48 protein-coding genes (1 of these 48 running past the window's edge) are annotated in these 57,671 nt (G+C 63.9%); 17 read left to right on the top strand and 31 right to left on the bottom strand.

Going from position 1 to position 57,671, the window contains the following annotated elements:
- Together V6M89_RS21220 and V6M89_RS21215 are read right to left on the bottom strand one after the other, a co-directional pair.
- Positions 1–610: the 5' portion of a LacI family DNA-binding transcriptional regulator gene (locus V6M89_RS21220; RefSeq protein WP_332855039.1), read on the bottom strand. The gene continues 437 nt to the left of window position 1, outside the view; only the first 610 of its 1,047 coding nucleotides appear in the window; the start codon lies at positions 608–610; its stop codon lies beyond the left edge, outside the window.
- Positions 611–615: 5 nt separating this feature from the next.
- Positions 616–1,224 (bottom strand): glutathione S-transferase N-terminal domain-containing protein, encoded by a 609-nt coding sequence (locus V6M89_RS21215; protein WP_332855038.1) that lies wholly within the window; start codon positions 1,222–1,224, stop codon positions 616–618.
- 107 nt (positions 1,225–1,331) lie between these two features.
- Between V6M89_RS21215 and purB the strand changes: the two genes are divergently transcribed.
- From purB to V6M89_RS21185, 6 genes are all read left to right on the top strand, one after another.
- A complete protein-coding gene (purB, locus tag V6M89_RS21210) occupies positions 1,332–2,708 on the top strand; it encodes an adenylosuccinate lyase (RefSeq protein WP_332855037.1) in 1,377 nt (458 codons plus the stop codon).
- A gap of 226 nt (positions 2,709–2,934) precedes the next feature.
- Positions 2,935–3,459: a cytochrome b gene (locus V6M89_RS21205; RefSeq protein WP_332855036.1), complete on the top strand. Its 525-nt coding sequence runs from the start codon at positions 2,935–2,937 to the stop codon at positions 3,457–3,459.
- Positions 3,460–3,482: 23 nt separating this feature from the next.
- A complete protein-coding gene (locus V6M89_RS21200; RefSeq protein ID WP_332855035.1) occupies positions 3,483–4,034 on the top strand; it encodes a YceI family protein in 552 nt (183 codons plus the stop codon).
- Positions 4,035–4,056: 22 nt separating this feature from the next.
- Positions 4,057–4,623 carry a YceI family protein gene (locus V6M89_RS21195; RefSeq protein WP_332855034.1) on the top strand — a complete coding sequence of 189 codons (567 nt, stop codon included), beginning with the start codon at positions 4,057–4,059 and terminating at the stop codon, positions 4,621–4,623.
- Between the two features lie 160 nt (positions 4,624–4,783).
- The gene (locus V6M89_RS21190; RefSeq protein WP_332855033.1) at positions 4,784–6,937 is read left to right on the top strand and encodes a S46 family peptidase; all 2,154 of its coding nucleotides are present in this window, start codon (positions 4,784–4,786) and stop codon (positions 6,935–6,937) included.
- 104 nt (positions 6,938–7,041) lie between these two features.
- A complete protein-coding gene (locus tag V6M89_RS21185) occupies positions 7,042–7,608 on the top strand; it encodes an NADPH-dependent FMN reductase (RefSeq protein WP_332855032.1) in 567 nt (188 codons plus the stop codon).
- Here the strand turns inward: V6M89_RS21185 and V6M89_RS21180 are convergent, their stop codons facing one another.
- Positions 7,609–8,379, bottom strand: a complete 771-nt coding sequence (locus V6M89_RS21180) for a hypothetical protein (protein WP_332855031.1) — start codon at positions 8,377–8,379, stop codon at positions 7,609–7,611.
- 218 nt (positions 8,380–8,597) lie between these two features.
- Here V6M89_RS21180 and V6M89_RS21175 point away from each other — a divergent pair, with 218 nt between their 5' ends.
- The 3 genes from V6M89_RS21175 (at position 8,598) to V6M89_RS21165 (ending at position 13,487) form a co-directional block, all read left to right on the top strand.
- Complete coding sequence (locus V6M89_RS21175) at positions 8,598–10,274, top strand: M14 family zinc carboxypeptidase (RefSeq protein WP_442881988.1); 1,677 nt, start codon at positions 8,598–8,600, stop codon at positions 10,272–10,274.
- 81 nt (positions 10,275–10,355) lie between these two features.
- Positions 10,356–12,515 (top strand): FUSC family protein, encoded by a 2,160-nt coding sequence (locus V6M89_RS21170; RefSeq protein ID WP_332855029.1) that lies wholly within the window; start codon positions 10,356–10,358, stop codon positions 12,513–12,515.
- A 48-nt stretch (positions 12,516–12,563) separates the two neighbouring features.
- Positions 12,564–13,487, top strand: coding sequence for an EamA family transporter (locus V6M89_RS21165; protein WP_332855028.1), 924 nt, complete (start codon positions 12,564–12,566; stop codon positions 13,485–13,487).
- Here V6M89_RS21165 and V6M89_RS21160 read toward each other — a convergent pair whose 3' ends face one another.
- Positions 13,488–14,810 carry a sensor domain-containing diguanylate cyclase gene (locus tag V6M89_RS21160; protein ID WP_332855027.1) on the bottom strand — a complete coding sequence of 441 codons (1,323 nt, stop codon included), beginning with the start codon at positions 14,808–14,810 and terminating at the stop codon, positions 13,488–13,490.
- Positions 14,811–15,035: 225 nt separating this feature from the next.
- Here V6M89_RS21160 and V6M89_RS21155 point away from each other — a divergent pair, with 225 nt between their 5' ends.
- Positions 15,036–15,290 (top strand): hypothetical protein, encoded by a 255-nt coding sequence (locus V6M89_RS21155; protein ID WP_332855026.1) that lies wholly within the window; start codon positions 15,036–15,038, stop codon positions 15,288–15,290.
- A 194-nt stretch (positions 15,291–15,484) separates the two neighbouring features.
- Here the strand turns inward: V6M89_RS21155 and V6M89_RS21150 are convergent, their stop codons facing one another.
- The 11 genes from V6M89_RS21150 to V6M89_RS21100 form a co-directional block, all read right to left on the bottom strand.
- Positions 15,485–16,951 carry an APC family permease gene (locus V6M89_RS21150; RefSeq protein WP_332855025.1) on the bottom strand — a complete coding sequence of 489 codons (1,467 nt, stop codon included), beginning with the start codon at positions 16,949–16,951 and terminating at the stop codon, positions 15,485–15,487.
- A gap of 349 nt (positions 16,952–17,300) precedes the next feature.
- Positions 17,301–17,810, bottom strand: coding sequence for a DUF1993 domain-containing protein (locus V6M89_RS21145; RefSeq protein ID WP_332855024.1), 510 nt, complete (start codon positions 17,808–17,810; stop codon positions 17,301–17,303).
- A 62-nt stretch (positions 17,811–17,872) separates the two neighbouring features.
- Positions 17,873–18,403 (bottom strand): EF-hand domain-containing protein, encoded by a 531-nt coding sequence (locus V6M89_RS21140; RefSeq protein ID WP_332855023.1) that lies wholly within the window; start codon positions 18,401–18,403, stop codon positions 17,873–17,875.
- Between the two features lie 91 nt (positions 18,404–18,494).
- A complete protein-coding gene (locus tag V6M89_RS21135; protein WP_332855022.1) occupies positions 18,495–19,484 on the bottom strand; it encodes a succinylglutamate desuccinylase in 990 nt (329 codons plus the stop codon).
- 4 nt (positions 19,485–19,488) lie between these two features.
- Positions 19,489–24,201, bottom strand: a complete 4,713-nt coding sequence (locus V6M89_RS21130; RefSeq protein WP_332855021.1) for an NAD-glutamate dehydrogenase domain-containing protein — start codon at positions 24,199–24,201, stop codon at positions 19,489–19,491.
- A 121-nt stretch (positions 24,202–24,322) separates the two neighbouring features.
- Complete coding sequence (astB, locus tag V6M89_RS21125; RefSeq protein WP_332855020.1) at positions 24,323–25,660, bottom strand: N-succinylarginine dihydrolase; 1,338 nt, start codon at positions 25,658–25,660, stop codon at positions 24,323–24,325.
- Positions 25,661–25,669: 9 nt separating this feature from the next.
- Complete coding sequence (gene astD, locus V6M89_RS21120; RefSeq protein WP_332855019.1) at positions 25,670–27,142, bottom strand: succinylglutamate-semialdehyde dehydrogenase; 1,473 nt, start codon at positions 27,140–27,142, stop codon at positions 25,670–25,672.
- The gene (gene astA / locus V6M89_RS21115; protein WP_332855018.1) at positions 27,135–28,193 is read right to left on the bottom strand and encodes an arginine N-succinyltransferase; all 1,059 of its coding nucleotides are present in this window, start codon (positions 28,191–28,193) and stop codon (positions 27,135–27,137) included. The genes astD and astA overlap by 8 nt, the downstream gene beginning before the upstream one ends.
- Before the next feature lie 13 nt (positions 28,194–28,206).
- Complete coding sequence (locus tag V6M89_RS21110; RefSeq protein ID WP_116991934.1) at positions 28,207–29,244, bottom strand: arginine N-succinyltransferase; 1,038 nt, start codon at positions 29,242–29,244, stop codon at positions 28,207–28,209.
- Positions 29,245–29,391: 147 nt separating this feature from the next.
- A complete protein-coding gene (gene astC, locus V6M89_RS21105; RefSeq protein WP_332855017.1) occupies positions 29,392–30,636 on the bottom strand; it encodes an acetylornithine/succinylornithine family transaminase in 1,245 nt (414 codons plus the stop codon).
- A gap of 118 nt (positions 30,637–30,754) precedes the next feature.
- Positions 30,755–31,846, bottom strand: a complete 1,092-nt coding sequence (locus tag V6M89_RS21100) for a porin (protein ID WP_332855016.1) — start codon at positions 31,844–31,846, stop codon at positions 30,755–30,757.
- A 112-nt stretch (positions 31,847–31,958) separates the two neighbouring features.
- On the opposite strand from V6M89_RS21100, the gene V6M89_RS21095 reads away from it, so the two are divergent.
- Positions 31,959–34,616, top strand: a complete 2,658-nt coding sequence (locus V6M89_RS21095; RefSeq protein ID WP_332855015.1) for a transporter substrate-binding domain-containing protein — start codon at positions 31,959–31,961, stop codon at positions 34,614–34,616.
- Positions 34,617–34,619: 3 nt separating this feature from the next.
- Here V6M89_RS21095 and V6M89_RS21090 read toward each other — a convergent pair whose 3' ends face one another.
- Complete coding sequence (locus V6M89_RS21090; protein ID WP_332855014.1) at positions 34,620–35,567, bottom strand: GlxA family transcriptional regulator; 948 nt, start codon at positions 35,565–35,567, stop codon at positions 34,620–34,622.
- 7 nt (positions 35,568–35,574) lie between these two features.
- Positions 35,575–36,489 (bottom strand): DMT family transporter, encoded by a 915-nt coding sequence (locus V6M89_RS21085; protein ID WP_332855013.1) that lies wholly within the window; start codon positions 36,487–36,489, stop codon positions 35,575–35,577.
- A gap of 80 nt (positions 36,490–36,569) precedes the next feature.
- Here V6M89_RS21085 and V6M89_RS21080 point away from each other — a divergent pair, with 80 nt between their 5' ends.
- From V6M89_RS21080 to V6M89_RS21070, 3 genes are all read left to right on the top strand, one after another.
- The gene (locus V6M89_RS21080; protein WP_332855012.1) at positions 36,570–37,043 is read left to right on the top strand and encodes a MarR family winged helix-turn-helix transcriptional regulator; all 474 of its coding nucleotides are present in this window, start codon (positions 36,570–36,572) and stop codon (positions 37,041–37,043) included.
- Complete coding sequence (locus V6M89_RS21075) at positions 37,040–37,321, top strand: hypothetical protein (RefSeq protein WP_020700711.1); 282 nt, start codon at positions 37,040–37,042, stop codon at positions 37,319–37,321. The genes V6M89_RS21080 and V6M89_RS21075 overlap by 4 nt, the downstream gene beginning before the upstream one ends.
- Before the next feature lie 86 nt (positions 37,322–37,407).
- Positions 37,408–38,244 (top strand): HDOD domain-containing protein, encoded by an 837-nt coding sequence (locus V6M89_RS21070; protein ID WP_332855011.1) that lies wholly within the window; start codon positions 37,408–37,410, stop codon positions 38,242–38,244.
- Positions 38,245–38,460: 216 nt separating this feature from the next.
- Here V6M89_RS21070 and V6M89_RS21065 read toward each other — a convergent pair whose 3' ends face one another.
- From V6M89_RS21065 to eat, 6 genes are all read right to left on the bottom strand, one after another.
- Positions 38,461–39,078, bottom strand: a complete 618-nt coding sequence (locus V6M89_RS21065; protein WP_332855010.1) for a glutathione S-transferase family protein — start codon at positions 39,076–39,078, stop codon at positions 38,461–38,463.
- Positions 39,079–39,139: 61 nt separating this feature from the next.
- Entirely contained in the window at positions 39,140–39,835 is a 696-nt protein-coding gene (locus V6M89_RS21060; RefSeq protein ID WP_332855009.1) for a helix-turn-helix transcriptional regulator, read from the bottom strand.
- 44 nt (positions 39,836–39,879) lie between these two features.
- Complete coding sequence (eutC, locus tag V6M89_RS21055; protein ID WP_332855008.1) at positions 39,880–40,725, bottom strand: ethanolamine ammonia-lyase subunit EutC; 846 nt, start codon at positions 40,723–40,725, stop codon at positions 39,880–39,882.
- Positions 40,726–40,736: 11 nt separating this feature from the next.
- Positions 40,737–42,128 carry an ethanolamine ammonia-lyase subunit EutB gene (locus V6M89_RS21050; RefSeq protein ID WP_332855007.1) on the bottom strand — a complete coding sequence of 464 codons (1,392 nt, stop codon included), beginning with the start codon at positions 42,126–42,128 and terminating at the stop codon, positions 40,737–40,739.
- A gap of 128 nt (positions 42,129–42,256) precedes the next feature.
- Positions 42,257–43,084: a TorF family putative porin gene (locus V6M89_RS21045; protein WP_332855006.1), complete on the bottom strand. Its 828-nt coding sequence runs from the start codon at positions 43,082–43,084 to the stop codon at positions 42,257–42,259.
- Between the two features lie 35 nt (positions 43,085–43,119).
- Positions 43,120–44,499, bottom strand: coding sequence for an ethanolamine permease (eat, locus tag V6M89_RS21040; protein WP_332855005.1), 1,380 nt, complete (start codon positions 44,497–44,499; stop codon positions 43,120–43,122).
- Between the two features lie 206 nt (positions 44,500–44,705).
- Between eat and V6M89_RS21035 the strand changes: the two genes are divergently transcribed.
- On the top strand, positions 44,706–45,623 hold the full coding sequence (locus V6M89_RS21035) for a helix-turn-helix domain-containing protein (RefSeq protein WP_332855004.1): 918 nt from the start codon (positions 44,706–44,708) through the stop codon (positions 45,621–45,623).
- Here the strand turns inward: V6M89_RS21035 and V6M89_RS21030 are convergent.
- A complete protein-coding gene (locus V6M89_RS21030; protein ID WP_332855003.1) occupies positions 45,616–46,149 on the bottom strand; it encodes a chromate transporter in 534 nt (177 codons plus the stop codon). The two genes, V6M89_RS21035 and V6M89_RS21030, sit on opposite strands and share 8 nt — an antisense overlap.
- Entirely contained in the window at positions 46,146–46,700 is a 555-nt protein-coding gene (locus V6M89_RS21025; protein ID WP_332855002.1) for a chromate transporter, read from the bottom strand. The genes V6M89_RS21030 and V6M89_RS21025 overlap by 4 nt, the downstream gene beginning before the upstream one ends.
- Positions 46,701–46,792: 92 nt before the next feature.
- Here V6M89_RS21025 and V6M89_RS21020 point away from each other — a divergent pair, with 92 nt between their 5' ends.
- Positions 46,793–47,683: a LysR family transcriptional regulator gene (locus V6M89_RS21020; RefSeq protein ID WP_332855001.1), complete on the top strand. Its 891-nt coding sequence runs from the start codon at positions 46,793–46,795 to the stop codon at positions 47,681–47,683.
- On the opposite strand, the gene V6M89_RS21015 is transcribed toward V6M89_RS21020, so the two are convergent.
- The 6 genes from V6M89_RS21015 to queA form a co-directional block, all read right to left on the bottom strand.
- A complete protein-coding gene (locus V6M89_RS21015; protein WP_332855000.1) occupies positions 47,667–49,751 on the bottom strand; it encodes a tetratricopeptide repeat protein in 2,085 nt (694 codons plus the stop codon). The genes V6M89_RS21020 and V6M89_RS21015 overlap by 17 nt on opposite strands.
- Before the next feature lie 63 nt (positions 49,752–49,814).
- A complete protein-coding gene (gene secF / locus V6M89_RS21010; protein ID WP_332854999.1) occupies positions 49,815–50,837 on the bottom strand; it encodes a protein translocase subunit SecF in 1,023 nt (340 codons plus the stop codon).
- Between the two features lie 13 nt (positions 50,838–50,850).
- Positions 50,851–52,713 (bottom strand): protein translocase subunit SecD, encoded by a 1,863-nt coding sequence (gene secD, locus V6M89_RS21005; protein ID WP_332854998.1) that lies wholly within the window; start codon positions 52,711–52,713, stop codon positions 50,851–50,853.
- 76 nt (positions 52,714–52,789) lie between these two features.
- Complete coding sequence (gene yajC, locus V6M89_RS21000; RefSeq protein ID WP_020700692.1) at positions 52,790–53,125, bottom strand: preprotein translocase subunit YajC; 336 nt, start codon at positions 53,123–53,125, stop codon at positions 52,790–52,792.
- 125 nt (positions 53,126–53,250) lie between these two features.
- Entirely contained in the window at positions 53,251–54,390 is a 1,140-nt protein-coding gene (gene tgt / locus V6M89_RS20995; RefSeq protein WP_116991915.1) for a tRNA guanosine(34) transglycosylase Tgt, read from the bottom strand.
- 8 nt (positions 54,391–54,398) lie between these two features.
- Complete coding sequence (gene queA, locus V6M89_RS20990; protein ID WP_332854997.1) at positions 54,399–55,427, bottom strand: tRNA preQ1(34) S-adenosylmethionine ribosyltransferase-isomerase QueA; 1,029 nt, start codon at positions 55,425–55,427, stop codon at positions 54,399–54,401.
- Between the two features lie 129 nt (positions 55,428–55,556).
- On the opposite strand from queA, the gene recG reads away from it, so the two are divergent.
- Positions 55,557–57,623, top strand: coding sequence for an ATP-dependent DNA helicase RecG (gene recG, locus V6M89_RS20985; RefSeq protein WP_332854996.1), 2,067 nt, complete (start codon positions 55,557–55,559; stop codon positions 57,621–57,623).
- The last annotated feature ends 48 nt before the right edge of the window (positions 57,624–57,671 follow it).

Raw genomic sequence — 57,671 nt, 5'->3', positions numbered from 1 at the left:
CGAAGAAGGCGATGTGCTTGCGGCCGTGCGCGACCAGGTGCGCGCCGGCCAGCTCGCCGCCGGTCACATTGTCGCCGCCGACGGTGCAATACAGCTGCTGCGGCAACTGCGCACCCCACACCACGATCGGCACATGGCGCGCGGCCAGCTGGTTCAGTTGTTCATGGTGGCGCCACTGGCCGATCAGGATGATGCCGATCACGCGGCCCGTGTCGAACGGCGCGGCGGCCGCGTCCAGCTCCTCGGCGTCCACCCGCGAGACCAGCATGTCGAACCCCAGCTCGGTCAGCGCGTCGGCCAGGCTGCCCAGCATCGACAGGAAGAAGGGATCGGACAAATGCTGGCGCGTGGCCGAGTCGTAGGGAATCACCACGCCGACGGTGCGGTTCTGCTTCATGCGCAGGTTCTGCGCGCCGATGTTGATGGTGTACTTGAGCGAGCGGGCCAGCTCCATGATGCGCACCCGCGTCTCCTCGCTGACCAGCTTGCTACCGGCCAGCGCCCGCGACACCGTCGAGGTCGACACCCCGGCCAGCCGCGCGATGTCGGCCATTTGCAGGCGCCGCTGCTGGGCGGAACTGTCCGCGTCGGGCGGCGTGGTCTTGGGCATGGTGCTTATTGCGGCACGGTGTCTTTGAACGACTGGCGTTCGGACAGCTTGTCGTACAGGCGCGCCAGGTTGGGGTAGTCGTCGCGCCAGGTGATGTCCGGGAAGCGGAACGACAGCCAGCCCAGCGTGCAGCCCACCGCCACGTCGGCCAGCGAGTAATGGACGCCGGCGCAATAGGCCGACTCGCCCAGCTTTTCCGACAGCGAGGCCAGGCCCAGCTGCACCTTGCGCATCTGGCGCGCCATCCAGTCCTCGCTTTGCAGCTCGACCGGACGTTGGGTGCGCTCCAGGCGCACGATGATGGCGGCGTCCAGCATGCCGTCGGCCAGCGCTTCCCAGCACTTGACGTCGGCGCGGTCGCGCCCGTTCGGCGGCAGCAGCTTGCAAACCGGTGTCAGCGTATCGAGGTATTCGACCATGACGCGCGAATCGATCATGACGTTGCCGTCTTCCATGACCAGGCTCGGCACTTTGCCCAGCGGGTTCAGCTTGTCGATGGTGGTATCCGGCGCCCACACATTTTCCAGTTCAAACTGGTAATCAAGCTTCTTTTCCGCCAGGACAACACGAACTTTGCGTACATAAGGACTGGCGAGCGAACCGATGAGTTTCATAGAGGCTTAGAGTGAAAGAGCAGGTGCCAGTATAACATCGGAGGGTTCAGGCCCGGCCAATGGTAAAATCTACCTTTGCGCAATTTTAACCCTGCCTCCTTCCCATCATGACCACTACTCCTTACTCCACGCTGTCGGCGCTGTCGCCGCTGGACGGCCGCTACGCCGGTAAAACCGACCTGCTGCGTCCCATCCTGTCCGAATCGGGCTTCATGCACCACCGCGTCAAAGTAGAAATCTCCTGGCTGCAAGCGTTGTCGCTGGCCGGTTTCGCTGAAATCAAGCCGTTCTCGGCAGCGGGCAGCGCCCTGCTGGACAAGATCGCCAGCGACTTCAGCGAGAAAGACGCCGCCCGCATCAAGGAAATCGAAGCCGTCACCAACCACGACGTCAAGGCCGTGGAGTACTGGCTCAAGGAGCAGGTCAAGGATGTGCCGGAACTGGTGGCCGCGTCGGAGTTCATCCACTTCGCCTGCACCTCGGAAGACATCAACAACACCTCGCACGGCATGATGCTGAAAGCGGCCCGCGACAGCGTCATGCTGCCGTCGCTGACCAAGGTCATCGCCCGCCTGAAGGAAATCGCCATCGCCAACGCCGACGTGCCGATGCTGTCGCGCACCCACGGCCAGACCGCCAGCCCGACCACCCTGGGCAAGGAAATGGCCAACGTCGTGGCCCGCCTGCAGCGCGCCATCAAGCGCATCGAGCAGGTCGAGATCCTCGGCAAGATGAACGGCGCGGTCGGCAACTACAACGCCCACCTGTCGGCCTACCCGTCGTTTGACTGGGCCAATTTCTCCAAGGACGTGATCGAGCAGCGCCTGGGCCTGGTGTTCAACCCGTACACCATCCAGATCGAGCCGCACGACTACATGGCCGAACTGTTCGACGCCTTCGCCCGCGTCAACACCATCCTGCTGGACCTGAACCGCGACATCTGGAGCTACGTCTCGCTGGGCTACTTCAAGCAGAAGACCAAGGCCGGCGAAATCGGTTCGTCGACCATGCCGCACAAGGTCAACCCGATCGACTTCGAAAACTCGGAAGGCAACCTGGGCCTGGCCAACGCCGTGCTGAAGCACCTCTCGGAGAAGTTGCCAGTGTCGCGCATGCAGCGCGACCTGACCGATTCGACCGTGCTGCGCAACATCGGCGTCGGCCTGGGCTACACCCTGCTGGCCTACGACAGCTGCCTGCGCGGCCTGAACAAGCTGGAAGTGAACCACGCCCGCCTGGCTGCCGACCTGGACGCCAACTGGGAAGTGCTGGCCGAGCCGGTGCAAACCGTGATGCGCCGCTACGGCATCGAGAACCCGTACGAGCAGCTGAAAGAGCTGACCCGCGGCAAAGGCATCTCGAAAGACGCGCTGCGCGACTTCATCACCGGCCTGGCGATCCCGCAGGAAGCCAAGGACCTGCTGCTGGCCATGACTCCGGCCAACTACATCGGTATCGCGACGGATCTGGCTAAAGCCATCTAAGCAAACCCGTTAAACTGTTTTACACTAGCCCCCGCCGACATCAGTCCCGGGGGCTTTTTTTTACCCCGCACAGCCAGGCGGGGTCGGACCCCGTACGGGGTCCGACCCCTAAGCGGTACGGCAAGCGCATCGCTGACAGCATGCGGGGTTTTACGCCGGCTCAGCACGCATTGCATTTCTTTGGTATATTAGTCCTAACACGTACTATTTTCTGGAGCTCAAGCTTATGCAACGCTACACCAAAACGGCCATGCTGCTGCACTGGCTGACCGCCCTGCTGATCATCGCCGCCTTCTTCCTCGGCCTGACCATGGTGGACATCCACGGCATCACGCCCACCAAGCTCAAATACTATTCCTGGCACAAATGGCTGGGCGTGACGGTGCTGGGCGTGGCCGCCATCCGCCTGCTGTGGCGCAAGGCCAATAAACCGCCGCCGCCGCTGGCCAGCATTCCGGCCTGGCAGCACAAGGTGGCCGACGGCATGCACTACCTGCTGTACTTCTTCATCTTCGCGGTGCCGATTTCCGGCTACCTGTACACCTATGCGGCCGGCGTGCCGGTGGTGTACCTGGGCCTGTTCCAGCTGCCGGCCCTGATCGAGCCGAATGCCGAACTTAAGCCGATCTTAAAAACCGTTCATTATGTTCTGACCATGACGATGGCCGCCGCCGTAGTGGCCCACGCCCTCGCCGCACTCAAGCATCACTTTGTCGACCGCGACGCCACGCTGAAACGCATGCTGCCGTAATCACCCCATCCACCGGAGCCAATATGAAAACCATGAAAAAACTCGCCCTCGTTACGCTGATGGGTGTTGCCCTGGCCGCCAGCGCCGCCGCCCTGAAGACCGATCCCGCCAAGTCCACCGTGTCGGCCGTGTTCAAGCAGATGAACGTGCCGGTCGAATCCAAGTTCAAGAAATACACGGTCGCCATCGACTACGATGCGGCCAAGCCGGACGCCTCCAAGGCCACCGTCGAAGTCGAGACCGCCAGCCTGGACGTCGGCGACGCCGACATGAACAAGGAAGTGGCGAAGAAGGAATGGTTCAACTCGGCCCAGTTCCCGAAAGCGACCTTCGTCTCGTCGTCGATCAAGAGCGCCGGCGCCGGCAAGCTCAGCGTCGCCGGCAAGCTGACCATCAAGGGCAAGACCGCCGACATCACCTTCCCGCTGACGGTCAAGGCCGACGGCGGCAAGCAAGTGTTTGAAGGCGCGCTGCCGATCAAGCGCCTGGCCTACAACATCGGCGAAGGCGAGTGGAAAGACACCGGCATGGTCGCCGATGAAGTGACCATCAAGTTCCACGTCGTAGCCCAATAATTTTTACCCCGGAGACCGTTAGATGAAATTGCAAATCCTGATCGCCACCCTGCTGGCCGCCTCGGCCACGTCCGCCATCGCCGCCACCTACAACATCGACCCGACGCACACCTACCCGAGCTTCGAGGCCGACCACATGGGCCTGTCGGTCTGGCGCGGCAAGTTCGACAAGACCAGCGGCACCGTGACCTTGGACCGCGCCGCCAAGACCGGCGCGCTGGACGTCGCCATCGTGGCCGACTCGATCGACTTCGGCATGGACAAGATGAACAGCCACGCCAAGACGGCCGACATGTTCAACGTCGAGAAATTCCCGACCATCACCTACAAGAGCAAATCGTTCAAGTTCGAGGGTGACAAGCTGGTCGGCGTCGAAGGCGAGCTGACCCTGCTGGGCGTGACCAAGCCGGTGGCGCTGAAGGTGGACAAGTTCAACTGCATCATGCACCCGCGCTACAAGCGTGAAGTCTGCGGCGCCAACGCGGTGGCCGAGTTCAAGCGCACCGATTTCGGCCTGAACTACGGCACCCCGGCCTTCGCGCCGGAAGTCAAACTGGCGATCCAGATCGAAGCCATCAAGGCCGACTGATCCCGTAGTCATTCCCGCGCAGGCGGGAATCCATGCTGAGCCTCCACTCAGGCGTTGTATGGATTCCCGCTTTCGCGGGAACGACGTTGTTCGACTGTCCCCGGTTTTTCGTTATACTCCCGTCGTTGTTCCATTTACCACCACTTCAACAACGACAAACATGCATAAATCACTGATCGCGCTCGCCATCCTGAGCACCGCAGCCCACGCCGATGAAGGCATGTGGATGCCGCAACAGCTGCCACAAGTAGCCAAGCAACTGAAAGCCGCCGGCCTGAAACTGGACCCCGCCAACCTGACCAAACTGACCGAGTTCCCGATGGGCGCCATCGTCAGCCTGGGCGGTTGCTCGGCCTCCTTCGTCTCGCCGCAAGGCCTGGTCGCCACCAACCACCACTGCGTCTACGGCAGCGTGGCCCACAACTCCACGCCGGAACGCGACCTGCTGGCCAATGGCTTTCTGGCCCATAACTTCGGCGAAGAACTGCCGGCCGCCCCAGGCAGCCGCATCTTCGTGACCAAGGCCGTCACCGACGTCAGCAAGCAAGTCGTCACCGCCGATGTCGCCAAACTGAGCGGCAAGAAGCGCAGCGACGCCATCGAGAAGAACCAGAAATCCATCCAGGCCGAGTGCGAAAAAGACCAAGGCCACCGCTGCACCGTGTCGTCCTACTACGGCGGCCTGGAGTACTACCTGATCAAGCAACTGGAAATCCGCGACGTGCGCCTGGTGCACGCGCCACCGGCCGGCGTCGGCAAGTTCGGCGGCGACACCGACAACTGGATGTGGCCGCGCCACACCGGCGACTACGGCTTCTACCGCGCCTACGTCAGCAAGGACGGCAAGGCCGCCGACTTCAGCAAGGACAACGTCCCCTACATTCCGCAGCACTACCTGAAGCTGGCCAAGGAAGGTAGCAAGGAAGGCGACTTCATCATGGTGCTGGGCTACCCGGGCCGCACCAACCGCCACCGCCTGCCGTCGGAAGTGGCCTACACCTTCGACTGGAGCTACCCGACCTTCGTCAAGACCTCGGCGGAAAACCTGGCGATCATCGCCGACACCACCAAGGACAACAAGGACACCGCGCTGAAGTACGCGTCGCAAGTGGCCAGCATCAACAACTACTACAAGAACCGCCAGGGCATGCTGGACTCCTACGCCGGCAGCGACATGCTCCAGCGTAAAACCGCGGAGCACGAAGCGCTGAAGAGCTGGATCAACGCCAACCCGGCCCGCAAGGCCGAATACGCCGGCGACATCGAACTGGTGGAAAAGCTGATCGCCCAGCGCGACGCCGAAACCAAGCGCGACTACTTCCTGTCCTCGTCCAAGCCACGCCTGCTGAACACCGCGCGCACCTTGTACCGCCTGGCCAACGAAAACACCAAGCCTGACGCCGAACGCAAGTCCGGCTTCCAGGTGCGCGACGTGCCGCGCATCAAATCGTCGGTGGCCGCCCTGGTGCGCAACTACGATGAAAAAGTCGACCAGGCGCTGGTGATCAACAGCCTGTCGAAATACGCGGCCCTGCCGGCAGCCCAGCGCAACGCCGACTTCGACGCCATCATCGGCATCAAGGACGGCATGAGCAAGGCCGACCTGCAAGCCGTACTGGACACGATGTACGCCGGCAGCAAGCTGGGCGACGCCGCCGAGCGCACCAGCTGGATCGGCAAGACCCCGGCCGATTTCAAGGCCAGCAACGACGCCTTCATCAAGGCGGCCGTGGCCATGTACGAGTCGGACATGAAGGAAGAAGCGCAAGAGGAAGAACTGGGCGGCAAGCTGCAGCAAGCCTACGCCAACTACATGAAGGCCAAGATCGCCTTCATGCAGAGCAAAGGCCAGGCGGTCTACCCTGACGCCAACGGCACCCTGCGCGTGACCTTCGGCCAGATCGCCGGCCGCGACCACGGCGCCGACGGCACCACCTGGAAGGCCTTCACCACCGTCGAAGGCGTGGCCGCCAAAGCCACCGGCGTGGGCGAGTTCAACGCACCGCAAGCCCAGCTGGCCGCGATCAAGGCCAAGGACTTCGGCAAGTACCTCGATCCGAAACTGAAATCGGTGCCGGTCGCCTACCTGGCCACGCTGGACATCACCGGCGGCAACTCCGGTTCGGCCGCGCTGAACGCCAAGGGCGAGTGGATCGGCCTGGCCTTCGATGGCATTCTCGACTCCATCATCTCGGACTGGGACTTCAACAAGGCCAACACCCGCGACATCCAGGTCGACCTGCGCTACATCCTGTGGAACATGAAACACGTCGACCACGCCGACAACCTGCTGAAGGAGATGAAGGCCGAATAAGCCTTCCGCGCTTCATCAAGGAAACCACGCCCCGGCAACGCGGCGTGGTTTTTTTCATGGATCGGTTACATTAAGACTCTTTATAACCGTGTTCAGGAGATGTCATGGCCGCGAAAAAAGTCGCCGTAGTGATCGGTAGTCTGCGCAAGGATTCACTCAACCGCAAGTTCGCCCACGAGCTGATCGCGATGGCGCCGCCGTCGTTGCAGCTGGAGATCGTCGAGATCGGCGAACTGCCGCTGTACAACCAGGACCTGGAGGAAAACGGCGCCACCGCGCCGCAAGCCTGGGCCCAGTTCCGCCAGCGCATGCAGGCGGCGCAAGCCGTGCTGTTCGTCACGCCGGAATACAACCGCTCGGTGCCGGCGCCGCTGAAGAACGCCATCGACGTCGGCTCGCGTCCCTACGGCAGCAGCATCTGGAGCGGCAAGCCGGCCGCCATCGTCAGCGTGTCGCCGGGCGCGACGGGCGGCTTCGGCTCCAACCACCACCTGCGCCAATCGATGGTATTCCTCGACATGCCGCTGTTGCAGCAGCCGGAAGCCTACATCGGCGGCGCCGCCAAGCTGCTGGACGACAACGGCAAGTTGAACAACGACAGCACCCGGGAATTCCTGCAAAAGTTCATGACCACCTTCGCCGCCTGGGTCGACACCAACGTCAAGCAGTAACTAGCGTTTGATCGCCTTGAACGCCTGGCCGGCCTCGGTCAGCACGGCCGGCTTGGCTGCGACAGCGGCCGGCCCTGCAGCGCGTTGCAGCGCCAGCAGCAGCGGCGCGTGATGGTCGGGCAGCAGCGCCAGGTCGGCGCCCGGCAGGCGTTGCGCCAGCACGTCCGCCTCGTCCGCCGCCAGGTGTTCGCAACTGACGTACAGCCGGTAAGAAACCCAGCTATTGCCCACCTCCAGCATGAACCCCGCCACGTTCGCCGTGCCGGGCTGGCCGGGCAGCGCAGTCACCCGCAACCGCGTCTTGCCCTTGCGCAGATGCAGCGTATCCCAGGTCTGCATCGGATAAAACTGCGGCGCGTCGGCCTGCATCGTCGGCAACTGCGTCGCCGCGGACACCGGCACGGCGGACTCCGGCGCCGCCACAATCACCGGCAACTTGCCCAGCGACGCCAACGGCGCCACCCCGCCATAGCGGCCGCTGCCGGCGGGCGTGACCAACAGCAGGTCGGCCGCCGGCCACTGCCGCACCGCTTCGGCGCTGTAGGCATCCGCATCGGCGCCCGCCGTCAATATGCTCAGCCCCTGGAAATGAATCAGCGCCAGCCCCTTGCCGGCCAGCTGCACCCGACCCGCCGCCGTGGGCGGCAACGGCGCCGCCGCGCTTTCCAGCTCGATCACATAGCGCGGCCCGATCTGCGCCAATCCAACCCTGCAGCCCAGCGCCAGCAGCGCCATCACGATCACCGCGCGCAATCCGTACCTGTTGCCCATCGCTCTCTCCCGGCCATGTCCGTGTTCTCCAGTAGAGCACCACCGCCGCAAAGTTCTCTTGAAGCAACGCAAAACCTGCGCCCGACTAGCCCGGAGCCGCTCAAAATTCGGGCACGAATGATACAATTCCGCCCTCGGCAGCGTGTCGCAGTGCTTATCCAGCGCGACGCGCCCTCCCCTCAACTCCCTCTGAGATCCAGACTGCCATGCACCCAGAAATGCCTACGCCTTACGAAAAAGGCAATCAAAACCAGACCACCTTGTGGAGCGAATGCGTCGCCTTCTACCAGGAGCTGGCGCAACGCTTCCCGCAAGTACTGCGTTTTGAACAGATCGGCACGTCCGACGGCGGCATCCCGGTGCATGCGGGCGTAGTCAGCGCGGACGGCGTGTTCGACAGCACGCAAATCAAGGCAGAAGGCCGTACCGTCTTCTTCAACAACAACGGCATCCACCCCGGCGAACCCGAAGGCGTGGACGCCTGCATGGCCATCGTGCGCGACCTGTGCTTCGATCCGGCCCGCCTCGCCGCGCTGGGCAAGACCGTGCTGCTGTTCGTCCCGCTGTACAACGTCGACGGTGCGCTGAACCGCGCCAACACCTCGCGCGTCAACCAGGATGGCCCGGAGCAGTTCGGCTTCCGCGGCAACAGCCGCCATCTGGACCTGAACCGCGACTTCATCAAGTGCGACACGCTCAACGCGCAGCTGTTCAACCAGCTCGTCACCAGCTGGGATCCGGACGTGATGGTGGACACCCACACCTCCAACGGCGCCGACTATCCATACACGATGACCTTGATCCACACCCAGGCGGACAAGCTGGGCTACGGCCTCGGCCCCTTCCTGCGCGAGACCATGCTGCCGCACATCTACGCGCAGATGGAAGCGAAAGGCTGGCCGACCTGCCCTTACGTCAACCCGGTGCAGGACACGCCGGACGACGGCATCGCCGAATTCCTGGAAGTGCCGCGCTTCTCTACCGGCTTCGCAGCGCTGCACCACGTGATCGGCTTCATGCCGGAGACGCACATGCTCAAGCCCTTCAAGGACCGCTACGATTCGATGCGCGCGCTGCTGGACGTGACGATGGCCTTCACCGTCACCCACGGCGAGCAGATCCGCAAGCTGCGCGCCGACGCGCGCGAGCAGGCCGCCAGCGCCAAGGAATGGACCGTCAGCTGGAAAATGGATGAAGCGAATCCATCGACCTTCCGCTTCAAGGGCTACGCGGCCAAGCGCAGTCCCAGCCTGCTGGGCAATTACACCCGCCTGTCCTACGACCGCAGCCAGCCGTGGGAAAAGGACATCGCCTACTACAACAACTTCGTGCCGTCGGCCACCGTGCGCGCGCCGAAAGGCTATGTGATCCCGCAAGCGTGGCGTGAAGTCATCGAGCGCCTGCAATGGAACGGCGTGGAAATGGCGCGCTTCGACGAAGCCTCCACCATCGAGGCGCAGTACTATCACATCGCCGCCGTCACCTCGCGTCCGAACGCCTACGAAGGCCATATGTACCACGACGTGGTGGACCTGGAGGCGCGCACCGGCAGCTTCACCGTGCAGCCGGGCGACTACTTCATTCCGCTCAAGCAGGCCAACGCCCGCTACGCCGTCGAAACGCTGGAACCGCAAGGCCACGACTCCTTCTTCCGCTGGGGTTTCTTCAACAGCGTGCTGGAGAAAAAAGAAGCGTTCTCCGACTACGTGTTCGAAGACCTGGCGATGGAGATGCTGGAAACCGAACCTGAACTGAAAGCGAAATTCGAGCAGTGGAAGGCCGCCAATCCGGCGCTGCTGACCAGCCAGGACAAGGTACTGGGCTTCATCTTCGAACACGGCAAACGCCACGCAGAGCCGGAATGGCGCCGTTACCCGGTGCTGTCCGTCCTCTAACCACCGCACAATCTAGCGTTACCCCATGCGCGCGGCGGCGATCCCGCCGCGCGCATGCAAGCTGCCCACAAGGCCATAGCCATGCATTACGCACTCAACCTGCGCACCTTTTTCTACAGCCATTACTTTTACCTGGGCCTGCGCTTTGCCGCGGGCCTGGTCGGCGTCACCCTGATTACGCTGCAATTCGCCGGCATGGCCACCGCCATGACGGTCTGCGTCGGTGCGCTCTGCACCGCGCTGATGGACATGCCCAGCCCCCTGCGCCACAAGTTCAACGAGATGAGCGCCTCGGTGCTGCTGTGCAGCGCCGTCACGCTGTTGATCAGCCTGTGCGCGCCGGTGCACTGGCTGCTGATGGCGATGCTGGTGGCGATCAGCTTCCTGGCCTGCATGATGGTCGTCTACGGCAAGAAGTCGATGCCGCTGCAACTGGCCACGCTGTTCATCATGACCATGTCGATGGAACACGACATGACGGCGCGCGAGTCCTTCATCCACACCGGCCTGTTTACCTTGGGCGCGGTGGCCTACCTGGCCTACGCGATGGGCATCTCGTGGATACTGCGCCACCGCATCAAGCAGCAGGTGCTGGCCGAGGCGCTGTTCGAGCTGGCCGCCTACATCGACATCAAGGCCGACTTCTACGACACCCGCTACAACCTCACCGAGCAATTCAACAAGCTGGTACGCCATCAAAGCTTGCTGGCCGACCGCCAGCAAGCCTCGCGCGACCTGATACTGCGCAGCCACCAGAACAGCAAGGACGCCATCGTCGTGCAGACCCACGTCTGCATGCTGGACCTGTATGAACTGATCCTGTCGACCCACACCGACTATGCGCAGCTGCGCGTGCACCTGGCCGATTCGCCGGTGCTGAAATCGCTGCACGACCTGGCCTACAAGGCGGCGCGCGATATCGAATCGGTGGCCTACGACGTCACCCGCAAGAAGGCCTCCTACCCGGAGATCAGCTACGAGCCGGAACTGGCCGCCATCGAGGCGGAGCTGGCGGCCTTGCAACAGCGCGTGGACGAAGGCAAGCCGGCGCAGGAAGCGCTGGCCGTGCTGCGCGCGCAGCGCAACAAGGTGCGCGCCATCATCAAGATGATCGGTGAGCTGCACCAGGCCAGCCAGAAGGCCTACGACACCACGCCGTTCTGGGTCGACGCCGACATGGGCCCCTTCCTGTCGCAGCAGAAGTACGAGCTGCGCATGATCCTGTCGCACCTGCGCTTCGATTCGCCGATCTTCCGCTTCTCGCTGCGGGTGGCGATGGCGATCTCGGTCGGCCTGGCGGTGGCCTCGTGGCTGCCATATGCGGCGCACAGCTACTGGATCGTGCTGACCATCGTCATCATCCTCAAACCCAGCTTCAGCATGACCAAGCAGCGCCGCAGCGACCGCATCGTCGGCACCATCATCGGCTGCGTGATCACGGCGCTGATCATCAAGTACCTGAACTATCCGGCGGCGATACTGGGCTTCCTGATTTTATCGACGGTGGCCACGCCGACCTTCATCTACGTGCGCTACCGCTATGCCGCGATCGCGGTCAGCATCATGATCCTGCTGCAGATGCACCTGATCGCACCGGGCAACCACGACCTGATCGTCGAGCGCCTGACCGATACTTTCATCGGCGCGGCGGTGGCGACCGCGTTCAGCTTCGTGCTGGCCAGCTGGGAATATCAATCCCTGCCGCGCCTGATCCGCGAAGTGCTGGACGTGAACCTGCGCTACATGCAGGCCAGCTTCGATCTGCTGCAAGGCAAGGGCAAGGACGATTTCGCCTACCGCATCGAGCGCAAGCGCCTGATGGACAGCCTGGCCGCGCTCAGCTCCGCGCTGGTGCGCATGCTCGACGAGCCGGCCCGCAAGCAGCGCGCGGTGGAGGACATCAACCTGTTCATCGTGCAGAACTACCTGCTGGTGGCGCACGTGGCGGCGCTGCGCGCCATCCTGCGCCGCCACGTGAAGGAGCTGCCGACCGCACCGGTCAACGCCATGCTGCGCGAAAGCCACGAGCAGGTCGTGCGCACGCTGGCGCAGGCGCTGTCGCCGCAATCCGCAGCTGCTGCGTCGCCTGCAACCGTGCCGGCAACCACCTCCATCGAGGTGGACGGCGCCAGCGTGCCGTGGTCCGGCTGGCCGCTGGTACAACGTCGCATCCGCCTGCTGCAAGCGGACGCCGTCAAGATCATCGTCCACAGCGAGGCCATCGTCCGCGACGTCGCCTGATCTGCGCCCCGGCCTGCGCCGCCGGCGCAGGCCTGCTAAGATGGCAACATGACCGCCGCCACCTCCACAGCTTCATTCAGCACCCGTGACCTGATCTCCGCCCTGTTCGTCGTCCTGATCTGGGGCACCAACTTCGTCGCGATGAAGGTCGGCCTGCGCGACCTGACGCCATTCCAGATGGGCGCCGCCCGCTACATCTTCGCCGTGCTGCCGCTGATCCTGTTCATCCGCCCGCCCAAGCTGCCGGTGAAATGGATCGTGGCCTACGGCTTATGCCAAGGCGTAGGCCAATTCGGCCTGCTGTTCCTGTCGCTGAAGGTCGGCATGTCGGCCGCTCTGGCTTCGGTGATCCTGCAAACGCAAGTCTTCTTCACCGCCTTCTTCGGTTTCGCGCTGCTGCACGAACGCGCCAGCCGCGCGCTGCAAGCGGGCCTGCTGCTGGCCGCCGTGGGCCTGGTCTGCTTCGGCATGAACTATGTGCAGCCCGGCCACGCGGGCGGCACCACCGCCGGCGGCTTTGTGCTCTGCCTGGCCGCCGCCGCGATGTGGGCGGCGTCCAACATCGTCGTGCGCCGCGCGCAGCAGGCCACGCCGCAATTCGATGTGGTGGGTTTCATGGTCTGGTGCAGCCTGGTGCCGATCTTGCCGTTCATCGGCCTGTCGCTGGCCTTCGACGATCCGGTCACGCGCTGGAGCTGGACCAGCGCGCCGCTGGCCACCTGGATCTCGGCCGCCTACCTGGGCTGGATGGCGACCATCCTCGGCTACGCCATGTGGACACGCCTGCTGAAGCGCCACCCGGTCAACCGCGTGGCGCCGTTCAGCCTCGGCGTGCCGGTGGTCGGCATCAGCGCCGGCATGATCGTGCTGGGCGACGTCATCACCGGCTGGCAATGGGCCGGCATCTCGCTGATCGTCGCCTCGCTGATCTGCACCATGTTCGGCGGGCGCTGGTTAGGCCAGCGCGGCTAATTAAGCGAAGCAGACGCGGTTGCGGCCCGTCTGCTTGGCGCGGTACAACAGCGCATCGGCCTTTTGCAGCATCGCCTCGGCGGTGCCGGCGGCCAGGTCGGCGTACACGCCCATGCTCATGGTGACCTTCAGATCCGGGTGCACCTCGTGCCACGGGAAGCTTTCGATCATGTTGCGCAGCTTGTCGCACAAGGCCGCCGCCTGCGGCAGCTCGGTCTCGGGGTAGGCGATCACGAATTCCTCGCCGCCGTAGCGCGCCACCAGGTCGCTCAATCGCATGTGGCTGCGCAAGATCTCGCCCACCTGGCGCAGCACCGCGTCGCCGGTGGCGTGCGAGAACTGGTCGTTGATCCGCTTGAAGAAATCGATATCCCCTATCACCACGCTCAATGGCCGCTGGTAGCGCACCGCGTGGCTGAACAGCGTGGTCGCCTGTTCGTCGAAATGGCGGCGGTTGTGCAGCTTGGTCAGGGCGTCGCGCACGCTCAATTCGCGCATCTGCTCGGCCTGCGCCAGGATGGTCTGGTGCGACTCCTTCAGCTCCTCGTGCGAACGCGCCAATTGTTCGCTCATGTCGTTGAAGGCACTGGCCAGCGTGGCCACTTCGTCCTTGCCTTCCACCGGCACCCGTTGCAGCAGCGAGCCGCCGTGCATGGCGCGCACCGCGCCGGTCAGGTGACTGAGCTTGCGGCTCAGGCCCCGGCTCAGCAGAACGCCCAGCACCAGCGCCAATGCCGCCGCGCCGGTCACGCCGGCCACTAGCGCTTCGCTCATCGCATCCATGTATTGCTGTTCCTGTTTGCTGGGAGTGAATATGCCTTCCGGAGAGATATAGGCCAGCACCCGCTCGCCCGACTTGACGGCGCGCGCGTCCTTGCGGGCCGACTCAGGCAGCAATTCACCAGGCCGATACACACCGGCCCCCAACACCACATGGTAATCCTGGTCCGCCACGATGAAGTGGAACGGCGGCTCGCCACCGCCACGGCGCGGCGGCCGGCGATCGCCGGGGCGTGGAGGCCCTTCGCCCTGCGGCGGTCCCGCATCCTCTTCGCCATCCGGCGGCGGTGGTGGCCGCATGCCCTGCGCGTCATGGTAGCTATGCATGAAATCGTCGAAGGGTTCGGCCTTGACGGCGGCTTGCCAACTGCCGTACTTCTGCAGGTAGCCGCTCATGCCCTCGTAAAAACTGTCGGCGGCGTGCTGGCGGCGGATGATGTCAACCTTCTTGGTCATGCCCACATAGGCAAGGCCACCCACCATCGCCACTGCCGCCAGCCCGGTCAGTAGCAAAGCGAGCATGAATTTGGTACGCAGGGACATCGGAGCTCCGTCAAATTATTGCCAGTTGGACAGTAATCATACCTGATGGCGGTCGGCTCGTAAAAAATCCCAAGCTAAAAAAGTTACTGTTCAGAACGCTTCCGTCATAGGGGAAATCGTGAGTTATATGGTTTGCTTATGGCGAGTATCATAAATCAAAATTTTATTTATTACTGAAAGACGCGCATACTGCACTGCAACAAACGAACATTTAAGGAGCTTCTGATGAGCGCAGCGAACAACCTGATTTACATCGACCTGACCACGACCCGCTATGCAAGCAATGTTGTAGCCGCAGCCCGCCAGCTGATCGCCGCACTGTTTGCCGTCAAGCCACGTCCAGCCGTCGTGGCGGACGAGGATGTTTCGCAACGCCAGATGGAAGCCTCCGCATCCTGGCTGAACCGCCTGGCCAATGACTGCGAGCGTCATTCCCCTAACCTGTCCGCCGAACTGCGCTACATGGCGTCGCGCGGCTAATCGAATCGAATTTAACTTTCTGGAGATCACCATGCTGACCATCATCGAAAACCTGCCTGCCGCCATCGCCCTGTCCGGTCTCGTACTGCGCCTCTACCTGGGCGCCAAGCCAGGCAAAGAAGAAGCGTAAGCAACAGACGTTAAAAAGCCCCGGTCACGCGCAAGCGGCCGGGGCTTTTTTACGTGCTAGCGTTTTACTTGGCGTGATTCAATCGCGAATTGCGCATGCCGTACAGGAAGTACGTCAGGACCGCCGCGCTCATCCAGATGATGAAGATGGTGTAGGTCGTCATCGACAGGCCGAACATCAAGTACAAGCAAGCCACGATGCTCAAGCCCGGCACCACGTATGGGCCGAACGGTACGCGGAAGCCTTTGGTGCCTTTGCCGTTTTCCTTCTTGCGCATCACCGGCACCGCCAGCGATACCACGATGAAGGCCGTCAGCGTGCCCATGCTGACCATATCCCACAGGAAGGTCGCATCGACGAAACCGGCCACCAGGCCAACCACCACGCAGACGATCAGCGTGTTATGCACCGGCGAGGCGGTGCGCGGGTTGACCTTGCGGAACGATGGCGAGATCAGGCCATCCTTCGAGATCGCGTACAGGATGCGGGTCTGGCCGTAGATCGTCACCAGCGTCACGCTGAACACCGAAATCACGGCCCCCGCCGCCAGCACCAGCGCCGGCCAGGTCTTGCCCGTCACGTTTTGCAGGATCACGGCCAGGCCGGCTTCCTGCCCGGCGAACTTGTAGGCAGGCTGCGCGCCCATCGCGGCCACGGCCACCAGCAGGTAGAACAGGGTCACGATGCCCAGCGCCGCCAGGATACCGATCGGCACATTGCGCTTGGGGTCGCGTACTTCCTCGCCGGCGGTGGCCACGGTATCCAGTCCGATGAAGGAGAAGAACACGGTCGCCGCCGCGGCCGTCACGCCGGTCATGCCGGTGATGTGGACGCCGTTGTCCGGGCTGAAGAAAGGATGGAAATTGTTTATATCAAAGCCGGAGAAGGCGATCACCACGAAGAAGATCAGGATCGCCAGCTTGATCATCACCATGACGGCGTTGGTGGTGGCCGACTCCTTGGTGCCGCGTATCAGCAGCAGGCAGCACAGGCAGACCAGCATCACTGGCGGCAGGTTGATATGCCCGGCGTGGAACTCGATGCCCTTGGGCGTGGAGACGATCATCGGTGAGCGCAGCACTTCGGGGATATGCCAGCCGAAGGCGTTGTTCAGGAAGTTGTTCAGGTAATCGGACCAGCCGATCGCCGTCGCGCTGGCCGCCAACCCGTATTCGAGCAGCAGGCAGGCCGCCATGATGAAGGCCAGGAACTCGCCGACCGTGGCGTACGCAAACGAATACGACGAGCCGGACGCTGGAATGCGGAACGACAGTTCGGCGTAGCACAGCGCGGTCAGGCCGGCGGTGATGGCGGCGAACAGGAAGGACAGGATCACGGAAGGCCCGGCTTTCGGCACGGCTTCCACCATCGTGAAGAAGATACCGGTGCCGATCGTGGCGCCGACACCAATCATTGTCAGGGGAAACAAGCCTATGGAGCGGTGCAGGCCATTGCTATTGGTAGGAGCAGTTTCTACTGTGTTATCGACCGGCTTGGTACGGGTCAGTTTCTGGACCAGCGTTTGGTTCACAGGCAATCCTTGTGGGAGATATGTACGGGCAAAAAAACTAAGCGATTATAGGGCCTTCCGGCCTGTCGCATTACAGTAATTTTGTGTTAGAAAAACAACTCAGACCCCAGGCGGGGTAAGGGCTCCGTTACAGTTGCTTACTTTTGATACAGCGGGATGTATAGATTGGAAATTGTTGTCAAGCTACTCTAGGCTCAAGTGTTACATCAAGCCAAGAGAGAGCCCATCATGCCAATTCAAAAGATCCCTACCGTATCCCGGCGTTTCCATCCTGCCGTCGCGGGCGCCGCCGTTGTTTTGTTGGGTCTGGCGGGCACGCTGGCGGCCTGGCTGATGCGCGCTTAAGCACCTACGCGAACGGCCCGAGATAATCGCGCTTGCCGACCGGGACGCCCTGGTTGCGCAGGATGTCGTGGGCGGTGACGATGTGGAAGAAGAAGTTCGGCAATGCGAACGTCAGCAAATAGTCGTCCCCCTGGAACTCCGGCTGGAACGAACCAAAATTAAGTTTGATCGCGCGCGCCTCGCTGCCGGCGAAGTCGCTTTCGGCGACGCTGTCCAGGTAAGTGATGGTATCGGCGATCCGCTGTTGTAATTGCGCGAACGAGGTTTCGTTGTCTTCAAACTTGGGCGCGGGCACGCCGCTCAAGCGCTCCACCGACAATTTCGACGTATCGCTGGCGCGCTGCACCTGCGCCGACAGCGGCAGCATATCGTCCGCCAGCCGCGCGGAAATCATCGCATCCGGCACCGAGCCATGCTGTTCAACATGCGCCTCGGCCTTCGCCAGCAAATCCGACAACACCTTCAAGCCACGCACAAACACGGGCACCGAAACCTGATGCATCGATAACGACATCGCGAACTCCAGAGATGAAATAGAGAACTGCGAGTGTAGCGCAATCTAGGCCAATTAGATGCTCAGGCCAGCTGATCAACGTTGTTGCCGATCTTGCTGGCGTCGGTGGTTTTGTCGGGATGGGCGATGCTGTAGACCAGTTGCTCCTGTGCGGAGACCGTGCCGTCCTTGTTGGTGTCAGCCGCTTCGTAGGTTGTGGTCGAGCTGCTTGTGCTGCTGCCGCCACCACCCGCGCCGCGCGCACCGCCGGCACCTTGGCCGCCTCGCGCGCCTTGGGCACCGCCAGCGCCACCCGCATCACCGCTGGGACGCGGTGGCGCGAAGGTGCCGCTCTTGATCGCGGTTTCCAGATCGGATTGGGTGATTGAACCAGTCTTCTGCGTATCGATCGCGTCGAACTGCTTGGTGGCGTCATCGACCGACACGCCCTTCGATTCCAGGCCGGATACGAATTCGTCTTTATTGACCTTGCCGTCCTTGTCGCTATCCAGGTCGGTGAATACCTTGGCCACAAAGCGTGCCGCGCCCTTCGCAGGATCGAAGGAGGCGGCTTGGGTGCTGGCGCTTGAAACGCCGCTGATTGCTGTCGTCATGATGATTACTCCGTTGTTAGGACACTGTTGTTCCTATTAACGAACTAATCCATGTAACCATGACCCCGCAGAGTGTAAAGCGACGTAAAGATCAGGCGACCCGCACCACCATCAGGCCGGCGCGCAGGCCGATACGGACGTCGGGGTTGGGGAACACCACCAGCTCCTCGGGATACTGGACGGTGTAGATGGTATCGCCGTCGCGGGCGATTTCCTCGCCCTGCTTGAGCGCCGTGAAGTTGTGCGTCTCTTTACCGAACGCCATCTGGAACTTGTCGCTCAACTTGATGATCTGGCGCGCGGTGTTGAACACGTGCGGCTGCTGCCTGGCCTCACGCTTGGCCGCGCCGCGCAGCAGGTCATCCAGCGCCAGCGAAGCATCGGCAAACTGCGACAGATCGTTCTGCCCCAAGGTACCGATGCGCCCCAGCTCCACCGTGGTGCCGGCCGCCGCGTGATGCTCGGCCGAGTAGTAACTGTACGTCCCGACCGAAGCCGGGTTCATGATGACCGCGCCGATACCGGCCAATCCTAACCACTCGATCAACTCGCGGCGCGGCTGGTCGGCGATCAGCTCCGGCACGATGGCAAAGGTCGGATACACCGACGGCCGTATCGCCGTATGCAAATCCAGATGCCAGCGCACCGGCCCAGCGCCTTCGAAGAAAGCCGTGGTCGCGGCGATCATCACATCGGCGCGCCCCGCTTCGGACGTGCCTTCCAGCGTACCGCGCTCCTTGCGGAACATGCGGTTCAAGTCCGCATCGATGAAGCGCTTGCCGGCCCTGATCGCGCCGATATTGCCAACGCAAAGCATCAGGTTGACCGCCAGCGCGGACGCCTGCTGCGACAAGGCGTCCAGCAGATACGCCACCACCTCGATCGGTCCCGTCTCGTCACCGTGCACGCCAACCGAAATCAGCACGCTCGGACGTTCGCCCCCGGCCTTGATGGTCAGGATACCGTCGGCCGGCTGCGTCACCGCAAACCCGGCCGCCGAAAAGCGCTGCGCAACAACGCTGAAATCCGCTTCAGCCAGCGCACGCACAGATTCCGGCAAAACCTTGGGCAAATCGCTCATCTACTTACACCGCCAGCATCGCGTTGCCTGCGTTGGTCGCTTCGGACAAAGCCCAAACGTCCAGCATCGCCTGTTCCAGATCGGTCGCCGCAGCGTAGCCGGACAAGCCCAGCGTGTTCGCCACGACTTCCACCGCTTCCGCCGCCGTATGGCCGCCGGTCGCATGCTGCAGCACCTGCGACAGCAAGCGTTGCTGCGTGCGGCGCAGCGCGTTCTGCGCGTAGCTGCGCAGCTGCTCTTGCGAACGGCTGGTGGCCGGCAGTTTCAGGCCGCGCTCCAGCGTGTCGATGCCGACCTGCGCGCGCAGCGCCAGGCCAACCTGCAGGAACGCCGGCAGGTCCATGCCTTCCGGACGCGATACCGACAACGCCGCGAACACAAACGCCGCCACCGCATCGATCGCCTCGACAGCCTTCCAGGCCTGTACGAATTCGGCGCGCAGGCCGGAGGTAATGTCCGCATCGGACTGGCCGTCGGCTGGCGTCAGCTGCGCCAGCGTTTCAGGCTTGGCGAACAGCTTGGTCAACTCGGCGACACCGGCGCGCAGCTGGTCGGCAGGCACCGTCAGCACGCCTTCGATCACCGATTTTTGCAGCACGCGGGTGCGCGCATCGACCTTGATCGACACGGCACGCGGCACCTTCAACGCATCCGCATCCAGCGTCGTGAAGATCGGCGCCAGGTTCAACGCGGACCATGCCTGGCCCCACGCCAGGATCACATCCGATTCATCCACGCCATGCTCACCGGCCAGTTGGCGCAGCATCAGCGGGCCGCAGCGGTTGACCGATTCATTGGCCAGCACGGTCGCCAGGATGGCGTTGGCCAGCGGGTGCGCCAGCGCAGGACGGGTTGCCACCAGCAGATCCGGGAAGTACGGCTTCAGCACCGACTCGGCCCAGCTCAGGTCCGTCAGCGGCAGCGCCGACAGGATGCGCTTGTAACGGTTCTTCACGTTGGCGATCACCACCGCCAGTTCCGGCGTGGTCAGGCAACGGCCGTCGGCCTTGCGGCGCGCCAGTTCAGCCACCGATGGCAGCTGCTCCAGCTCACGCGACAGCGCGCCCTCTTCTTCCAGCGACGCGATCAGCGCGGCGTAGCCGTCTTGCACGGCGGCGTCGGTCTGCGCCTGTGCTTCGCGCACCAGCAGCTGCGTTTGCAGCGTGTTGTCGCGCAGGACCAGGCGCTCGATGTCCGCGGTCATTTCGTTCAGCACGCGGTTGCGGTCTGCTTCGCTCAGCTGACCGGCGTTCATTTCCACGTCCAGCCACATCTTCGCGTTCACTTCATGGTCGGAGCAATCCACGCCGGCCGAGTTGTCGATCGCATCGGTGAAGATACGGCCGCCCGCCAGCGCGAACTCGATACGGCCGGCCTGGGTCGCGCCCAGGTTGCCGCCTTCGGAGACGACCTTGCAGCGCAGCTGGTTGCCGTCGACACGGATGTTGTCGTTGGCGCGGTCCTTCACCTGGGCGTGCGATTCGGTCGACGCCTTGATGTAGGTGCCGATACCGCCGTTGTAGAACAGGTCCACCGGCGCCAGCAGGATGCGGTGCATCAGCTCTTCCGGCGGCAGCGAGGTTTCCTCGATGTCCAGCGCGGCGCGGATCTGCGGCGACAGCTCGATGCTGCGGGCGCTACGCGGATAAACGCCGCCGCCGGCCGAGATCAGTTCCTTGTTGTAGTCGTCCCACGAGGAACGCGGCAGCGCGAACATGCGCTCGCGTTCGACGAAGGATTTTTCCATGTCCGGATTCGGATCGAGGAAGATATGACGGTGATCGAAGGCCGCCACGATTTTCAGTTTGCGCGACAGCAGCGCGCCGTTGCCGAACACGTCGCCCGACATATCGCCCACGCCGACCATCGTCACTTGCGTGGCGTGGATGTCGTGGTCCATTTCGTAGAAATGGCGCTTGACGGCTTCGAACGCGCCCTTGGCGGTGATGCCCATCTTCTTGTGATCGTAGCCGTTCGAGCCGCCCGACGCGAACGCGTCGCCCAGCCAGAAGCCGCGCTGCACGGCGATGCCGTTGGCGATGTCGGAGAAGGTCGCGGTGCCCTTGTCGGCGGCCACCACCAGGTACGGGTCGTTTTCGTCGTAGCAGATGGTATCGGCCGGCGAAACGATCTTGCCCAGCACGCGGTTGTCGGTCATTTCCAGCAGGCTGGCGATGAACAGGCGATACACTGCTTCGCCTTCGGCCGCGATGGTTTCACGCACGGCGTCCTTCGGCATCTGCTTGCAGACGAAACCGCCCTTGGCGCCGGCCGGCACGATGACGGCGTTCTTCACCATCTGTGCCTTCACCAGGCCGAGGACTTCGGTGCGGTAGTCTTCCATGCGGTCCGACCAGCGCAGGCCGCCGCGGGCGACCGGGCCGCCACGCAGGTGCACGCCTTCGAAGCGGCGCGAGAACACGAAGATCTCGCGGAACGGACGCGGTTCCGGCACCAGCGACAGGCTGCTGGTGTCGAACTTGAAGATGATCTTGTCGCCCTTCTGGTTATTCTGGAAGTAGTTGGTGCGCAGCGTGGCGACCATCAGGTCGGTCATCGCGCCCAGCACTTCTTCGCTGTCGGCGTGGTTGATCGCCGGCAGGCGGCTCTTGATGCCGGCCAGCGCGTCCAGTGCGGCGGCGCGGGTGGCGGCGTCCAGCGCTGGGTTGAAGCGCTGCAGGAAGGCGTCCACCAGCTGCTTGACCACCACCGGCTGCTTGCGCAGCGATTCGGCGATGTAGCGCACCGAAAAACGGCTGCCGGTCTGGCGCCAGTAGCTCATGTAGGCGCGTACCAGTTGTACCTGGCGCACACTCAAGCCGCCTTCGATGACCAGGCCATTCAGGCGGCCGTCTTCGGCTTCGTTGTTGAACAATGCTGCGAACAGTTCCTGCGCGACCGGCACGATGTCGGCCTTGGCCAGGTTGGCGGCGCTGGCTGCATCCACCGACAGGCTGGTGACGAAGTGGCGCTGGCCGTCCACGCGCAGCGAGTGCGCCTGTTCACGGTCGATCGCCACGCCGGCGTTATGCAGCGCCGGCAGGATGGTCGACAGCGACGGTACGCGGTCGACGGAATACAAACGGATGGTGGTCGCATCGGCCACGGTTTCCACTCGCACGTCCACGCGCGATGGGTCGGTGTTGCGCAGGATGGTGCCCAAGTCGTGGAAGGCTGCTTCCGGCGCGGTGCTGGCGACGTAGTCGATCGGCAGCGCGGCGCACATCTTGCGCAGGCTGGCGCGCAGCGGCACGTCCGGCACGGCGTCGGCCAGCGCGGAGAACTGGTCGTGCCAGCCGTCCAGCACCGATAACAGCGGTTGCTGGATATCGGTTTCCAGGTCCAGCGGATAACGCGCGGCGTGGGCGATCAGGTACACGCGGGCCAGCGGGCCGTCGGCCACCAGCGTTTGCGAGCTGACGTACTGGGCGCCGGAGCTGGCTTGCAGCGCCTTGGCCAGCGACGAAGCGACGCTTGCGCTGTAACGCTCGCGCGGCAGGTAGACCAGCACGTTCAGGTGGCGCGCGTACACGTCGCGGCGGGCGAACACCTTGGTGCGCGGCTGCTTGTACAGGGAGACGACGGCGCCGCAAACTTCGGCCAGCCATTCAGGTTCGCCTTCCAGCGCTTCGGTGCGCGGCAGCGATTCCAGGATCTCGATGAATTTCTCGGCGCGGAAACCTTCCTGGCGCACGCCGGCGATGCTCAGCACCTTGGCCACGCGGCCACGCGCGAACGGCAGGCGGTTCAGCGGCGTCGCGGTGGCGGCGCGGGTGAACAGGCCGACGAAGCAGTACTCGCCCAGGATCGCGCCTTGCGCGTCGGTGTGGCGGATGCCGATGAAGTCCAGTTGCTGGTCGCGGTGCAGCGTGCCTTCGACGTCGGCCTTGACGATCGACAGCGTGTGGGCGCGTTTCGACAGCGTGTCGAAGTCACCAGGGATATTGGCCAGGCAAGTGCCGTAGACCGGATGCGAGGTATCCTGCAACACGCCGATGCGGCTAGGGATGTCGCGTTCCAATTCGCGCACGCCCGGCTTGACCTGGTAGTAGGCGTAGCCGAACGGCTCGAAGCCTTCGGTCTTGGCCCATTCCAGGAAGGCGGCGACTTCCTTGCCCTCTTCACCATGCGAAGCGGCTTCGACGCCGATGCGGCTGAAGTGTTCCTGCATCGCGGCTTTGTCGCGGCGCACCACGGCGGCGTCGCGCGATACCATTTCCAGGCGCTCTACCAGCATGCCGATTTCCGCTTCAGGCAGGTCTTCGGACAGCAGGCACAGTACATACGATTCGAGTTTGTCGCCACTCTGGCCGACGGCGGTGACGACGCCGTCCGCGTTACGCGCAACCGGCAGCACCGAGTTCAATACACCGTTGACGCCCACGCGCAGCTTGCGCATCGCCATGACCATGGAATCGACCAGGTAAGGCACGTCGTCGTTCAGCACCAGCAGCGCGGTGGCCATGCCGCCGCGGCCATCCGCGTAGCGCAGCCTGGCGATCTGCGCGCCGGAGCCGGTGCGCTTGGAAGCTTGAGTGAAACCATCCCACAGGACCGGCGCCAGGCTATCGGGCACGGTGCCGGCCAGGTCTTCGTCGTCCAGGGAACCGAGCCAGGCGCTGATCAGCGCGGCGACTTGGGTGCTGTCGCTGGCTGGCTTGCTGGCGTTGACCAATTCCAGCGTTTGTTTACGCAGGTCTTGTGGCATTTGTTTCATCGTTGCTTCTCCAATACGTTATGTGTATTTTATGTTGCAGGCGCCGCGCCGGCTTGTGGCTGCGCGGCAGTGGTTGAGCGCTATTAGACACCAAATCCCCATATGGGGGCGAGATGGTGTTTTACAAATCATACAGTCCAGGCAAGCCCAAAATCCGGCTCAGATCTTCCAGCGCGGCGTGCACTTCGATCGCCAGCGCCGGATCGGCCAGGTCGGACGGTTCCAGCCGGTCGCGGTAGTGCTTCTCCACCCACGCCACCAGCGTGTGGTACAGCGCCTCGGTCATCACCACGCCTTGATGCATGGCAGCCGCTTCGGCGTCGGTCAGCGCCACGCGCAGGCGCAGGCACGCGGGGCCGCCGCCATTGCGCATCGACTGGCGCAGGTCGAAGTGAATCAGTTCGTCGACCGCGTTGCCGCTGGCGACCAGGCCTTGCAGGTAGGCCGCAACGGCGGCGTTTTCCTCGCACTCCTGCGGGATCACCAGCGCCATCTTGCCGTTGTCCTTGCTCAGCAGCTGGCTGTTGAACAGATAGCTGTGCACCGCGTCGGCCACCGACACCTTGGCGGTATCGACGCGGATCGCGTTCAGCTCCGCGCCCACGCCGCCCATCGCGCGGCGCAGCTGTTCCAGCGCGCCCGCTTCGTCGGCAAACGCCTGCTCGTGAAAGAACAGCACATTGCCGTTGCCGACCGCGATCACGTCGTTGTGGAACACGCCCTGGTCGATCACGTCCGGATTCTGCTGGATGTAGACGGTGCGCTCGGCCGACAGGCCGTGCAGACGGGCGACCGCCTGCGATGCTTCCAGCGTCTGGCGGGCCGGGTATTTTTTCGGCGCCGATGCCGAGGCATCGAACTCGGTGCGACCGTAGACGAACATCTCGACGGCGGCGCTGCCGTGGTCCTTGCACAGGCGGGTGTGGTTGGCCGCGCCTTCGTCGCCGAATGCCGGCGTGCCTGGCAGCGCGTCATGCACGGCGAAGTGCTTCTCATCCTTGAAGATGGCGCGCAGCGAGCGTGCCGACTGCGCGTGCTCGAAAGCGCGGTGCAGCTTGTTATTCAGGTTGGCGGCGGTGAAGTGGGTGCGGCCGTCGGCGCTGTCGGCGGACGGGCTGACCGTGGCCGCGTTGGCGGTCCACATCGGCGATGCCGACCAGGCGCACGCCAGGATCACCGGCGATTCCTTGGCGGCCTTGGCCAGCACCTCGGCATCGCTGCCGGTGAAACCGATGCTGCGCAGCAGGCGGAAATTCGGACGGTCCTGCGGCGGCAGCAGCGCCTGGCCGAAACCACGCGCGGCCAGCGCGCGCATCTTGGCCAGGCCTTGCAGTGCCGCCAGCTTCGGATTCGAAGCGCTCTTGACGTTGCTGAACGAGGCCACATTGCCGAACGACAGACCGGCGTAGTTGTGCGATGGGCCTACCAGGCCGTCGAAGTTGAATTCGCGTGCGCGCATCTCGGTTCCTTAGAAGTGCATGCCCGGCGACAGTTTCGCAGGCATTTCAAGTACATTGTTTTCGATCGAAGCGACTGGATAGGCGCAGTAGTCGGCCGCGTAGTAGGCGCTCGGACGATGGTTGCCCGATTGGCCCACGCCGCCGAACGGCGCGCTGCTGGCGGCGCCGGTGGTCGGACGGTTCCAGTTGACGATGCCGGCGCGTGCGCGCACCTGGAAGATCTTCCACAGGTTTTCGTCGTTCGAGATCAGCGCCGAGGCCAGGCCGAATTCGGTGGCGTTGGCGGCTTTGATCGCGCTGTCGAAGTCCGCCACTCGGATCACCTGCAGCAGAGGGCCGAACCACTCTTCATCCGGGATGCCTTTGGCGTCGGTCACGTCGACGATGCCGGCGGAGACGAAGCCGGTGCTCTCTTCCAGCTGGCGCATCGCCAGCAGGCTCTTGCCGCCCTTGGCGACCATGTCGGCCTGCGCCTGCACCAGGCGTTTGGCGATGGCTGCCGAAACAACAGGGCCCATAAACGGCGCAGGTTCGGCGGCGGATGCGCCGATGGTCAAACGGCTGGCTACATCGACCAGTCGCGCGATGATCGCGTCGCCCTCGGCGCCCTGCTTGACGATCAGGCGGCGCGCGCAGGTGCAGCGCTGGCCGGCCGAGATGAAGGCCGACGAAATCGCCATGAACACGGCGGCGTCGATGTCCTTGACGTCCCACACCACCAGCGGATTGTTACCGCCCATTTCCAGCGCCAGCATCTTGCCCGGCTGGCCACCGAACTGCTTGTGCAACGCGGTGCCGGTCTGGCAGCTGCCGGTGAACAGCACGCCGTCCAGCAACGCGTTCTGGCCCAGCGCGACGCCCGCATCGCGGCCGCCGTTGACCAGGTTGATGACGCCTTTCGGTACGCCAGCCTTTTCCCACAACTGCACGGTCTTGACGGCGGTGCGCGGCGCGTATTCGCTAGGCTTGAAGACCACGGTGTTACCGGCGATCAGCGCCGGCACGATATGGCCGTTCGGCAGGTGGCCCGGGAAGTTGTAAGGACCGAATACGCCGAACACGCCGTGCGGGCGATGACGCAGCACGGCCTCGCCGTCGGCGACCTTGTTCTGGGTCTCGCCGGTACGCGCGCCGTAGGCCTGCACCGAGATGTCGATCTTGTTGGCCATGGTGGTCACTTCGGTGCGGGCTTCCCACATCGGCTTGCCCACTTCTTCGGCGATCAGCAGCGCCAGCTCTTCCGCGTCTTGCTTCAGCAGATCGCGGAAACGGGTGCAGACGGCGATACGCTCGGCCAGCGGCGTCAGCGCCCAGGCTTCAAACGCCTCGCGCGCGGCGGCGGCGGCGTGGCCCACGTCCTGCGCGGTCGATTCGCTGCTGGCCCAGGTCTGCTTGCCGTTCGATGGATCGATCGTCACCAGTTCGGCGCCGCTGCCGGCGAGCCACTCGCCGTTGATGAAGTTGCTCAAAACTTTAGACATGTGGATTCTTCCTCAAATTAAGGGTCAGCGTGCGCACCGTATCGCCGGTATGGCAGTGCAGGAGTTGTTGTTCGGCTTCCGGCAGCGCGATGGCGCCGTTGACCGGCACCGATTGCGACAGGATCATGCGGAAATCCTTGAGCGTGGTATTCGACACCAGCATCGGTTCGGCGGGCGCGGATTCCGGCGCGCAGGCCGAATCCCAGTCCGTCGTCAGGCCGATTTCGGCCAGCGTGCTTTCGCGCATGGCGCGCAGTTCCGACACGCGCGCCTGCAATACCGGGCCGGCGTCGAAGATGTCGACATAGCCTTCGAAGTACAGGCCTTCCTGCTCCAGCAGGCGGCGCGCCGGCGCGGTCGACATGTGGACCTTGCCGATCACTTCCTGCGCGTCTTCCGGCAGGTAGGCGACGTACAGCGGCTGGCGCGGCATCAGTTCGGCGATGAAGGACTTCTTGCCGACGGCGGTCAGGTCGTCGACGTGGTCGAAGTCCATCTTGAAGAAGTGGCGGCCCAGGCCTTCGTAGAACGGCGAACGGCCGCTCTCCTCCTGGTAGCCGCGCATTTCGGCGATCAGCTTTTCGGTGAACAGGTGCGGGAACTGGGCGATGAACAGGAAGCGGCTCTTCGACAGCAGCTTGCCGTTGTTACCGGTGCGGTAGTCCGGCGCCAGGAACAGCGAACACAGTTCGGTGCTGCCGGTCAGGTCGTTCGACAGGTACAGCGTGTCCATGCGGGTGAACACATCCAGCTCGCGGCTGGAGTGCACCAGCGTGCCGATACGGTAGTTGTAGAACGGTTCGGTCAGGCCGACCGCGCCCTTGATCGCGCACACGCCGGCGATGCGGCCGTTGTCGGTGTCCTCCATGACGAACATGTAGTCGCGCTTTTCGGGCGGGATGGTTTCGGCGAACGAGGCGACCGCGATCGCCAGGCGGTCGCCCATCATCTTCATGTCCGGCTTGAGGGTGGTCATGCCGCTGCCGACCTGCGTGGCCATCACGTACAGGGCGTCGAGGTCGTTGGCTGTGATTGCGCGTACTACTAGCATAGTTGGTCCACTCTTAGATTCTGACGCAGATGACGGTATCGCCTTCGGCGATCTGGAGCGCTTCCAGCACGTCGGCCGTCAGCGCCACATTGACTTGCGATTCCAGCGCGGCGCAATGCGTGATCACGGCGCGGAAGTTGTGTTCGGAGCCGGACGATACGGCGTAGCGCAGCTGCGGTTCGCGGCCACGGTCCGGCGATTCGGCGGCGGTGGTCACGCGGCGCTGCAGCGCGCCGTTGAAAGTGCGCAGCGAATTCTTGTGCGCCTGCAGGATCGGGCCGCCGTCGAAGATGTCGATGTAGTCGTCGGCTTCGAAGCCTTCGGCCGTCAGCAGGTTGAACGCCAGCTCGCCCGACGGATGGATCTGGCCCATGGCCGCCTGCGCGTCGCCCGGCAGCAGCGGTACGTAGACCGGATAGTGCGGCATCAGTTCGACGATCAGCGTGCGGTTGCGCGCGCCGCCGATGACGCGCTCGGCGTCGAGGAAGTCCATCTTGAAGAATTTGCGGCCCAGCGCATCCCAGAACGGCGAACCGCCGTCGGCATCGGTCACGCCGGCCAGCGGCACGAAGAAGCGCTCGGCGAAGCGGTGCGGCGCCAGTACGGCGAACATCAGGCGCGCGCGTGACAGCAGGGCCGCTTCCGGCGTGCCGTGTTCGCGTTCGCCGACGTAAAAACTCGACAGCTGCGAGTAGCCGGTCAGCTCGGAGCACAGCGTCAGCGCGTGCACGCTGTGGCTGATGTTCAGGTCGCGCGAGACCTGCTGGATCACGTCGTTACGGAAGGAGAAATAGGTGCCATTGGAGCCGGCGGCGGCGAAGATCGCGGCGGTGCCGACGATGGTTTTATCGGCCGGCGATTCCAGCACCAGCAGGTAGGATTCTTCGCTGGGGATGTCGACGTGCGCGGCAAACGAGGCGATCGAACGCTCGATCATGTCGGCGATCTTTTCGCGCGTTTTCGGCAAGGTGTGCACACCCGGCATGGTCACTGCGGCCAGCGCTTCGAGGGCAGCAATATCCGCAAGTTCTACCGGACGGACTACATACATGGGAACTCCTTGGTGCTTTAAATGCATGCAAGCCCGTGGCGGACGCCCGGGCCGTTAACGTGTCGTTCCCGCGAAAGCGGGAACCCATAGAACGCAGGCCCGGAGGCTCAGCATGGATTCCCGCCTACGCGGGAATGACTACGGTGATTACGCTGCTTTCAGCATGCCGTCCAGCGACAGGCGCAGGATGCGGTCGGCTTCGGCGATCTGCGCGTCGGTGACGATCAGCGCTGGCGCCAGGCGCAGCACGTCCATGCCGGCGATCAGCACCATCAGGCCATTCGCTTCAGCGGCGCGCTGGATGTCCTTCGAACGGCCCTTCCAGGCATCGGTCACGACCAGGCCTTGCAGCAGGCCGGCGCCACGCACCAGCGTGAACACCTGCGAGTAATCGGCCACCAGCTTCTCCATCGTCGCGCGCAGCTTGGCGCTGGCTTCCTTGACGCGGGCCAGGAAGGCCGGCTGGTTGATCGTGTCCAGCACGGTCAGCGCCACGGTCGCGGCCAGCGGGTTGCCGCCGTAGGTGGTGCCGTGGGTGCCCACGCCCAGCGTCTTGGCCAGCTCTTCGGTGGTCAGCATGGCGCCGATCGGATAGCCGTTGCCCAGCGCCTTGGCCGAGGTCAGGATGTCCGGGGTGATGCCGTAGGTCATGTAGTGGAACAGCTCGCCGGTACGGCCCATGCCGCACTGTACTTCGTCGAAGATCAGCAGCGCGCCGGTCTTGGTGCACAGGTCGCGCAGCTCTTGCAGGAAGGCCTGGTCGGCCGGGACCACGCCGCCTTCGCCTTGCAGCGGCTCGACGATCACTGCGCAAACGTCGTCGCCGATGGCGGCGCGTGCGGATTCGATGTCGTTATAGGTCACGTGGTCGATCGCAGGTGGCAGCGGTTCGAAGCCTTCGGTGTACTTGGACTGGCCGCCGACCGACACGGTGAACAGCGTGCGGCCGTGGAACGACTGGTAGCACGACACGATGCGCGACTTGTGCGCGCCGAACTTGGTGTGGGCGTACTTGCGGGCCAGCTTCAGCGCGGCTTCGTTGGCTTCGGCGCCGGAGTTGCAGAAGAAGGCGCGGTCGGCGAAGGTCGCTTCGGTCAGCGCGGTGGCCAGGCGCAGCACTGGCTCGTTGGTGTAGCCATTGCCCAGGTGCCACAGGGTGTTGGCCTGGCGGGTCAGCGCCTCGACCAGGATCGGGTTGCAATGGCCCAGCGAAGCGACGGCGATGCCGGAGGTGAAGTCCAGATAGTGCTTGCCATTCTGGTCCCACAGGTCCAGACCAGCGCCTCGGACCGGTACCATCGCTGCTGGTGCATAGGTTGGCACCAGAACTTCATCAAAAGTCTGACGAGTTACAGGACGGGTAGTTACGGTCGTATCGAGCTTGGCGTTCATGGCATTCCCTATCAATGTTGGGTGGAGTCACCCATTATAAAAAACGGGATGCTAAAACTCTTTTCTCTACGCGACAAGGATTTTCATTTTTGGCCGGGAAGCAAACTTGTCTAATCAACTAGAAGGTGTGCAGGATGCCCAGCTGCAGGCCCTGGAGGTCGCCGCCCGGCTGCGGCGAGCGCAGCTGGGCCGCCGGCGCCACCACCGCCGCCCCCACCAGCGCGAAGCTGTTGCGCCGGCCTTGCTGGTTGAGACGGGCCAACGCACCATACAAGGTGGTGCGGGTGGATAGCAGGTATAAGTACAGCGCGCCAAGTTGATCGGCATTGCCATGACCGGCTCCGCTCAGATGGTCGCGCAAACCGGCCCAGCCGACCGAGACCGAGTACGGCCCGGCGCCCCGATAACGCAGCGACAGCGAATACAGTTGGATATGCTGGCTGGCGTCCGAACGGGTCTCGCGTCCGGCCGCGCCGAACAGCGTCCAGCCATGGCCGGCGTCCCATGAGCCGCCCGTGCTGTCGCGCCGGGCGCTGTAGGGCAGGCTGGCATTCTTGACCAGTTGGTAGTTGGCGCCCCAGTACCAGCCCTCGCCCACGGCCTCGACGGCCAGGTGGGTACTCTGGTTGGCCGCCAGTTCGGCCGACGGCGCCGCGCCGCCCGTGGCGCCCCGCCCCGCCAGCGCTTGCACGGTCCAGCCGCCCCAACTGGGAGAGAGATAGCCGATCGCGTTGTCCAGTCGCGGTGGCGCGCCAAACAGATTGTTCCAGCCGGAAGCCTGGGTGGCGCTGGTGAAGGCGTCGAACTTGCCGTTCATGTAGAACTGCGGCGTATTCTGCCGCCCCAGCCGCACCTCCCCGGGCGCGCCCGCCAGGCTGACCCAGGCTTGCCGGTTGAACAGGCGGTTGCCGTCGGGCTGGGCGCCGACGTCTCCGTCCAGCCCCGCCTCCAGCAAAAAATTGCTGCGCCAGCCGCCGCCCAGCTCCTCGCGCCCGCGCAGGCCGATGCGGCTGGCCAGCAAGCCGCTGGCATCGAGCCGGACCACCGGCGCCAGGCCGTCGGCGTGCAGCCGGGTGGCGAAGGTGTCGAATACGCCGAACAGGGTCAACTGGTCCGCACCCACGGCCTGCGCCGGCAACGGCGCCGCGCCGATACCGGCCAAGCCGGCCAGGCAGGCGACCCGGGCAGGTCCATTCTTCAGTATTCGCATAAATCCTCGCGCGCTGGCGCAGTCATCGGTCACCTGCAACTAAACTGCTTTCGGGCTACAAACTCAGTTATGCTTCATGTGCCGCTTTACAATCGCCAAGGTTACCCGCGAAATGCCCTCCGCGACAACATTGCTGACCGTCATTTGTGCCGCCATCACGCTGTTCAGCGCGGCGCCAGTGCGGGCGCAGCCGGCGTCGGCCGCAACGCGCGTCGTACTGACGCAACAGGAACAGGACTGGATGCAAGCCCATCCGGTGCTGACCATGGCGCTGGACCAGAACAATCCCCCCATGATCTTCCGCCGCGCCGATGCCGACGGCGCGTCCTTTGCCGGCGCCTGCTTCGAATATGCGGAACTGGTGGCGCGCTACACCGGCCTGCAATTCCGCTATCAGGGTTCAAGCTGGAACGAGGCGCTGGCCAAGGGCATGGCGCATGAGGCGGACGGCGTGCTGTGCGCGCGCGACCGGCCCGAGCGCCGCGGCAGCCTGAACTTCTCGGCGCCGTACCTGGAGCTGCCGATCGCCATGGCGACCCGCGCCGACCATGCCGACCTGCGCAGCCTGGGCAATCTGGGCGGCGAGCGCGTGGCGGTGGTGCGCGGCACCGTGAGGGTGCCGGTGATACGAGCGCGCTGCCCGAGCTGCCAGGTGATCGAGGTCGACAATCCGCAGCAAGGCATGGAGCGGCTGCAGCAGGGCCAGGCCGACGGCTATTTCGACGACTTGCCGGTGATACAGCGGATGCTGGGCGCGGCCGCCACGCCGCTCAAGATCGCGCTGCTGTACTACGACTCGGAGGCCGCCGCGATCCGCCTGGCGCTGCGCAACGACGCGCCCGAACTGCTGTCCATCGTCGACAAGGGCGTGGCCGCCATCCCGGCCGCCGAGCACGACCGGATCCGGGCCCGCTGGCTGGCCAGCGCCGAGGGCGCCAGCGTGCAACGCGAGCTGACGCTGACACCGGCCCAGCGCGCCTGGCTGACGGCCCATCCGGTGATACGGGTCGGCGTCGATAGCGGCCGCGCGCCGATCGAGTCGCAGGGCGAGGATGGCAAGCCGCGCGGCATCTCGATTGAATTCCTGCACCGCCTGGAGGAGATGCTGGGGGTGCGCTTTACCCTGGTGCAAAGCAAGAACGTGGCCGAACTGCTGGGCCAGATCGAGCGCCGCGAGGTCGACCTGCTGTCGGCCATCACACAAACCTCGGACCGGCAGCGCTTCATGCTGGTCAGCGATCCGTACCTGAGCACGCCGGTGGTGCTGTACACCCTGGTCGGCACCAGCAGCAGCGGCGGCCTGGGCGGCTTGAACGGCAAGCGGGTCGCGGTCAGCGCCCGCAGCAGCGTGATCGAGGCCATGCAGCACGACTGGCCGGCGATCCAAACCGTATCGACCAGCGATTTCCGCGAAGGCACGGAGCTGCTGCGCCAGGGCCGGGTCAGCGCGCTGATCGGGCCGCTGCTGACCGGCACCCACCAATTGGTCGAGCACGGCAGCAACGATGTGCGCGTCTCGGGCGAGACCGAATACAGCTACCGCGTCGGCATGGGGCTGCGCAGCGACTGGACCGAACTGCTGCCGATCCTGAACCAGGCCCTGGCCGCGATCCCGAAAAGCGAGCGCGACGGCTTCCGCCAGAAATGGTCGGTGGTGCGCTACGACCATGAAACCGATTACCGGCCACTGTATGCGCTGGGACTGGCGATGCTGTTTGCGCTGCTGTTCATCCTGCAGCTGCGCCGCATGGTCAAGCACCGCACCGCCGAGCTGCGCGACGAAGTCCAGATGCGCCGCGCCCGCGAGGAGGAAATCCAGCAGCTCAACGCGGCGCTGGAGCGCCGGGTCCAGCAGCGCACCGCCGAACTGGAGCAGGCCAACGAGGACTTGCGCCTGGCGGCCGACCAGCTGGTGCAGACCGAAAAAGTGGCGTCGCTGGGGCGGCTGGTGGCCGGCATCGCACATGAGCTCAACACGCCGCTGGGCAGCACCCTGACCGCCGCCACCACGCTGAAGGCGCACCTGGCCGCGTTCCGCCACGGCCTCACGGCCGGCACCTTGAAACGCTCCAGCGCCGACGATTTCATCGGCCAGTGCCAGCAGGCCTGCGACATCATCGAACGCAACGCCTACCGCGCGGCCGGACTGATCGACAACTTCAAGGAGTTGGCGGTGGACCAGGCCAGCGTGCGGCGCCGCAAGTTTCCGCTGCTGCGCACGGTGGAGGAAGTGCTGGCCACCCATCACAACGCGTGGAAGGCCACACCGCACAAGATCACGCTGCAGATCGACCCCGCCATCGAGCTCGACAGCTTCCCCGGCCCGCTGGCGCAGGTGCTGTCCAACCTGCTGGAGAACACGCTGGTGCATGGTTTTCGCAGCAACCAGCCGGGCCAGGTGCGGATCGCCGCCCAGTGCCGTGACGAGCGGCTGGAACTGATCTACAGCGACGACGGCAGCGGCATCCCGGCCGAGTTCCGCAACAAGGTCTACGACCCGTTCTTCACCACGCGCCTGGGCCAGGGCGGCTCCGGGCTGGGACTGTATATCGTGCAGACCCTGGTGACGGGTGTACTGGGCGGCACCATCACCTTGCATAGCAATCCCGGACAGGGCACGCTATTCCAGCTCAACCTGCCGATCTCGGCACCCGACCTGAGCGACCACACGGCGCCCGCCGCACAAGGGCTGGTGGCCTTGCCCGATCCCGGCGCGCCGCCGGCCGCGCGCTGCGCCCCGGAGCAGGACCGGCCGGCCGCGGCGGCCTGAATCTCAAGCCGTCGGCGGCACCAGCTTGCGCTGGCGTTCCTCGCGCGGCGTGTTGCCGAACAGGGCGCCGAAGGCGGTCGAGAAATGCGAGCCGGACGAGAAGCCGCACATCAGCCCCACCTGCACGATCGAATGATTGGTCTCCAGCAGCAGCTGGCGGGCGCGTTGCAGGCGCAACTCCAGGTAGTAGCGCGACGGCAGGCTGCCCAGGTATTGCTTGAACAGCCGCTCCAGCTGGCGGCGCGACAGGCCGACCAGGTTGGCGATGTCGTCGGTGGACAGCGGTTCCTCGATATTAGTTTCCATCAGCGTCACCGCCTCGGACAGGCGCGGCTGCAAGGCGCCGAAGCGCGCCTGCAGGGCGACCCGCTGGCGTTCCTCGTGGCTGCGCACGCGCTCGATGCACAGGCTTTCCTTGATGCCGGCCTGCACGGTGGCGCCGAACAGGTGCTCGATCAAGGTCAGCGAGAAGTCGATGCTGGCGGCGCCGCCGCAGCAGCTCAGGTGACGGCCGTCCAGCTCGAACAGGTGAGGCGTCAGGATGGCGCGTTCGGAAATGCCCTCGGTGTCGGCGTACAGCGCCCACGGCAAGGCGATGCGCACGCCCGCCATCAGCCCGGCTGCGGCCAGCCACAGCACGCCGGCGCCGACGCCGCCCCAGTACTCGGCCGAGCGGCAGCGTTCGATGACGGCGCGGCTCAACTCGGGCGCCAGCGGCGACTGGCCCTCGTCGGCCACTAATAAGGCGATGTGCCAGCCCGGCTGCGCCAGCACCACTTGCGCCGGGGTCATGGTTTCCAGATGCAGCACGTCGCGGCCCAACGCGGCGGCGGCCAGGCGCAGCGGCTGCACCAGGCCGGCCCAGGTCAGCGCGTCGGACTCGCCCGCGTTCACCAGCAGCATGCGCAACGGCCGCTCTTGCGTGACGCGGGATAAATTATCGAAAGACATGGGACACCTACTCCGGCGCCAGCACGGCGGCGGGCCGCTCGGTGCTCCACTGGCTGACGATCATGCCGGAGATCAGCAGCGCCGCGCCCAGCAAGCCGTTCCAGGCCAGCGTCTCGCCCAGCCAGAAATACGCGAAGATCGCCGCGCAGCCCGGCTCGAAGGCATAGATCACGGCCGCCTCGTTGGCGCTGCTGTGGCTCTGGCCCCAGGTTTGCAGCGAAATAATCGCCGCCGTGGCGACCACGCCCAGGTAGACCAGGTTCAGGCCGTACATCTGCAAGCCCTTCCAGATGTAGCTCACGTAGTCCGGCAAGTCCTGGCTGCGCTCGGCAAAGCCCAGCGGCACTTCGCGGATCAGCAGCCACGCGGCGGCGCACACGGCCACCGTCAGGATCTGCGAGGCGGTCAGCACCATCAGCTTCTCGACCTTGCGGGTGGTGGTTTCCATCAACTTGACGTAGATGCCGAAGAACAGCGCGCACAGCAGCGCCAGCGTATCGCCGCGCCCCCAGGTGAAGCTGCCCTCCCAGCACAACGCGAACAGGCCGGCCAGCGCCAGCACCAGCGCGACGACGATGCGGCGCTCCAGCCGCGCGCCCATCAGCACGCCCAGCAGCGGCGGCACCAGCACGTTGAGGCCGGTGACGAAGGCGTTGCGGTTGGAGCTGGTCAGCGCCAGCCCCTCGATCTGGAACACGTAGCACAGGAACAACACCCCGCCGGCGATGATGCCCCAGCGGATATCGTTCCACTTGGCGCGCCACATAAACGGCAGCAACAGCAGGCCGGCCAGCGCGAAGCGGCACAGCACGATCCAGCTGGCCGACAGGTAGCCGGTCATGTTCTTCATCGCGGGGAAAGTCGTGCCCCATACCAGGGTCACGATCAGCAAAGCGGCAATGCCGCGCAAGTGTTGAGGCATGGTTTTTTTATTATGAATGTGCGTCCTCCATTATAGTCCCGGGCAAGATTGCCGGTGCGAACCGGCTATAATCACGGTCTATGGGTGAACGATTTTTGAAAAGCATCCGGCTGCTGGCCGATTGCTTACAGAGCTACGAACGGCTCTCTGGCCAGTACGTGCGCCAGAGCGGCTTGACGCACGCCCAGTTCGATATCATCGCCACGCTGGGCAATACGCCCGGCATGTCCTATAAAGAATTGGGCGACAAGACGCTGATCACCAAGGGTACGCTGACCGGCGTGATCGAGCGATTGGAACAAAAAGGGTTGGTGGAGCGTCAGCGCAACGACTGCGACAAACGTTCCTTCTTTGTCCGGCTGACGGCGGAGGGCGAGCAGGTGTTCTGCACGGTCTTCCCGGCGGTCGTCAAGGAAAGCGGGAAAGTGTTCGCGCACTACAGCGAAGACGACTACGCCGCCCTTGAAAAAACCCTGAGCGATCTTAAAACTGTAATCATGGCCGGCCATACCGAATGCCTGTCCACCTGCGACTCAACCAAGGAAATCATTTGAAAACGACTCTGCTCGAAGGCAAAAAGCCTGCCAAATTCGACAAACACATCATCGGCAACCTGCTGCTGAACCAGTCCACCCCTGACGAAGTCCGCCAGGAAAAGCTGATCATCGGCGTACGCAACGAAGACGGCGAAATCTACCGCCTGATCGGCGCGACCAAGCACAACAGCTTCATGAACGCCATCGAAGAGCTGTTCGACCTGGGCCTGACCGACGAACTGCAAGACACCGACGCCACCCAGGACGGCTGCGACGCCATCTTCAGCGAGCAGTAATCCCGCCGAAGGCGTACCGTTGTACCAGACAAAAGTATTTTCAGAAGAAGTGCCACACGGCAATATTCCGGGTATAATTTTTTGCAATGGACAGACTCGACGCCTTCAAGACTATCGCTGCTCAGGCGAGCCGGGGGGAGCTCTCGTTCCCGGCCAACGTCAACGCCTCGCTGCGCTTGCAGCAAGCGCTGAACGATCCCGATTGCCACACCGAGGCGGCAGCCAAACTCATCCAGGCAAACCCATTGCTGGCGGCGCGCAGCGTCGCCATCGCCAACTCGGTGGCCTACAACCGCTCCGGTACTGAAATCTCCAGCGTGCGCGCGGCCGTGCAGCGGCTCGGCGTGCGCACCCTGCAATCGCTGGTGGCGGCGCTGATCGTGCGCCAGATCGGCAGCCAGGTCACCGATCCCGCCCTGCTGGCCAAAATCAATCAACTGTGGGAACACACGGCGCACGTGGCGGCCCTGTCGCAGGTGATCGCGCGCCGCGTCACGCACGTCGATCCGGATACGGCGCTATTTGCCGGCATCATGCACGAGGTGGCGGGCTTCTACATGCTGTCCTGCGCCGGCGACTTCCCGGAAGTGATGGATGGTGAACCGGAAGACTGGGTCGAGCACGGCGAAGTGGAAATCGGCCGCGGCGTTATGACGAAGCTGGACGTACCGGAAGGTGTTTGCCGGGCGATCGAGTCGATGTGGGTGGGGTTGCGCGCGTTGCCGCCGGAAACCCTGGGCGATACGCTGCTGCTGGCCAACGATCTGTCGCCGGTGCACTCGCCGCTGTACCAGCGTCCGGGCGCGACCACGCTGCAAGGGGCGCGCACCATCGACTTCGTGGTTGGCGAAGGCACGCTGCACGCCATCATGAGCGAATCGGCGCTGGAAGTGCAGTCGCTGTACGCGGTGCTGATGCTGTAGCGTCATTCCCGCGTAGGCGGGAATCCATAAGCCGCATCCGAAGCACGCTCAGCATGGTTTCCCGCTTTCGCGGGAACGACGTCAAATAAAAAAAAAGCCCGCTGGGGAGCGGGCAAAGTCCAAAACTAGGGATCTCCTCCAGAGGAGACAAGTCCAGAATACGCTCCCCATCCCATCTGCTCTGTGCGCCAGTTCACATATGGACACAAGTTTCTATCACCACACCGGTTCCGATTGCTTCCACGCATCCAGCTGCTGAACGCGGGCCAACCACGCCATCATCTTCGGATATTGAGTGACGGGCAACTTAGCTTGCTCGGTGTACATCAGCGGCGCGGCCAGCGCGAAATCCGCCAGGCTCAGCTTGTCGCCGACCACCCACTCGCGTCCCGCCAGGTGCTGCTCCAGCACCGCGGCGAATTTCGCCACCAGCCGCGTGCCCCGGTCCAGCTCGGCCTGGTCGGGAACGCCGTTGCCGGTGATACCCTTCCAGATGTTTTCCCAGACGATGACGCCCAGCGCCGGCGAAAAATGCTGGCACGCCCACAACATCCAGCGGTTGATGTCGGCCCGCACGACGATGTTGTCCGGGTAGAGCGTCTGGCCGTGGGTGCGGTCGGCCAGGTATTGCATGATGGCGCAGGATTCCCACAGGATGAAGTCGCTCTCCTGCAGCACCGGCACCATGCAGTTGGGGTTGAGCACCTCCAGCCGGCGCCGGTCTTCTTCGCTCATCAGGTTGACTTCGGTCACATCCAGCGGCGTGCCCATGTGAATCGCGGCCATCATGACACGACGCGAATTGGAGGAAGCGGGGTGGTGGTATAAGCGCATTTGAAGTCTCCAGTTGGTGAGTTGAGGACTTCATCGTACGACCGGCCTGCGACAGTTTTTGTCAGTAGTCTTCGCGCAGGTTATGTTGCTGGCGCCAGGTCTTCAGCAAGTCGCTGCGGCGGGCCGGATAGCGCACGCCCAGCGACTCCACCTCCGCGATGCGGTCGATGCGAAAGTGGCGAAAGGCCATGCGCAGCTCGCACCACGCGGCGAGCAAGCGCTTACCCTCCATGAAGGCCAGCGCGAACGGCCACACCACCCGTTCCGACGGCTTGCCGTGCTCGTCCTGGTAGGCCATGCGCAAGCGGTGCTGGTAGCGGATCGCCTCGCGCACCGGGCGCACGTGGACGTCGCTGGCGGTGTCCTGGTCCTGGTACAGCGGCACCCACAGGCTGGTCTCGGCCATGTCGTCGCGCAGGTCCTTGGGCGAGGCGGCGGCGATCTTGGCCAGCGCGTTGTTGGCGGCGGCGGCCAGCGCCTCGTCGCCCTGCCGGCGCACCCAGCGCGCGCCCAGCACCAGCGCCTCCAGCTCGTCGGCGCCGAACATCAGCGGCGGCAGGAAGAAGCCGGCCTTGAGCATGTAGCCGACCCCGGCCTCCCCCTCCAGCGGCGCGCCCAGGCCGGACAGCGTCTGGATGTCGCGGTAGATGGTACGTTCGGATACGCCCAGCTGCTCGGCCAAACGGGCGGCGGTGACGGGACGGCGGTAGCCGCGCATCGCGTCCATCAACAGGAAAAGTCGGCCGGTACGGCTCATTGTCGCTCTCTCGCTAGTTGGTCGGCGGGACGTCCGCCTGCCGACTAATCGAGGTCGAGCAGGAAGTTGCGCTGCGGTGCGTCCAGCATGGTGTTGTCGGTGGCTGTTTCATCCTTCAGCGCGACGCCGGATAGCTGCCGTTGGCGCGATTCGGATAGCAGGTAGTGAAGTTTGAAGGCTGCATCATTGTAGGTCAAACCGGCAGGACGCACATTCGAGATGCAATTGCGGGCGGCATCGGTCAGGCCGGTCTTCGGCGCCCAGGTCAGGTACAGGCCCATGCTGTCCGGCGAGCTGAGGCCAGGGCGTTCGCCGACCAGCACCACCACCGCGCGCGCGCCCAGCAACTCGCCCACCTCGTCGCCCACCGCCACCCGTCCCTGGCGGACGATGGACAGCGGCGCCAGCGACCAGGATTCGGCGGCCAGGCGCGCCATCAGCACTTTCAGGAAGGGCAAGGCGTTCTGTTCGATCGCCAGCGCCGACAGGCCATCGGCGATAACGAAGGCCAGGTCGTAGCCGGCCGCATCGAGCGGGCGCGCCAGCAGCGCCTGGCGCGAACCGTCATCCAGCCGTCGGCCCAGGTCGGGACGCTGCAGGTAAATGTCGCGACTGGCGGCGGCGCTGTGCAGCGGCAGGCAAGGCAAGCCGCTGGCGGCCTGCAAGGCATCGCCCAGCGCGGCGTGGTCCAGCGCCAGGTGCACGGCGTCGCGCGCGCGCGCATGCGCCAGCTGGAACTCCAGTTGCGGCGCGGTCGGCTGGCTGACGCCGCTGCGTCCCAGCGCGATGCGCGCCGCCGTGAAGCGCCGCAGCGAGCCCCACGGATTGCTCGTCACCACGCCATCATCGCCAGCGGGGCTGGCTGGAAGCAGGTGCTCGTCGTCGTTCATACGGGTTCCCATTATTTCAGGCTGGCCAACGCGCGCTGGAAGGAAGCCGGCAGCGCTTTGCCCAGTGTAACGTAATCGTCGCGGGTAAAAATTTCCATCTCCTTCAACCAGGCTTCGAATTCCGGCGCCGGCTTCAGGCCCAGCACGCGGCGCGCATACAGCGCATCATGGAAGGACGTGGTCTGGTAGTTGAGCATGATGTCGTCCGAGCCGGGAATGCCCATGACGAAGGTGCAGCCGGCCGTGCCCAGCAAGGTCAGCAGGATGTCCATGTCGTTCTGGTCGGCCTCGGCGTGGTTGGTGTAGCAGACGTCGCAGCCCATCGGCAGGCCCAGCAGCTTGGCGCAGAAGTGATCCTCCAATCCTGCACGCACGATCTGCTTGCCGTCGTACAGGTATTCGGGGCCGATGAAGCCGACCACCGAATTGACCAGCAGCGGCTGGAACTTGCGCGCCACCGCGTAGGCGCGCGTTTCGCAAGTCTGCTGGTCGACGCCGTGATGCGCGTTGGCCGACAGCGCGCTGCCCTGCCCCGTCTCGAAGTACATCACGTTGTTGCCCACCGTGCCGCGCTGCAGCGACAGCGCCGCCTGCTGCGCCTCCGCCAGCAAGGCCAGGTTGATGCCGAAGCTGGCGTTGGCCGCCTCGGTGCCGGCGATCGACTGGAACACCAGGTCGATCGGCGCGCCGCGTTCGATGGCGGCGATGGTGTTGGTCACATGGGTCAGCACGCATGACTGCGTGGGGATGCCGTAGCGGTCGATGATCTCGTCCAGCATGGTGACGATCTTGATCACCTGCGGCACGTTGTCGGTGGCCGGGTTGATGCCGATCACCGCGTCGCCGCTGCCGTACAGCAGGCCGTCCAGCACGCTGGCGGCGATGCCGGTGGCGTCGTCGGTCGGGTGGTTGGGTTGCAAACGCGTCGACATGCAGCCCGCCAGGCCGATGGTGTTGCGGAAGCGCGTGACGACGCGGCATTTCTTCGCCACCAGGATCAGGTCCTGGATGCGCATGATCTTGGAAACGGCCGCCGCCATTTCCGGCGTGATACCGGGTGCGACGGCGGCCAGCACGGCTTCATCGGCGGCGTCGCCCAGCAGCCAGTTGCGGAAGTCGCCCACGGTCAGGTGGGCGATGCGGGCGAAGGCGATGCGGTCGTGATCGTCGATGATCAACCGCGTCACCTCGTCCTGCTCATACGGCACCACCATCTGGTTCAGGAACAGCGACAGCGGCAGCTCGGCCAGCGCCATCTGCGCCGCCACCCGCTCCTCGGCGCTGGCCGCCGCCAGCCCCGCCAGGTAGTCGCCGGAACGCGCCGGCGTCGCCTTCGCCATCAAGTCCTTCAGGTCGCGGAACTGATATGTCCTGCTGCCTACCGTATGTGCAAAGCTGCTCATTGCCGCGTCTCCTGATGCTGCCGATATACTAAAGACCGTCGCTCCCGCGTAGGCGGGAGCCCATACGCCATCTGGTCAGAGGCTCAGTATGGATTCCCGCTTTCGCGGGAATGACGAACTAACCGTTGCTAGAAGTTGCGCGAGGCGGTCACGACCAGGCGTTTCTGTGCCACGTTCTTGCCGCTGCCGTCGGCGTTGAAGAAGGTCCACAAAGGCGTGCCGTTCTTGCTGGCGTCGCCGCTGTTGTAGGTCCCCGCCGCCGTGAACGCCCAAACATCCACCGTCTTGGTCACGCCCGCCTTGATGTCGAAGAAATTGAAATCGCTCATGTTGCGTACTTGCTGGCGGCCCGCATGCAGGTTCAGCACCAGGCCCGGCATCAGTTCGGGATTCCAGTTCACTTCGGCGTAGGCGGTGCCGCGCGTGTTGGCCAGCTTGCCGCTGTCCGGCTGCACAGCGAAGCCGAACCAGTACTCGCTCAGCGCCACCCAGGCGTAGGCATTGAAGGCGCCGATATTCACGCCCAGCTTGGCCTCCTGGGTATGGTACTTGATGTCCTTGCCGCCCGCCGCATAATGCGCGCCGGGATACCAGTAGGTGACCAGGCCGGCGTCGATATTATTGCCCTCGCTCAGAGGATAACGATAGCCACCGTAGACATCGATCTCCGAACCGCTGCCGTTGTTATAGGCCGCGTGCGAGACGCCGGAACCGAACAGGCCGAGATAGAAGCCGCTGACATGGGTGAAGTCCAGCGTGGCTTGCGCCGTCGGCTTGGCCTGCGTCTGCGAGATGCCGCGGAAAATATAATCGGACACCAGCGTCACGTTGCCGGTGTTGGTCCAGTCGGGTGCAGGCGCCGCCGGTGCAGGTGCGGCGTCGGCGGCCAGCGCGCTGCCTGCCGCGCAAGCCAGGCATCCGGCCGCGGCCAGCAGGGAGAAGAGGGATTGGGACATTGATAGTGCTCCGTTGTTGTGAGTGAGACGGCGGGTTAGACAGCGTCAAGCGCCGCGTGCTGCTGACGATTGCCCTTGGTGGCCAGGAAGAATGCATAACCGACCGCCATGAAGCCGACGAACACGCCGAAGATCAGCGGGTTGTAATAGATCATCGTCACCAGGCAGACCAGCGCGCCGGCCAGCGCAATCGCCGGGAACAGCGGATAGAACGGTGCGCGGAAAGGGCGCGCCATGTGCGGCTCGGCGCGGCGCAGCTTGAACAGGCTGAGCATGCTGAGGATGTACATGGTGATGGCGCCGAATACCGACATGGTGACGATGTTGGCGGTCAGGGTCTGGCCGCCGATCTTGATCAGCTCGTCGCTATAGATGGCAGCGATGCCGATCACGCCGCCCGCAAGGATGGCGCGGTGCGGTGTCTTGAAACGTGGATGGATCTTGGCGAAATAGTGCGGCAGGTAAGCCTCGCGTGCCAGTGCAAAGATCTGGCGCGAATAGCCCAGGATGATGCCGTGGAAAGAAGCGATCAAGCCAAACAGGCCCAGCCACACCAGCATGTGCAGCCAGTTGCTGTGCTCGCCGACGATGATCTTCATTGCCTGCGGCAGCGGATCGTTGATGTTGGCCAGCTTGGTCCAGTCGCCTGCGCCGCCGGCGAACACCATCACGCCGATCGCCAGCAGCACCAGCGTAATGATGCCGGCGATGTAGGCGATCGGGATCGAACGTTTCGGGTCCTTGGCTTCCTCGGCCGCCATGGCCACGCCCTCAATCGCCAGGAAGAACCAGATCGCAAACGGAATCGCCGCGAACATGCCGGGGATCGATGCGATGCTGAAGCTGTCCTGGCCCGACCAGCCGCCCTTGACGAAGTTCGCCACCGAGAAGCCCGGCGACACCACGCCCATAAACACCAGCAATTCAAAGATGGCCAGCAGCGTCATCAGCAACTCGAAGGTGGCCGCCACTTGCACGCCGACGATGTTCAAGGTCATGAACACGACATAGGCACCGACCGCCGCCGTCTTCGGATCGACGGTAGGAAACTGCACATTCAGGTACGCGCCGATCGCCAGCGCGATCGCCGGCGGGGCGAACACGAACTCGATCAGGGTGGCCGCGCCGGCCAGGTAGCCGCCGGTCGGGCCGAAGGCGCGCTTGCTGTAGGCGAACGGGCCGCCCGCATGCGGGATCGAGGTGGTCAGCTCGGTGAAGCTGAAGATAAAGGTGGTGTACATCGCCGCGATGAACAGCGCGGTGATGGTAAAGCCCAGCGTCCCCGCCGAGGCCCAGCCGTAGCTCCAGCCGAAGTACTCGCCCGAGATCACCAGGCCTACCGCGATGCCCCACAACTGAAAGGTGCCTAGCGACTGTTGCAGCGCCGGTTGCCCGGCCGCCTGTTTTGCATTCATGTGATTCTCCCTAAGGTAAAGCGCATCTGGTATGGAAGTTGCAGCAGAATCGAGTATAGGAGCCAGCCAAATGCCAGCGTTATCGAAAATCGGCAAACTTGCGAGGGGCTAGCGTCCACGGGAAAAAATAACAACAGTGGGAGAAAAATAATATGCACCAGACTGCGACAGCGTTGGTACACAGTGCGCCAGATTTGCGCACTGTGATGGCGCACGACGCCGATGAATTGGCCAGCAAGCTCACCAACTGGCAACAAAGCTACGACCAGATCAGTTCCGGCCTGTTCCACGGCGCGCTGACCGAGCTGCGCCTGCCGCAGCTGCAAGTATTCCGGGAAAGCTTGAGCCAGTCGGTGCGCCAATCCTGCCGCGTGTGGCCGGACGCCATCTGGTTCGGCCTGCCCGACCACGGCGCCAGCACCCGCATCAACGGCCGCCAGACGGCGGCCGACTGGATTATGGTGCAGCCGGGCAACGTTGAGTTCGAACTGGTAACGCCGAGCGCCTACAGCATCTTCGGCATCGTCGCCAGCCGCGAGTTGCTGGTCGAGACGGCGCGGCGCTACGGTTGCCAGATCGACTGGCAGCGGGTGCAGTCGGCCGAGCTGCTGCAGGTGGATGCGCAGGCCCAGGCCAAATGCCTGCGCGTCCTGTCGCAGCTGCTGCCGGCCGAGGGGGAAAGCGCGGCGGAAGGCGCGGCGCAGTGGCAGGAGCTGGTGCTGTCCACCCTGCTCGACATGCTGGACCACAGCTGCGTGGAGCCGGCGCTGGCCGCCAGCCTGCAACGGCGCCGCCACGTGGTCTCGCTGGCCCGTGAATACATCATGGCGCACCGCAGCGATTCGATTACCGTGCCGGAGTTGTGCGAACGGGTGCATGTGAGCCGACGCACCTTGCAATACTGCTTCGAGGACGTGCTGGGCATGAGCCCCATGCTGTACCTGCGCATGGTGCGCCTGAACGGCGTGCGGCGGCAGTTGCAGGACGGCGGCGCCATCGGCGACGTGGCCGGCTCCTGGGGTCTGAGTAACTTCAGCCAGTTTTCCAGCGACTACCGCAAGCTGTTCGGCCACTGCCCGTCGGCGTCGCTGCGGTCGCGCTCCACGCCGCACTCGCTCAGATAAGGCCCAGCATGCCGGCCAGCGCACCGGCCGCGATCAGTATCACCGGGTTGATTTTGGACCGCAGCAGTATCACCGCCGCCAGCACCGTCAGCACGTCGGCATGCCAGCTGACGTTGGAGATACGGGTGAACAGCCAGGCGGTGGCGGCCAGGAAGCCTATCGATATCGGCGCGAAGGCATCGCCCAGCGCTTGCGTCAACCGTCCGCCGGCGTGGCGCGCCTGCAAGCGGATCGCGGTCAGTGTCAGCAGCGTCGAAGGGCCCAGCACCGCCAGCGTGGTGAAGATCGCGCCCGCCCAGCCGGCGATCAGCCAGCCCACCAGCGAAACGAACAACAGGTTGGGACCGGGCGCCGCCTGCGCTATCGCATAGGCGGCCGAGAACTGCTCATTGTTCAGCCACTGCTTGCCTTCGACCACGTAGTGACCGACCTGCGGCCCCAGCAGCACCACGCCGCCACCCACCGCCATCAACGACATCAACGCGATGTGCAGCGACAGTTCCGTCACTGGAGATTGCTCGTTCATTTTTTCTCTCCCACCAGGTAAGTCGCACCGGTGCCCAGCGGCGCCAGCACACAGAACACCAGCGCCAGCTGCCATTGCAGCAGCCCCAGTCCGATAAAGGCCAGCGCCAGCAAGGCCACCTGCAACAGGGTGCGGTGTTCGCGCCAGTCGGCCTTGGCGAACATGGCCTTCGCCATCTTCACGGCGGTGGCCAGGATCAGCCCCGCCGCCACCGCCGCCATGCCGCGTATCGCGTGGCGGAACATCTCGATCTCGCCGAAGCGCTGGTACACCACGCCCAAGGCGATGACCACCAGGAACGGACCGGCGACCATGCCGGCCAGCGCCGCCAGCGCGCCACCCGTGCCGGCGTAGCGGTTGCCGACCATCAGCGCGACGTTGCAGATCGTCGGGCCGGGCAGCATCTGGCTGGTGGCGAGGTATTTCGCGAACTCCTCGGCCGTGAGCCACTTGTGCTGCTCGACCAGGGCGCGGTAAGCGAACGGCATCACGCCGCCGAAGCCCATCAACGCCAGTTTGGAGAACACCAGGAAAATTGTTGATAGCGGCATGATCTTCTCCTTCGGTTTCAATGGAGCGAATTTTCCGCCTCCGCCAAATATAAGTACAATAAATTTATTTAGACCATTCATTCATTTTTCTGATGAAAATAGACATACTCGGCGTGCAGGCTTTTGTCGCGATTGCGGACTTTGGCGGATTCCAGAAAGCGGCGGAGACGCTGCACGTCACGCAGACCGCCGTCACGCAACGGCTGCGCAACCTGGAGGACTTTCTGGGCGTGATGCTGGTTGAGCGCACCACGCGCTCGATCGCTCTGACCAGCATCGGCAAGGACTTCCTGCCGCAGGCGCGGCGCTTGCTGCAAGAGCTGTCGTCCACGCTGAACGAGATCCGCGAGACCGGCAAGGCGCAGCGCGGCGACGTGGCGATCGCCTGCGTGCCGACGGTGGGCATCCAGTACCTGCCGCAGATCATCCAGGAGTACTCGGCGCGCTTCCCCGAGAACCGCATCAAGATTCTCGACCACGCCTCGTCGCGCGTGGCGGAGGCGGTGCAACGGCGGGAAGCGGAGTTCGGCATCGGCCTGGGTGGCGGCATGCATCCCGACCTGGTGTCGGTGCCGCTGATGGAGGATCACTTCGTGCTGGTGTGCCGCGACGATCATCCGCTGGCGAAGCGGCGCTCGCTGACGTGGACGCAGATCCAGCCCTACCCGCTGATCTTCTCGGGCGACGTCAACGGCAACCGCGCGCTGCTGGACAGCTATTTGGGCAGCAAGAGCGCGGAGCTGAACCTGCACTTCCAATACGACGTGCAGCGCAGCGCGACGGCGGTGGGACTGGTGGCCTCGGGCATCGCCGCCGCCATCGTGCCCAACCTGGCGATCGTCAAGGGCAGCTATCCGCGCCTGCGCGCCATCAAGCTGAAGGAACCGACCATCTCGCGCCAGCTGGTGCTCATCACCCGCAAGGCCGGCCATCTGTCGCCGGCCGCGCAGGCGCTGTACGACATGATCAAAACGGGGCGCTGATTCCGTATTCGCGGAACTTGACCGACATCGTGCGGCGTTCCTGTTCCTCCGCCGCGCGTTGCGCCGGTTCGCTGCTGCTGATCGTGGCCGGCATGCGGCCGGCGGCGGTTTCGAACTGGCCGCGTGCCTCCTCGCGGCGGCCCAACGCCTCGTAGGCCAGCCCGCGCTGAAAGTACGCCGGCGCGTAGTTGGGCTGCGACTGCAATCCCAGCGACAGCGCCTGCAGCGCTTCGTCGTAGCGCTTCAGGGCATGCAGCGTCAGGCCGAGGTGGTACTGCACCATCATCGATGGTTTGCTGAACAATACGCGATTCAACTCCTCGGCCTTGCGCACGATGCGCAGGCTCTCGCCGTACTTGCCGTCCTTGCGGGTCTGCGCGGCGTAGTTGATGTAGCGGTAGAACACGCGCGTCTGGCGCTTCTTGACCATCTCGCGCAGGTCGGACAGATAGCGGCTGGTATCGTCGCCGGCATGAGCGGCGCAGTCCTCGTAGGCACGCGCGCCGCGCTTGCCCCAGCTGGTGTAAACGCGCCGTTCGCCGATGCGGTTCAGCAGGCCGGCCATTGTGGCGTAGTCGCCGGCCTGGCAGGCGAAGTAGGCGTAGGCGTTCAGGTTCCACGGATCGGGGTAGCGGTCCACCAGCGCATCGAAGCTGGTCTTCATTTCGCTCCAGTCGGCGAGGCTGTTCTCGAACAGCTTGTCGTCATAGGACATCTGGCTCATGTACCAGTAGACGCGGGCGTACATCGCATCGGAATCGGCGGTCCGCATACCCATGGCGCTGCGCGCGATGTCGTCCACCGCGTCCGGCGCGCTGGCCCACATCTCGGTCGAGAAGAACGCGGCGGAGAAATAGGTCTCGTGATAGTTGGGGAATGCCCTGCGCGCATCGGCCAACGTGTTCATCACGCCGAGGAAGCTGTAGTGGTCCGTGTACGGCAGCACTTGCAGCAGGGCCCTGTAAAACTCCGGATCGCGCTCCTTCAGCATCGGCTTTTCCAGCGTGTTGAGAATGCTCATCGCTTCGCGCGTGGAGGCCAGCATGCGCTCGATATCCTCCTTGGGCACATCCTTGTAGCTGGCCGTGCCACGGAAGGCGGTGCCGCGCGCGAGCAGCGCATAGGCGCGATACATGCGCGCCGCATTCGATTTGGGGAACTGCTTCTCCCAGCCCTTGGCTTCGTTGTCGATGCCGGTCCAGTAGGCCAGGTCGCGCGTATTCTGCGGACGCCAGCGCAGCTGGTTGTAGAAAATCGCCAGCTTCCAGACACCGCTGCCGGTGCGCTGGGTTGGATCCAGCAGGCGCTTGCGCAATGCTTCCAGGCTCTTGTAGTCACCCTTGCTGAGATAGCCCTTTACTTCGGCGATCAGCGCATTGCGGGCAACCAGTTCGGCGCTCTCCGCGCTCTCCGCTATCGTGCTGGTCGGCCTGGCTGCGGCGACCGGCGCCGGCTCCACCGCGCCCTCCATGGCAAGCGCCAAAGCCTGCTGCAAGCGCCCCGCTTCCGGCGTCGCAGGACGCGACTTGTCGAGCCGCTCCTTCCACTCATCGCCGCCGATAGGGCGCTGCAAGGACACGCCGTCCACGTACACGCTGACATAGCCGAAGTAATTGAGCAGCATCGGCTTGCCGGGGCCGAAGTAGTCCTTCTCGGCCACCAACCCGTCGCCCTTCGGCGGCCATGGGTCGGACATGTGCAGCACGTCGCGGATCGCCGCCTGCACGCGCACGGGGTCGAGCTTCTTGCACGGTTCGTTCATGCGCTTGGGATGGAAGCTGCACAGCTGCGCGGTATTGCGCGTCTTGATGAACCACTGGGCGATGGCGTCGCCGGCGTGGCCGTCGGGCTGCTCGATCAGCATCGACGCTTCGATCGGCTCGCCCGCGTATTCGGCCAGCTTTTGATGGATGGGCCGCTGTGGGTGCTGCTGCGGCCAGATGCGCATGAATTCATGCTCCGCGATCGGATGGTCGCGCAGCGCGGACGTGTAGCTCAGGTCCCACGGCAGTTCGGCGCCATGCGCGGCGCAGCAGGCCAGCAGGCCGGCCAATAATCTGTACATCATAAAGAAAAATCCCCCAAGGCTAAAAGCGCTGGGGGATTCTACTATCAAAACGATAACGTTGTTTTACACTACAGCGCCATCGGTTTCGTCTTTTTCCTTGATCGGCTTGATCAGGTCTTCACGCTTCACGCCCAGCCACATGGCCACTGCGGCAGCCACGAACACCGACGAGTAAATACCGAAGCAGATACCGATGGTCAGCGCGATGGCGAAGTAGTGCAGCGTAGGACCGCCCAGGAACAGCATCGACAGCACCATCATCTGCGTGCAGCCGTGGGTGATGATGGTACGCGAGATGGTCGAGGTGATCGCGTTGTCGATCACTTCATGCACCGACGACTTGCGCTGCTTGCGGAAGTTTTCGCGGATACGGTCGAAGATAACCACCGACTCGTTGACCGAGTAACCCAGCACCGCCAGCACCGCCGCCAGTACCGTCAGCGAGAACTCCCAGTGGAAGAAGGCGAAGAAGCCGAGAATGATGACCACGTCGTGCAGGTTGGCGATGATCGCCGCCACCGCGAATTTCCATTCGAAGCGCACGGCCAGGTAGATCATCACGCCGATGATCACCATCACCAGCGCGTTCAAGCCGTTCTGCGTCAGCTCGTCGCCGACCTGCGGGCCGACGAATTCGACTTTTTGCAGCGAGACGGTTTCAACGCCGGCAGCGTCCATGCAAGCGGATTTGACCACGTGCTCGCCTTTGGCGGTCACGGTGTCGATCTGCTTGGTGGCGCCCTGCTCGGCCGCGCACAGCGTGTTGAACACCAGCTGCGACGCATCCTTGGAGGTGACGTTCTTCACCACCGGCAGGCGCAGCATGACGTCATGCGCGGTGCCGAAGCCGGTCACTTCCGGCTGCTCATAGCCGATCTTCTCCAGCGAGTGACGGATCTGTTCCAGCTTTGCAGGCTGCTGGTATTTCAGTTCCATCACGGTGCCGCCGGTGAACTCCACCGAGAAGTTCAGCGGACGGGTGATCAGGAAGAACACGGCCGCGACGAAGGTCAACGCCGAAATGGCGTTGAACACCAGCGCGTGGCGCATGAACGGTATGTCTTTTTTGATGCGGAAAAATTCCATGTGAACCCCTGAGTTATTTCAGACCCGGTACCCAAACGGTACCGATGGCGAGCGATTGCAGCTTCTTCTTGCGGCCGTACCAGAGGTTGACCACACCGCGCGAAATGAACACGGCGGAGAACATCGAGGTCAAGATACCCAGGCAGTGCACCACGGCGAAGCCGCGGATCGGACCGGAACCGAACACCCACAGGGCGATACCGACAATCAGCGTGGTCACGTTGGAGTCGATAATGGTGGCCCATGCGCGGTCGAAGCCGGCGGCGATCGCCGCCTGCGGCGTGGCGCCGGAACGCAGCTCTTCGCGGATACGTTCGTTAATCAGCACGTTGGCGTCAATCGCCATACCCAGCGCCAGCGCGATAGCGGCGATACCCGGCAGGGTCAGGGTCGCCTGCATCAGCGACAGCAATGCCAGCAGCAGCAACAGGTTGCAGGCCAGCGCCAGCACGCTGAAGAAGCCGAACATCATGTAGTAGGCGATCATGAAGATGGCGATGGCGGCGAAGCCGTACATCGTCGAATGCAGACCTTTGCTGATGTTCTCGGCGCCCAGTTGCGGGCCGATGGTGCGTTCTTCGATCACGTCCATTGGTGCGGACAGCGCGCCGGAGCGCAGCAGCAGCGCCAGTTCGGCGGAGTTCTCGGCGTTGCCCATGCCGGTGATCTGGAAGCTGCTGCCAAATTCACTCTGGATGGTGGCGACCGACAGCACTTCCGGCTTGCCCTTCTCGAACAGCACGATGGCCATGCGCTTGCCCACGTTGTCGCGGGTCAGGTCGCGCATCTTGCGGCCGCCGTCGCCGTTCAGCGTGATGCTGACGGCAGGCTGCTGGTTCTGGTCGTAGGTGCCGGTGGCGCTGGAGATCGAGTCGCCGGTAATAACGACGTCCTTGCTCAGCACGACCGGCACGTTGCGGCCGACGGTGAACAACTCGGAGTTGAATGGAATCGCCGAAGTCAGCTCGGAGCCCGGGGTGACCGAGTTGTCGGTCATGCGCACTTCCAGCGTCGCGGTGCGGCCGATCACGGCACGCGCACGCGCCACGTCCTGCACGCCAGGCAGCTGGACCACGATGCGGTCAGGGCCTTGCTGCTGGATGATAGGTTCGGCCACGCCCAGTTCATTCACGCGCTTGGACAGCGTCGAGATGTTCTGCTTGACGCCGTCGTCGATGGTTTGCTTGAGCGCGATCGGCTTCAGCGTGACGGTGGTCTTCAGCGCATCGCCTTCGCCGGAATCGACCAGCAGCAGGTCGGTCATCTGGCCTTGCAGTACGTCCTTGGCCTTCTGGCGGGTGGCGTCGTCGCGGAATTTGATTTCGATGGTGTCGCCCACGCGGTCGATGCCGGCGTGACGCACGTTCTTGTCACGCAGCAGGGTGCGGGATGCGGCCTGGATGCCTTGCACGCGCTTGGTCAGCACGGCCTTGGTATCGACCTGCATCAGGAAGTGCACGCCACCGCGCAAGTCGAGGCCGAGGTACATCGGCAGCGCATGCAGGGCTTGCATCCATTTCGGCGTGTCTTTTTGCAGGTTCAGCGCGACCAGATAGGTCGGATCGGCCGGATCGGCGTTCAAGCCCTTTTCCAGCACCGACTTGGCGCGGAACTGGGTGTCCGGATCGGCGAAGCGGGCGCGCACGGAAGCGTAGGTGCCGCTGCCGTCGAAGGCGATGCCGTTGTAGGCGATGCCGGCGCCCTTGAGCACCTCTTCCACCTTGGCGCCCATGTCGGACGACATCTTGACGGTCGATTTGCCGCTCGTAACCTGGACCGCGGGCGATTCGCCGTAGTAGTTAGGCGCGGTGTACAGCGCGCCCAGCAGAATGGCGACTACGATCAGTATGTATTTCCAGAGAGGATAGCGATTCATATTGTTCAACGTTCAGTGTTAGGCGTCGGATGCAATAAGGCCCGCATAACGCGGGCCAGGCCAAGGCCGAGGCTGATTACAGCGCCTTCAGCGTGCCCTTAGGCAGCAGCATGGTGATGGAATTCTTTTGCAGCGTCATTTCGGCGCCGCTGGAGATTTCGATGGTCACGTACAGGTCGGTCACCTTGGAGACCTTGCCCAGCACGCCGCCGGCGGTCACGACTTCGTCGCCCTTGGCCAGTGCTTCCATCATGGCCTTCTGTTCTTTCGCGCGCTTCTGCTGAGGACGGATCATCAGGAAGTACATCGCAACAAACATCAGGATCAGCGGCAGGAAGCTGGTGAGGTTACCGCCCAGGCCGAGTGCGTCGAGTGGGGAAGCCGATTGGGCGTAAGCGTTGGAAATGAACACAGGTGACTCCGATAATAGTTTGAAAAAATAGCGCTGTATTCTAGCACTGGCCGGAAGGCGCTAGGTCTTCCGGCTATGTGGGTGGCATAAATCTTTTTACAAGACTTACAACACTTTTAGTTAAATCAAATGCCGCGGCCGCGATCGGCGTGGAATTGCAGGGTCCAGGCGTGGAAACGGTCCTCATCCAGGGCCTCGCGCATCTGGCGCATGATGTCCAGGTAGTAGTGCAGGTTGTGGATGGTGTTCAGGCGCGCGCCGAGGATTTCCTGGGTGCGGTTCAGGTGATGCAGGTAGGCGCGCGAGAAGTTGCGGCAAGCATAGCAGGAGCAGGTGCTGTCCAGCGGTTCCTTGTCTTCCTTGTAACGGGCGTTCTTGATTTTCACATCGCCGAAACGGGTGAAGATCCAGCCGTTGCGGGCATTTCGAGTGGGCATCACGCAGTCGAACATGTCGACGCCGTTGGAAACGCCGTTGACCAGGTCTTCCGGCGTGCCGACACCCATCAGGTAATGCGGCTTGTTGGCCGGCATTTTCGGGCCGACGTGGGCCAGGATGCGCATCATGTCTTCCTTCGGCTCGCCGACCGACAGGCCGCCGATGGCCAGGCCCGGGAAGTCGATCTCTTCCAGCTTGGCCAGCGATTCGTCGCGCAGGTTCTCGAACATGCCGCCCTGGACGATGCCGAACAGCGCGTTCGGGTTCTCGCCGCGGTGGAATTCGTCTTTCGATCGTTGCGCCCATCGCAAGGACATACGCATCGACTTTGCCGCCTCCTCAAGAGTTGCCGGGCGGTTGTCGATTTCGTAAGGGGTGCATTCGTCGAACTGCATGACGATGTCGGAGTTCAGCACGCGCTGGATCTGCATCGACACTTCCGGCGACAGGAACAGCTTGTCGCCGTTGATCGGCGAGTTGAAGTGCACGCCCTCTTCGGTGATCTTGCGCATCGCGCCCAGCGAAAACACCTGGAAACCGCCGGAATCGGTCAGGATAGGCTTGTCCCAGCCCATGAAGTCGTGCAGGCCGCCGAACTTGGCCATGACGTCATTGCCCGGGCGCAGCCACAGGTGGAAGGTGTTGCCCAGGATGATCTGGGCGTCGATTTCCTTCAGCTCCAGCGGCGACATCGCCTTGACCGAGCCGTAGGTGCCGACCGGCATGAAGATCGGGGTCTGGACCACGCCGTGGTTCAGTTTGACTTCGCCGCGGCGGGCCTTGGTCAGGCCGCTGCTGTCGGTCTTGTGTAGTTTAAATTCCAGCATATTGTTCCTTATTTTGCTCGTGCTTGCGTCGTCAGCAGCATGGCGTCGCCATAGCTGAAGAAACGGTATTCGTTGGCGATCGCGTGGGCGTAGGCCTTGCGGATCTCTTCAAAACCGGCGAAGGCCGATACCAGCATCAGCAGGGTCGACTTCGGCAGGTGGAAATTGGTGATCAGGCGGGTGACCGTCTTGAACTGGTAGCCGGGCGTGATGAACAGCGCGGTATCGGCGCTGCCCGCTTCCAGCTGGCCGCCCTGCGAGGCCGATTCCAGCGCGCGCAGGCTGGTGGTGCCGACCGCCACCACGTCCCGGCCGGCGGCGCGGGTGGCGCGCACGGCGTCCACGGTTTCCTGCGGCATGGTGTACCACTCGGTGTGCATCTTGTGCTCGGCCAGCACCTCGGCGCGCACCGGCTGGAAGGTGCCGGCGCCCACGTGCAACGTGACGTAGGCGAAGTTGACGCCCTTGGCCTTCAGCTCGGCCAGCAGCTTCTCGTCGAAGTGCAGGCCGGCGGTCGGCGCGGCCACGGCGCCCGGCACCTTGTTGAACACCGTCTGGTAGCGGGTTTCGTCGAACGAATCGGCATCGTGCTCGATGTACGGCGGCAGCGGCAGGCGGCCGTGCGCTTCGATCAGGTCGAACACGTCGGCGTCGAAATGCAGGGTGAAGAACTCGCCGGCGCGCTCGCCGACGGTGACGTCGAAGGCATCGGCCAGGCGGATCTTGACGCCGGGGCCGGGCGACTTGGAGGCGCGCACCTGGGCCAGCACGGTGCGGTTGTCCAGCACGCGTTCGACCAGCGCCTCGATCTTGCCGCCGCTCTCCTTGACGCCGAAGAAGCGCGCCTTCAGCACGCGGGTATCGTTCATCACCAGCAGGTCGCCCGCTTGCAGCTGGCCGACGATATCGGCGAACTGGCGGTCGATGATCTGCTCACCGTCCAGGTGCAACAGGCGGGAAGCGCTGCGGTCTGGCAGCGGGAATTGCGCAATACGCTCTTGCGGCAAGTTAAAATCGAAATCGGAAAGCGAGTACATTTGCGGACTTCTGGAAACTGTTGAAGAAAATTCGGATAGGCCCGAAGGCGGTGCTAGTCGTACAATACCGGCGTTGCTTTGCTGCGGCCAACCCTCTATTTTACGCTAGTGCCCGAAAAACGCTCCAATATGCCTGTTTCAACCTCCAAAACCGTCAAGAAGACAGTCAGTCCGGAAGCCAAGCTGGCCAAGCTGGGCCTGCACACCGATATGGACCTGGTGCTGCACCTGCCCATGCGCTACGAGGACGAAACCCAGGTCATCACCATCGAAGAGGCCCGCCTGCACGGCGGCGAGACCTCGCAGGTCGAGGGTTTGGTGGTCAAAAATGAAATCACCTACAAGCCGCGCAAGCAGCTGCTGGTGCACATCGCCGACGAGACGGGCGATTTGCAGCTGCGCTTCATGAATTTCTACGGCAGCCAGGTCAAGCAGCTGGCCGAGGGCACGCGGGTGCGCGCGCGCGGCGAACTGAAACACGGCTTCTTCGGCGCCGAGATGGTGCACCCGGCCTACAAGGTGGTCAACGAAGGCGCGCCGCTGCCGACTTCCCTGACGCCGGTGTATCCGTCGGGCGAAGGCCTGTCGCAGCCGATCCTGCGGCGCGCCATCGGCGATGCGATGAAGCGGGTCGACTGGACCGATACGCTGCCGGAGCAGCTGCGCGCGCAGATGCAGCTGTCCGACTTCGAGCCGGCGGTGAAGCTGCTGCACTACCCGCCGCAGCAGGTGGACGAGCACGCGCTGCTCGATCGCTCGCATCCGGCGTGGACCCGCATGAAGTTCGATGAACTGCTGGCGCAGCAGCTGTCGCTCAAGCGCGCGCAGCGTGCGCGCCGCTCCAAGGGCGCGGCGGCGCTGACCATCATCGGTGCGCTGTCCGAAAGCTTCCAGGCCGCGCTGCCCTTCAAGCTGACCGGCGCGCAGCAGCGCGTGCTGAACGAAATCCGCGCCGACCTGCGCCATCCGTATCCGATGCAGCGGCTGTTGCAGGGCGACGTCGGTAGCGGCAAGACGGTGGTGTCGGCGCTGGCGGCCGCGCAGGCGATCGACAGCGGCTACCAGGCCGCGCTGATGGCGCCGACCGAAATCCTCGCCGACCAGCACTTCCGCAAGATCGCCGCGTGGATGGAGCCGTTGGGCGTCAAGGTCGCGTGGTTGACGGGCAGTTTGAAGAAAAAGGAAAAGCTGGCCGCGTATGCGCTGATCGAATCCGGCGAGGCGCAACTGGTGATCGGCACGCACGCGCTGATCCAGGAGGCGGTCAACTTCGCCAACCTGGGACTGGTGATCGTCGACGAGCAGCACCGCTTCGGCGTGGGCCAGCGCCTGACCTTGCGCAACAAGGGTGTCGAAGGCGCCGTTCCGCACCAGTTGATGATGTCGGCTACGCCGATCCCGCGCACGCTGGCGATGACCTACTACGCCGACCTGGAAGTATCGGTGATCGACGAACTGCCGCCGGGCCGTAGCCCGATCGTCACGCGCGCCATCGACCAGAACCGGCGCGATGAAGTGATCGAACGTGTGCATGCGGCCGCGCAGGAAGGACGGCAGATCTACTGGGTCTGCCCGCTGATCGAAGAATCGGAAGCGCTGCAACTGCAAACCGCGACCGACACGCACGCCCTGCTGGCGGAAGCACTGCCGGACCTGAACGTTGGGCTGGTGCACGGCCGTCTCAAGCCGGCCGAGAAGCAGTCCGTCATGGACGCCTTCAGCGCCAATGAAATGCAGGTGCTGGTCGCCACCACGGTGATCGAAGTGGGCGTGGACGTACCGAATGCATCGCTGATGGTGATCGAACATGCGGAGCGTTTCGGCCTGTCGCAGCTGCACCAGCTGCGCGGGCGAGTTGGACGCGGCTCTGCGGCGTCGGTGTGCCTGCTGCTGTATCAGAGCCCGTTGGGAGGCGTCGCCAAGCAGCGCCTGATGACGATGCGCGAAACCACCGACGGCTTTGAGATAGCAAGGCGCGACCTGGAGATCCGGGGCCCCGGCGAATTCCTCGGCGCCCGCCAATCCGGCCAGGCGATGCTGCGTTTCGCCGATTTGGAGACAGACGGCTGGCTGGTAGACCAGGCGCGCGACGTCGCCCACGATCTGCTACACGCCAACACCCCCGAAAAAGCCGCCACCGTCGAAGCCCACCTGGCCCGCTGGCTAGGCGGTCGCGAAGAGTTCCTCAAAGTCTAAATCCGGGGTCAGGTCCCCCATTTATTCATCAGCTCGGCTAGATAGCCG

This window comes from Duganella sp. S19_KUP01_CR8 (genome assembly GCF_036688705.1).
Taxonomy (GTDB): domain Bacteria; phylum Pseudomonadota; class Gammaproteobacteria; order Burkholderiales; family Burkholderiaceae_D; genus Rugamonas.
This window is presented reverse-complemented; position numbering and strand designations above follow the sequence as displayed.

Bases quoted from the DNA above. Each gene is read 5' to 3' on its own strand.
- V6M89_RS21025 (WP_332855002.1), bottom strand. From the start codon at position 46,700: ATGCCGCTATCAACAATTTTCCTGGTGTTCTCCAAACTGGCGTTGATG.
- V6M89_RS21135 (WP_332855022.1), bottom strand. From the start codon at position 19,484: ATGAGCGATTTGCCCAAGGTTTTGCCGGAATCTGTGCGTGCGCTGGCT.
- V6M89_RS21155 (WP_332855026.1), top strand. From the start codon at position 15,036: ATGAGCGCAGCGAACAACCTGATTTACATCGACCTGACCACGACCCGC.
- V6M89_RS21180 (WP_332855031.1), bottom strand. From the start codon at position 8,379: ATGGGCAACAGGTACGGATTGCGCGCGGTGATCGTGATGGCGCTGCTG.
- V6M89_RS21130 (WP_332855021.1), bottom strand. From the start codon at position 24,201: ATGAAACAAATGCCACAAGACCTGCGTAAACAAACGCTGGAATTGGTC.
- V6M89_RS21140 (WP_332855023.1), bottom strand. From the start codon at position 18,403: ATGACGACAGCAATCAGCGGCGTTTCAAGCGCCAGCACCCAAGCCGCC.
- astD (WP_332855019.1), bottom strand. From the start codon at position 27,142: ATGTCTAAAGTTTTGAGCAACTTCATCAACGGCGAGTGGCTCGCCGGC.
- V6M89_RS21015 (WP_332855000.1), bottom strand. From the start codon at position 49,751: ATGATGTACAGATTATTGGCCGGCCTGCTGGCCTGCTGCGCCGCGCAT.
- V6M89_RS21030 (WP_332855003.1), bottom strand. From the start codon at position 46,149: ATGAACGAGCAATCTCCAGTGACGGAACTGTCGCTGCACATCGCGTTG.
- V6M89_RS21085 (WP_332855013.1), bottom strand. From the start codon at position 36,489: ATGCCTCAACACTTGCGCGGCATTGCCGCTTTGCTGATCGTGACCCTG.
- V6M89_RS21095 (WP_332855015.1), top strand. From the start codon at position 31,959: ATGCCCTCCGCGACAACATTGCTGACCGTCATTTGTGCCGCCATCACG.
- V6M89_RS21060 (WP_332855009.1), bottom strand. From the start codon at position 39,835: ATGAGCCGTACCGGCCGACTTTTCCTGTTGATGGACGCGATGCGCGGC.
- recG (WP_332854996.1), top strand. From the start codon at position 55,557: ATGCCTGTTTCAACCTCCAAAACCGTCAAGAAGACAGTCAGTCCGGAA.
- V6M89_RS21090 (WP_332855014.1), bottom strand. From the start codon at position 35,567: ATGTCTTTCGATAATTTATCCCGCGTCACGCAAGAGCGGCCGTTGCGC.
- V6M89_RS21200 (WP_332855035.1), top strand. From the start codon at position 3,483: ATGAAAACCATGAAAAAACTCGCCCTCGTTACGCTGATGGGTGTTGCC.
- V6M89_RS21050 (WP_332855007.1), bottom strand. From the start codon at position 42,128: ATGAGCAGCTTTGCACATACGGTAGGCAGCAGGACATATCAGTTCCGC.
- V6M89_RS21045 (WP_332855006.1), bottom strand. From the start codon at position 43,084: ATGTCCCAATCCCTCTTCTCCCTGCTGGCCGCGGCCGGATGCCTGGCT.
- V6M89_RS21175 (WP_442881988.1), top strand. From the start codon at position 8,598: ATGCCTACGCCTTACGAAAAAGGCAATCAAAACCAGACCACCTTGTGG.
- eat (WP_332855005.1), bottom strand. From the start codon at position 44,499: ATGAATGCAAAACAGGCGGCCGGGCAACCGGCGCTGCAACAGTCGCTA.
- V6M89_RS21065 (WP_332855010.1), bottom strand. From the start codon at position 39,078: ATGCGCTTATACCACCACCCCGCTTCCTCCAATTCGCGTCGTGTCATG.
- eutC (WP_332855008.1), bottom strand. From the start codon at position 40,725: ATGAACGACGACGAGCACCTGCTTCCAGCCAGCCCCGCTGGCGATGAT.
- V6M89_RS21145 (WP_332855024.1), bottom strand. From the start codon at position 17,810: ATGTCGTTATCGATGCATCAGGTTTCGGTGCCCGTGTTTGTGCGTGGC.
- secD (WP_332854998.1), bottom strand. From the start codon at position 52,713: ATGAATCGCTATCCTCTCTGGAAATACATACTGATCGTAGTCGCCATT.
- V6M89_RS21165 (WP_332855028.1), top strand. From the start codon at position 12,564: ATGACCGCCGCCACCTCCACAGCTTCATTCAGCACCCGTGACCTGATC.
- V6M89_RS21100 (WP_332855016.1), bottom strand. From the start codon at position 31,846: ATGCGAATACTGAAGAATGGACCTGCCCGGGTCGCCTGCCTGGCCGGC.
- V6M89_RS21035 (WP_332855004.1), top strand. From the start codon at position 44,706: ATGGCGCACGACGCCGATGAATTGGCCAGCAAGCTCACCAACTGGCAA.
- secF (WP_332854999.1), bottom strand. From the start codon at position 50,837: ATGGAATTTTTCCGCATCAAAAAAGACATACCGTTCATGCGCCACGCG.
- astB (WP_332855020.1), bottom strand. From the start codon at position 25,660: ATGCGCGCACGCGAATTCAACTTCGACGGCCTGGTAGGCCCATCGCAC.
- V6M89_RS21160 (WP_332855027.1), bottom strand. From the start codon at position 14,810: ATGTCCCTGCGTACCAAATTCATGCTCGCTTTGCTACTGACCGGGCTG.
- queA (WP_332854997.1), bottom strand. From the start codon at position 55,427: ATGTACTCGCTTTCCGATTTCGATTTTAACTTGCCGCAAGAGCGTATT.
- V6M89_RS21195 (WP_332855034.1), top strand. From the start codon at position 4,057: ATGAAATTGCAAATCCTGATCGCCACCCTGCTGGCCGCCTCGGCCACG.
- purB (WP_332855037.1), top strand. From the start codon at position 1,332: ATGACCACTACTCCTTACTCCACGCTGTCGGCGCTGTCGCCGCTGGAC.
- tgt (WP_116991915.1), bottom strand. From the start codon at position 54,390: ATGCTGGAATTTAAACTACACAAGACCGACAGCAGCGGCCTGACCAAG.
- V6M89_RS21190 (WP_332855033.1), top strand. From the start codon at position 4,784: ATGCATAAATCACTGATCGCGCTCGCCATCCTGAGCACCGCAGCCCAC.
- V6M89_RS21020 (WP_332855001.1), top strand. From the start codon at position 46,793: ATGAAAATAGACATACTCGGCGTGCAGGCTTTTGTCGCGATTGCGGAC.
- V6M89_RS21185 (WP_332855032.1), top strand. From the start codon at position 7,042: ATGGCCGCGAAAAAAGTCGCCGTAGTGATCGGTAGTCTGCGCAAGGAT.
- V6M89_RS21080 (WP_332855012.1), top strand. From the start codon at position 36,570: ATGGGTGAACGATTTTTGAAAAGCATCCGGCTGCTGGCCGATTGCTTA.
- astC (WP_332855017.1), bottom strand. From the start codon at position 30,636: ATGAACGCCAAGCTCGATACGACCGTAACTACCCGTCCTGTAACTCGT.
- V6M89_RS21070 (WP_332855011.1), top strand. From the start codon at position 37,408: ATGGACAGACTCGACGCCTTCAAGACTATCGCTGCTCAGGCGAGCCGG.
- V6M89_RS21205 (WP_332855036.1), top strand. From the start codon at position 2,935: ATGCAACGCTACACCAAAACGGCCATGCTGCTGCACTGGCTGACCGCC.
- V6M89_RS21110 (WP_116991934.1), bottom strand. From the start codon at position 29,244: ATGTATGTAGTCCGTCCGGTAGAACTTGCGGATATTGCTGCCCTCGAA.
- astA (WP_332855018.1), bottom strand. From the start codon at position 28,193: ATGCTAGTAGTACGCGCAATCACAGCCAACGACCTCGACGCCCTGTAC.
- V6M89_RS21170 (WP_332855029.1), top strand. From the start codon at position 10,356: ATGCATTACGCACTCAACCTGCGCACCTTTTTCTACAGCCATTACTTT.
- V6M89_RS21215 (WP_332855038.1), bottom strand. From the start codon at position 1,224: ATGAAACTCATCGGTTCGCTCGCCAGTCCTTATGTACGCAAAGTTCGT.